This is a genomic window from Virgibacillus sp. GM2-2, from assembly GCF_055329585.1.
On sequence record NZ_JBUZWC010000002.1, the window covers coordinates 173,014 to 230,054 of the forward strand.

The 57,041-nt window shown below is 35.4% G+C and carries 61 protein-coding genes, 6 tRNA genes, 4 pseudogenes and 1 riboswitch (2 of these 72 only partly in view); of the genes and pseudogenes, 52 read left to right on the top strand and 19 right to left on the bottom strand.

Translation table 11 applies throughout. The features are described from left to right. From ACY9Z2_RS04580 to ACY9Z2_RS04595, 4 genes are all read left to right on the top strand, one after another. Positions 1–561, top strand: the 3' portion of a protein-coding gene (locus tag ACY9Z2_RS04580; protein ID WP_463608440.1) for a tRNA (adenine(22)-N(1))-methyltransferase. Its footprint begins 153 nt before the window's first position; only the last 561 of its 714 coding nucleotides appear in the window; the start codon falls outside the window, past its left edge; its stop codon occupies positions 559–561. Then, positions 545–1,660 carry a Nif3-like dinuclear metal center hexameric protein gene (locus ACY9Z2_RS04585; protein WP_463608441.1) on the top strand — a complete coding sequence of 372 codons (1,116 nt, stop codon included), beginning with the start codon at positions 545–547 and terminating at the stop codon, positions 1,658–1,660. Before ACY9Z2_RS04580 ends, ACY9Z2_RS04585 begins: the two co-directional genes overlap by 17 nt. Before the next feature lie 100 nt (positions 1,661–1,760). Further along, the gene (locus ACY9Z2_RS04590; RefSeq protein ID WP_463608442.1) at positions 1,761–3,074 is read left to right on the top strand and encodes a DEAD/DEAH box helicase; all 1,314 of its coding nucleotides are present in this window, start codon (positions 1,761–1,763) and stop codon (positions 3,072–3,074) included. A 20-nt stretch (positions 3,075–3,094) separates the two neighbouring features. Continuing rightward, on the top strand, positions 3,095–3,988 hold the full coding sequence (locus ACY9Z2_RS04595; RefSeq protein ID WP_463608443.1) for a deoxyribonuclease IV: 894 nt from the start codon (positions 3,095–3,097) through the stop codon (positions 3,986–3,988). Between the two features lie 41 nt (positions 3,989–4,029). Here ACY9Z2_RS04595 and ACY9Z2_RS04600 read toward each other — a convergent pair whose 3' ends face one another. Beyond that, complete coding sequence (locus ACY9Z2_RS04600) at positions 4,030–4,311, bottom strand: DUF2624 domain-containing protein (RefSeq protein WP_463608444.1); 282 nt, start codon at positions 4,309–4,311, stop codon at positions 4,030–4,032. A gap of 220 nt (positions 4,312–4,531) precedes the next feature. On the opposite strand from ACY9Z2_RS04600, the gene ACY9Z2_RS04605 reads away from it, so the two are divergent. Next, on the top strand, positions 4,532–4,936 hold the full coding sequence (locus ACY9Z2_RS04605; RefSeq protein WP_463608445.1) for a hypothetical protein: 405 nt from the start codon (positions 4,532–4,534) through the stop codon (positions 4,934–4,936). A gap of 22 nt (positions 4,937–4,958) precedes the next feature. Here ACY9Z2_RS04605 and ACY9Z2_RS04610 read toward each other — a convergent pair whose 3' ends face one another. After that, positions 4,959–5,282, bottom strand: coding sequence for a hypothetical protein (locus ACY9Z2_RS04610; RefSeq protein ID WP_463608446.1), 324 nt, complete (start codon positions 5,280–5,282; stop codon positions 4,959–4,961). Positions 5,283–5,349: 67 nt separating this feature from the next. Between ACY9Z2_RS04610 and ACY9Z2_RS04615 the strand changes: the two genes are divergently transcribed. The 16 genes from ACY9Z2_RS04615 (at position 5,350) to phoU (ending at position 17,994) form a co-directional block, all read left to right on the top strand. Continuing rightward, complete coding sequence (locus tag ACY9Z2_RS04615) at positions 5,350–5,982, top strand: NfeD family protein (protein WP_463608447.1); 633 nt, start codon at positions 5,350–5,352, stop codon at positions 5,980–5,982. Between the two features lie 202 nt (positions 5,983–6,184). Then, entirely contained in the window at positions 6,185–7,810 is a 1,626-nt protein-coding gene (locus ACY9Z2_RS04620) for a Na/Pi cotransporter family protein (protein ID WP_463608448.1), read from the top strand. A 373-nt stretch (positions 7,811–8,183) separates the two neighbouring features. Beyond that, positions 8,184–8,258: transfer RNA gene (locus ACY9Z2_RS04625), tRNA-Asn, on the top strand. Positions 8,259–8,261: 3 nt separating this feature from the next. Then, positions 8,262–8,338 (top strand) — tRNA-Met (locus tag ACY9Z2_RS04630). Positions 8,339–8,361: 23 nt separating this feature from the next. After that, positions 8,362–8,437: transfer RNA gene (locus tag ACY9Z2_RS04635), tRNA-His, on the top strand. Between the two features lie 6 nt (positions 8,438–8,443). Next, positions 8,444–8,520, top strand: a tRNA-Ile gene (locus ACY9Z2_RS04640). Positions 8,521–8,531: 11 nt separating this feature from the next. Continuing rightward, a tRNA-Ser gene (locus ACY9Z2_RS04645) sits at positions 8,532–8,624 on the top strand. A 179-nt stretch (positions 8,625–8,803) separates the two neighbouring features. Continuing rightward, positions 8,804–8,876, top strand: a tRNA-Phe gene (locus tag ACY9Z2_RS04650). 227 nt (positions 8,877–9,103) lie between these two features. Next, positions 9,104–9,715 (top strand): superoxide dismutase SodA, encoded by a 612-nt coding sequence (gene sodA / locus ACY9Z2_RS04655; protein WP_463608449.1) that lies wholly within the window; start codon positions 9,104–9,106, stop codon positions 9,713–9,715. Positions 9,716–9,839: 124 nt separating this feature from the next. Further along, positions 9,840–11,111, top strand: a complete 1,272-nt coding sequence (locus ACY9Z2_RS04660) for an MFS transporter (RefSeq protein WP_463608450.1) — start codon at positions 9,840–9,842, stop codon at positions 11,109–11,111. Positions 11,112–11,190: 79 nt separating this feature from the next. Further along, positions 11,191–13,287, top strand: a complete 2,097-nt coding sequence (locus ACY9Z2_RS04665) for a peptidoglycan D,D-transpeptidase FtsI family protein (protein ID WP_463608451.1) — start codon at positions 11,191–11,193, stop codon at positions 13,285–13,287. 248 nt (positions 13,288–13,535) lie between these two features. Next, the gene (locus tag ACY9Z2_RS04670) at positions 13,536–14,483 is read left to right on the top strand and encodes a PstS family phosphate ABC transporter substrate-binding protein (protein WP_463608452.1); all 948 of its coding nucleotides are present in this window, start codon (positions 13,536–13,538) and stop codon (positions 14,481–14,483) included. A 182-nt stretch (positions 14,484–14,665) separates the two neighbouring features. Beyond that, positions 14,666–15,595, top strand: coding sequence for a phosphate ABC transporter permease subunit PstC (pstC, locus tag ACY9Z2_RS04675; RefSeq protein ID WP_463608453.1), 930 nt, complete (start codon positions 14,666–14,668; stop codon positions 15,593–15,595). A 1-nt stretch (position 15,596) separates the two neighbouring features. Further along, positions 15,597–16,475, top strand: coding sequence for a phosphate ABC transporter permease PstA (gene pstA / locus ACY9Z2_RS04680; RefSeq protein WP_463608454.1), 879 nt, complete (start codon positions 15,597–15,599; stop codon positions 16,473–16,475). 60 nt (positions 16,476–16,535) lie between these two features. After that, positions 16,536–17,318 (top strand): phosphate ABC transporter ATP-binding protein PstB, encoded by a 783-nt coding sequence (pstB, locus tag ACY9Z2_RS04685; RefSeq protein ID WP_463608519.1) that lies wholly within the window; start codon positions 16,536–16,538, stop codon positions 17,316–17,318. A 19-nt stretch (positions 17,319–17,337) separates the two neighbouring features. Continuing rightward, a complete protein-coding gene (gene phoU / locus ACY9Z2_RS04690; RefSeq protein WP_463608455.1) occupies positions 17,338–17,994 on the top strand; it encodes a phosphate signaling complex protein PhoU in 657 nt (218 codons plus the stop codon). 600 nt (positions 17,995–18,594) lie between these two features. On the opposite strand, the gene ACY9Z2_RS04695 is transcribed toward phoU, so the two are convergent. Continuing rightward, positions 18,595–19,098 (bottom strand): hypothetical protein, encoded by a 504-nt coding sequence (locus tag ACY9Z2_RS04695; protein WP_463608456.1) that lies wholly within the window; start codon positions 19,096–19,098, stop codon positions 18,595–18,597. A 21-nt stretch (positions 19,099–19,119) separates the two neighbouring features. Beyond that, positions 19,120–19,458 (bottom strand): hypothetical protein, encoded by a 339-nt coding sequence (locus ACY9Z2_RS04700; protein WP_463608457.1) that lies wholly within the window; start codon positions 19,456–19,458, stop codon positions 19,120–19,122. Between the two features lie 181 nt (positions 19,459–19,639). Between ACY9Z2_RS04700 and rpmG the strand changes: the two genes are divergently transcribed. The 5 genes from rpmG (at position 19,640) to ACY9Z2_RS04720 (ending at position 23,488) form a co-directional block, all read left to right on the top strand. Continuing rightward, the gene (gene rpmG / locus ACY9Z2_RS04705) at positions 19,640–19,789 is read left to right on the top strand and encodes a 50S ribosomal protein L33 (protein WP_019377954.1); all 150 of its coding nucleotides are present in this window, start codon (positions 19,640–19,642) and stop codon (positions 19,787–19,789) included. A 196-nt stretch (positions 19,790–19,985) separates the two neighbouring features. Beyond that, positions 19,986–20,543, top strand: coding sequence for a 5-formyltetrahydrofolate cyclo-ligase (locus ACY9Z2_RS04710; RefSeq protein ID WP_463608458.1), 558 nt, complete (start codon positions 19,986–19,988; stop codon positions 20,541–20,543). A 12-nt stretch (positions 20,544–20,555) separates the two neighbouring features. Next, the gene (locus ACY9Z2_RS04715; protein ID WP_463608459.1) at positions 20,556–21,569 is read left to right on the top strand and encodes a ThiF family adenylyltransferase; all 1,014 of its coding nucleotides are present in this window, start codon (positions 20,556–20,558) and stop codon (positions 21,567–21,569) included. Positions 21,570–21,640: 71 nt separating this feature from the next. After that, positions 21,641–21,823, top strand: a complete 183-nt coding sequence (gene yqgO, locus ACY9Z2_RS19640; RefSeq protein WP_491737601.1) for a protein YqgO — start codon at positions 21,641–21,643, stop codon at positions 21,821–21,823. A gap of 111 nt (positions 21,824–21,934) precedes the next feature. Next, positions 21,935–23,488: a rhomboid family intramembrane serine protease gene (locus ACY9Z2_RS04720; RefSeq protein ID WP_463608460.1), complete on the top strand. Its 1,554-nt coding sequence runs from the start codon at positions 21,935–21,937 to the stop codon at positions 23,486–23,488. 39 nt (positions 23,489–23,527) lie between these two features. On the opposite strand, the gene ACY9Z2_RS04725 is transcribed toward ACY9Z2_RS04720, so the two are convergent. After that, positions 23,528–24,379, bottom strand: coding sequence for a hypothetical protein (locus tag ACY9Z2_RS04725; protein ID WP_463608461.1), 852 nt, complete (start codon positions 24,377–24,379; stop codon positions 23,528–23,530). A gap of 331 nt (positions 24,380–24,710) precedes the next feature. Here ACY9Z2_RS04725 and ACY9Z2_RS04730 point away from each other — a divergent pair, with 331 nt between their 5' ends. The 3 genes from ACY9Z2_RS04730 (at position 24,711) to ACY9Z2_RS04740 (ending at position 28,004) form a co-directional block, all read left to right on the top strand. Continuing rightward, positions 24,711–24,923 (top strand): YqgQ family protein, encoded by a 213-nt coding sequence (locus ACY9Z2_RS04730; RefSeq protein ID WP_463608462.1) that lies wholly within the window; start codon positions 24,711–24,713, stop codon positions 24,921–24,923. Next, positions 24,923–25,885 carry an ROK family glucokinase gene (locus ACY9Z2_RS04735; RefSeq protein WP_463608463.1) on the top strand — a complete coding sequence of 321 codons (963 nt, stop codon included), beginning with the start codon at positions 24,923–24,925 and terminating at the stop codon, positions 25,883–25,885. The genes ACY9Z2_RS04730 and ACY9Z2_RS04735 overlap by 1 nt, the downstream gene beginning before the upstream one ends. Before the next feature lie 196 nt (positions 25,886–26,081). Next, on the top strand, positions 26,082–28,004 hold the full coding sequence (locus tag ACY9Z2_RS04740; protein ID WP_463608464.1) for an LTA synthase family protein: 1,923 nt from the start codon (positions 26,082–26,084) through the stop codon (positions 28,002–28,004). A 569-nt stretch (positions 28,005–28,573) separates the two neighbouring features. On the opposite strand, the gene ACY9Z2_RS04745 is transcribed toward ACY9Z2_RS04740, so the two are convergent. Next, positions 28,574–28,738 (bottom strand): DUF2759 family protein, encoded by a 165-nt coding sequence (locus ACY9Z2_RS04745; protein WP_463608465.1) that lies wholly within the window; start codon positions 28,736–28,738, stop codon positions 28,574–28,576. A 178-nt stretch (positions 28,739–28,916) separates the two neighbouring features. Between ACY9Z2_RS04745 and ACY9Z2_RS04750 the strand changes: the two genes are divergently transcribed. Then, positions 28,917–29,540, top strand: a complete 624-nt coding sequence (locus ACY9Z2_RS04750) for an MBL fold metallo-hydrolase (protein WP_463608466.1) — start codon at positions 28,917–28,919, stop codon at positions 29,538–29,540. A 68-nt stretch (positions 29,541–29,608) separates the two neighbouring features. Here the strand turns inward: ACY9Z2_RS04750 and ACY9Z2_RS04755 are convergent, their stop codons facing one another. The 8 genes from ACY9Z2_RS04755 to comGA form a co-directional block, all read right to left on the bottom strand. Next, on the bottom strand, positions 29,609–29,851 hold the full coding sequence (locus ACY9Z2_RS04755) for a DUF2626 domain-containing protein (RefSeq protein ID WP_463608467.1): 243 nt from the start codon (positions 29,849–29,851) through the stop codon (positions 29,609–29,611). Between the two features lie 133 nt (positions 29,852–29,984). Then, entirely contained in the window at positions 29,985–30,347 is a 363-nt protein-coding gene (locus tag ACY9Z2_RS04760) for a hypothetical protein (RefSeq protein WP_463608468.1), read from the bottom strand. Next, the gene (locus ACY9Z2_RS04765; RefSeq protein ID WP_463608469.1) at positions 30,319–30,681 is read right to left on the bottom strand and encodes a competence type IV pilus minor pilin ComGF; all 363 of its coding nucleotides are present in this window, start codon (positions 30,679–30,681) and stop codon (positions 30,319–30,321) included. The genes ACY9Z2_RS04760 and ACY9Z2_RS04765 overlap by 29 nt, the downstream gene beginning before the upstream one ends. A 37-nt stretch (positions 30,682–30,718) precedes the next feature. Beyond that, entirely contained in the window at positions 30,719–31,060 is a 342-nt protein-coding gene (locus tag ACY9Z2_RS04770) for a prepilin-type N-terminal cleavage/methylation domain-containing protein (RefSeq protein ID WP_463608470.1), read from the bottom strand. Continuing rightward, positions 31,047–31,487, bottom strand: coding sequence for a competence type IV pilus minor pilin ComGD (gene comGD / locus ACY9Z2_RS04775; protein ID WP_463608471.1), 441 nt, complete (start codon positions 31,485–31,487; stop codon positions 31,047–31,049). Before comGD ends, ACY9Z2_RS04770 begins: the two co-directional genes overlap by 14 nt. Then, positions 31,471–31,785, bottom strand: coding sequence for a competence type IV pilus major pilin ComGC (gene comGC, locus ACY9Z2_RS04780; protein WP_463608472.1), 315 nt, complete (start codon positions 31,783–31,785; stop codon positions 31,471–31,473). The genes comGD and comGC overlap by 17 nt, the downstream gene beginning before the upstream one ends. Positions 31,786–31,798: 13 nt before the next feature. Next, positions 31,799–32,854: a type II secretion system F family protein gene (locus ACY9Z2_RS04785; protein WP_463608473.1), complete on the bottom strand. Its 1,056-nt coding sequence runs from the start codon at positions 32,852–32,854 to the stop codon at positions 31,799–31,801. Next, the gene (gene comGA / locus ACY9Z2_RS04790) at positions 32,817–33,827 is read right to left on the bottom strand and encodes a competence type IV pilus ATPase ComGA (RefSeq protein ID WP_463608474.1); all 1,011 of its coding nucleotides are present in this window, start codon (positions 33,825–33,827) and stop codon (positions 32,817–32,819) included. Before comGA ends, ACY9Z2_RS04785 begins: the two co-directional genes overlap by 38 nt. A gap of 104 nt (positions 33,828–33,931) precedes the next feature. Here comGA and ACY9Z2_RS04795 point away from each other — a divergent pair, with 104 nt between their 5' ends. Both ACY9Z2_RS04795 and ACY9Z2_RS04800 read left to right on the top strand, forming a co-directional pair. Next, a complete protein-coding gene (locus tag ACY9Z2_RS04795) occupies positions 33,932–34,423 on the top strand; it encodes a shikimate kinase (RefSeq protein ID WP_463608475.1) in 492 nt (163 codons plus the stop codon). A 51-nt stretch (positions 34,424–34,474) separates the two neighbouring features. Further along, positions 34,475–34,654, top strand: a complete 180-nt coding sequence (locus ACY9Z2_RS04800) for a YqzE family protein (RefSeq protein WP_463608476.1) — start codon at positions 34,475–34,477, stop codon at positions 34,652–34,654. Between the two features lie 43 nt (positions 34,655–34,697). Here ACY9Z2_RS04800 and ACY9Z2_RS04805 read toward each other — a convergent pair whose 3' ends face one another. Together ACY9Z2_RS04805 and ACY9Z2_RS04810 are read right to left on the bottom strand one after the other, a co-directional pair. Then, positions 34,698–35,486: a YqhG family protein gene (locus ACY9Z2_RS04805; RefSeq protein ID WP_463608477.1), complete on the bottom strand. Its 789-nt coding sequence runs from the start codon at positions 35,484–35,486 to the stop codon at positions 34,698–34,700. Beyond that, the gene (locus tag ACY9Z2_RS04810; protein WP_463608520.1) at positions 35,476–37,134 is read right to left on the bottom strand and encodes a DEAD/DEAH box helicase; all 1,659 of its coding nucleotides are present in this window, start codon (positions 37,132–37,134) and stop codon (positions 35,476–35,478) included. Before ACY9Z2_RS04810 ends, ACY9Z2_RS04805 begins: the two co-directional genes overlap by 11 nt. Before the next feature lie 591 nt (positions 37,135–37,725). Then, positions 37,726–37,824, top strand: a riboswitch (glycine riboswitch). Positions 37,825–38,191: 367 nt separating this feature from the next. Between ACY9Z2_RS04810 and gcvT the strand changes: the two genes are divergently transcribed. Genes gcvT through gcvPB form a run of 3 tightly spaced genes read left to right on the top strand, consistent with a single transcriptional unit; the run spans position 38,192 to position 42,110 of the window. Further along, complete coding sequence (gene gcvT / locus ACY9Z2_RS04815) at positions 38,192–39,298, top strand: glycine cleavage system aminomethyltransferase GcvT (protein WP_463608478.1); 1,107 nt, start codon at positions 38,192–38,194, stop codon at positions 39,296–39,298. A gap of 12 nt (positions 39,299–39,310) precedes the next feature. Then, a complete protein-coding gene (gene gcvPA / locus ACY9Z2_RS04820; protein WP_463608479.1) occupies positions 39,311–40,660 on the top strand; it encodes an aminomethyl-transferring glycine dehydrogenase subunit GcvPA in 1,350 nt (449 codons plus the stop codon). Continuing rightward, positions 40,653–42,110, top strand: a complete 1,458-nt coding sequence (gcvPB, locus tag ACY9Z2_RS04825) for an aminomethyl-transferring glycine dehydrogenase subunit GcvPB (protein ID WP_463608480.1) — start codon at positions 40,653–40,655, stop codon at positions 42,108–42,110. The genes gcvPA and gcvPB overlap by 8 nt, the downstream gene beginning before the upstream one ends. A gap of 41 nt (positions 42,111–42,151) precedes the next feature. On the opposite strand, the gene ACY9Z2_RS04830 is transcribed toward gcvPB, so the two are convergent. Continuing rightward, positions 42,152–42,475, bottom strand: a complete 324-nt coding sequence (locus ACY9Z2_RS04830) for a rhodanese-like domain-containing protein (RefSeq protein ID WP_463608521.1) — start codon at positions 42,473–42,475, stop codon at positions 42,152–42,154. Between the two features lie 487 nt (positions 42,476–42,962). On the opposite strand from ACY9Z2_RS04830, the pseudogene ACY9Z2_RS04835 reads away from it, so the two are divergent. The 7 genes and pseudogenes from ACY9Z2_RS04835 to ACY9Z2_RS04865 form a co-directional block, all read left to right on the top strand. Beyond that, positions 42,963–43,694: pseudogene (locus tag ACY9Z2_RS04835) on the top strand (ribonucleotide reductase barrel domain-containing protein); the annotation flags it as partial. 318 nt (positions 43,695–44,012) lie between these two features. Then, a pseudogene (locus tag ACY9Z2_RS04840) lies at positions 44,013–45,173 on the top strand (ribonucleotide reductase barrel domain-containing protein); the annotation flags it as partial. Positions 45,174–45,395: 222 nt separating this feature from the next. Beyond that, a complete protein-coding gene (locus ACY9Z2_RS04845) occupies positions 45,396–46,220 on the top strand; it encodes an HNH endonuclease (protein WP_463608481.1) in 825 nt (274 codons plus the stop codon). 71 nt (positions 46,221–46,291) lie between these two features. Next, positions 46,292–46,903, top strand: a pseudogene (locus tag ACY9Z2_RS04850) (ribonucleotide reductase barrel domain-containing protein); the annotation flags it as partial. A gap of 179 nt (positions 46,904–47,082) precedes the next feature. Next, positions 47,083–47,541, top strand: a pseudogene (tnpA, locus tag ACY9Z2_RS04855) (IS200/IS605 family transposase). 338 nt (positions 47,542–47,879) lie between these two features. After that, positions 47,880–48,296: a transcriptional regulator MntR gene (gene mntR, locus ACY9Z2_RS04860; RefSeq protein WP_463608482.1), complete on the top strand. Its 417-nt coding sequence runs from the start codon at positions 47,880–47,882 to the stop codon at positions 48,294–48,296. A gap of 76 nt (positions 48,297–48,372) precedes the next feature. Next, on the top strand, positions 48,373–49,260 hold the full coding sequence (locus ACY9Z2_RS04865; protein ID WP_463608483.1) for a patatin-like phospholipase family protein: 888 nt from the start codon (positions 48,373–48,375) through the stop codon (positions 49,258–49,260). Between the two features lie 15 nt (positions 49,261–49,275). On the opposite strand, the gene ACY9Z2_RS04870 is transcribed toward ACY9Z2_RS04865, so the two are convergent. Then, positions 49,276–49,656, bottom strand: coding sequence for an SA1362 family protein (locus ACY9Z2_RS04870; protein ID WP_463608484.1), 381 nt, complete (start codon positions 49,654–49,656; stop codon positions 49,276–49,278). Positions 49,657–49,891: 235 nt separating this feature from the next. Between ACY9Z2_RS04870 and ACY9Z2_RS04875 the strand changes: the two genes are divergently transcribed. From ACY9Z2_RS04875 to efp, 4 genes are all read left to right on the top strand, one after another. Then, a complete protein-coding gene (locus ACY9Z2_RS04875) occupies positions 49,892–50,422 on the top strand; it encodes a YqhR family membrane protein (protein WP_463608485.1) in 531 nt (176 codons plus the stop codon). A gap of 93 nt (positions 50,423–50,515) precedes the next feature. Continuing rightward, complete coding sequence (aroQ, locus tag ACY9Z2_RS04880) at positions 50,516–50,947, top strand: type II 3-dehydroquinate dehydratase (protein WP_463608486.1); 432 nt, start codon at positions 50,516–50,518, stop codon at positions 50,945–50,947. A gap of 15 nt (positions 50,948–50,962) precedes the next feature. Then, positions 50,963–52,024 carry a M24 family metallopeptidase gene (locus ACY9Z2_RS04885; RefSeq protein WP_463608487.1) on the top strand — a complete coding sequence of 354 codons (1,062 nt, stop codon included), beginning with the start codon at positions 50,963–50,965 and terminating at the stop codon, positions 52,022–52,024. Between the two features lie 30 nt (positions 52,025–52,054). After that, positions 52,055–52,612 carry an elongation factor P gene (efp, locus tag ACY9Z2_RS04890; protein ID WP_463608488.1) on the top strand — a complete coding sequence of 186 codons (558 nt, stop codon included), beginning with the start codon at positions 52,055–52,057 and terminating at the stop codon, positions 52,610–52,612. 51 nt (positions 52,613–52,663) lie between these two features. On the opposite strand, the gene ACY9Z2_RS04895 is transcribed toward efp, so the two are convergent. After that, positions 52,664–53,305 (bottom strand): hypothetical protein, encoded by a 642-nt coding sequence (locus ACY9Z2_RS04895; RefSeq protein WP_463608489.1) that lies wholly within the window; start codon positions 53,303–53,305, stop codon positions 52,664–52,666. 160 nt (positions 53,306–53,465) lie between these two features. Between ACY9Z2_RS04895 and spoIIIAA the strand changes: the two genes are divergently transcribed. The 6 genes in view from spoIIIAA to spoIIIAF are tightly spaced (at most 36 nt apart) and all read left to right on the top strand, a layout consistent with a single transcriptional unit that may run on beyond the window. After that, on the top strand, positions 53,466–54,401 hold the full coding sequence (gene spoIIIAA, locus ACY9Z2_RS04900) for a stage III sporulation protein AA (RefSeq protein WP_463608490.1): 936 nt from the start codon (positions 53,466–53,468) through the stop codon (positions 54,399–54,401). After that, a complete protein-coding gene (spoIIIAB, locus tag ACY9Z2_RS04905; RefSeq protein WP_463608491.1) occupies positions 54,389–54,901 on the top strand; it encodes a stage III sporulation protein SpoIIIAB in 513 nt (170 codons plus the stop codon). The genes spoIIIAA and spoIIIAB overlap by 13 nt, the downstream gene beginning before the upstream one ends. Before the next feature lie 36 nt (positions 54,902–54,937). Further along, on the top strand, positions 54,938–55,144 hold the full coding sequence (spoIIIAC, locus tag ACY9Z2_RS04910; protein ID WP_404452980.1) for a stage III sporulation protein AC: 207 nt from the start codon (positions 54,938–54,940) through the stop codon (positions 55,142–55,144). A gap of 6 nt (positions 55,145–55,150) precedes the next feature. Further along, complete coding sequence (gene spoIIIAD / locus ACY9Z2_RS04915; protein WP_463608492.1) at positions 55,151–55,543, top strand: stage III sporulation protein AD; 393 nt, start codon at positions 55,151–55,153, stop codon at positions 55,541–55,543. 28 nt (positions 55,544–55,571) lie between these two features. Beyond that, entirely contained in the window at positions 55,572–56,750 is a 1,179-nt protein-coding gene (gene spoIIIAE / locus ACY9Z2_RS04920; RefSeq protein WP_463608493.1) for a stage III sporulation protein AE, read from the top strand. Positions 56,751–56,760: 10 nt separating this feature from the next. Continuing rightward, positions 56,761–57,041 carry the beginning of a stage III sporulation protein AF gene (gene spoIIIAF / locus ACY9Z2_RS04925; protein ID WP_463608494.1) on the top strand. Its footprint extends 340 nt past the window's final position, so the window shows 281 of its 621 coding nt (coding positions 1–281); the start codon lies at positions 56,761–56,763; the stop codon falls past the right edge of the window.

Genomic DNA, 57,041 nt, shown 5'->3' on the forward strand with positions numbered 1-57,041 from the left:
GTGGCAAAAGGGCCATATACAAGCGCAATGGCCACGGTTACAGCGCATAACTTAGAGAGGGTTATTGATGTCCGTCTTGGTGACGGTTTATCTGTTCTAAAGCCCAATGAAGTGGAACAACTAGTAATTGCTGGTATGGGAGGGTCATTAATTAGAACAATACTATCTAATGGGGTTGAAAAACTTGGGCAAGTCCAACGGATCATTGTTCAACCAAATGTTGATGCAAGAACTGTACGAAAATGGTTGAATGATCAAGGTTATGGGATAGTCAAAGAAGAAATAGTCGAAGAAAATGGACATTATTATGAAATTATCGTTGCTGATAAACAAAAGATAAAAGAGATGTTAACCGAAAAAGAATTTCTATTTGGCCCAATATTAATGGGTAATAAAAAGACAAGTGAGTTTTATGAAAAGTGGAGAAGTGAAGAAGCTAAATTAGAACGTGTTTTATCGCAATTGGAGCAGGCCAGTGTACCACAAACTGAAAAACTGAAAAGATTTTCAATGGAACTAATGTGGATAAGAGAGGAGTTGTACGATGAACAAAATCATTAAAAATTGTGATGTATTTCAAGTGATGGAAGATTGGGCACCTAAACACTTAGCGTATGACTGGGACAATGTTGGATTGCAAATTGGTTCATATGACCGAGAATGTACAAAAGTTATGGTAACACTTGATGTTCTAGAATCAGTTGTCGATGAAGCGGTCGAGAAGAAGGTTGACCTAATTATTGCTCATCACCCTTTACTATTTAAATCTATTAAACAAATTAATACCGATGAAACTAAAGGCCGCATTATACAAAAATTGCTCAATAATAAAATTACCGTTTATGCAGCACATACAAATCTTGATACAGCAACCAATGGTGTTAGTGACATGCTTTGTGAGGCACTTGATATAAAAGATCAAAAAATATTAATGGAATCGTCGAAAGAAGCCCTCTATAAATTGGTGGTGTATGTGCCAGCTACACATCTAGATGAGGTAAAGGAAGCTTTAGGAAATGCAGGCGCAGGCCATATTGGTGACTATAGTCACTGTACATTCCAATCAACTGGTGTGGGAAACTTTAAACCCCTTGAAGGAACGAAACCATTTATTGGTGAAAAAGGTAAAACTGCTACTGTTGATGAAGTGAAGATCGAAACGATTGTGCCGGAAAAATTACTCACCACTGTTATAAAGAAGATGAAGCAAGCCCATCCCTATGAGGAGGTTGCTTATGATCTTTTCCGTCTAACCAATGAGGGAACTAAATATGGTGCAGGAAGAATTGCGAACTTGTCCACGGAAATGACATTAAATGATCTTTGCAGCCATGTGAAGCATGCACTAGAGGTTCCAACATTACGTGTAACAGGTGATTTAAATAGATTGGTAAAATCAATAGCAATACTCGGTGGTAGTGGAGCAGATTTTATTCAGATAGCAAAAAACAAAGGTGCCGATGTGTATCTAACAGGAGATATGACCTTTCACGAGGCGCAAGATGCATGGCAAATGGGCTTATCAGTAATTGACCCTGGGCATCACGTTGAGAAAGTAATGAAACAAGCAACATATAGATATCTTAAAAAACAGCATAAAACGAGTAATGTAGAAATCATTATTTCACATTCCAATACAGAACCATTTCAGTTTGTGTAAAAATACGTAAACAAGTGCATGCAGATGAAATATGCTCTATAATGAAAGTAGATAATTTTGTAGTAAAAAGTGCTTTAATGGCATTTAAAGGAGTTTATTAATGAAAAATAAGAATTTTGATCAATTACAGTTCCGACCTTTTCTGTTTGATGTAATAGAAAAATTGCAATTTAAAAATCCAACGCTCATCCAACAAGAGGTTATCCCTGCAATATTGAAAGGCACAAGTGTTATTGGTCAATCACATACAGGATCAGGTAAAACACATGCTTATCTGTTACCAATGTTTAATCAGTTGGACGAATCGAAACAAACGGTTCAATTTGTTATTACTGCACCAACAAGGGAATTAGCTACACAAATCTATAACGAAGTAAAAAAGATAATTCAATTTGCCGATAAAGAACATCATTGGAAAGCAAAATTGCTGGTTGGTGGTACAGATAAACAGAAAATGGTGGAAAAGTTAAAAGAACCACCACACATTATTGTTGGAACGCCGGGAAGAATATTGGATCTAGTAAAAGAGGAAGCAATCTCTATTTATTCGGCAACATCATTTGTCATTGATGAAGCTGATTTAATGTTAGATCTTGGATTTATTGATGATGTAGATCAATTGCTTGTGCGTTCGAGTAGGGATGTTCAATTACTTGTATTTTCAGCGACCATACCGCAACGATTAGAACATTTTTTCAAAAAATATTTAGAAAACCCTTTACATGTTAAAATCGACGATAAGTTATCACCCGAAACAATGGAACATCGACTAATTAGTACAAAACACCGTAATGAAGCGGATATCATTGTGGAGATAGCAAATATAATTAATCCATATCTTGCTATTATATTTACGAATGGAAAAGAGCAAGCGAATCAACTTTCGGAATCTTTACTGGCTAAAGGCTTAGAAGTTGGGATTATTCATGGCGGGTTATCACCGCGTGAACGGAAACGCACGTTAAAAGATATTCAAAATCTCCGTTATCAATACATTGTAGCTACCGACCTTGCATCAAGAGGAATCGATATTAAAGGTGTAAGTCACGTAATTAATGCACAGCTACCAAAAGAAGAAGATTTTTACGTGCACCGAGTTGGGCGTACTGCTCGTGCAGGCATGGAAGGTACTGCTATTAGCCTTTACAATGAAGAAGATATTAAACTTATTAATAAGCTAGAACAAAAAGGTCTAAGCTTTAATTTTTACGATGTTAAAAATGGTGATTGGGTTGAAATGAAGTCCTGGAATGAACGCAATTTAAGAGGAAAAACGGATGCTGATGTTGATAAAGAAGCATGGAAACGTGTGAAAAAAACGAAAAAGGTTAAACCAGGCTACAAAAAGAAAATGAAAAAACAACAAGAGTCTATAAAAAGACGATTAAATAAAACGAAGTATAAGAAAAAATAAAGAAAAACGGGGTGTATACATTGGTTAAAATCGGATCACATGTATCAATGAGTGGGAAAAAAATGCTTTTAGGATCAAGTGAAGAAGCAGTTTCATATGGTTCAAATGTATTTATGGTGTATACTGGCGCACCACAAAATACAAGAAGAAAACCGATAGAGGAATTAAATATTGAGGCTGGACAAGCACATATGAAGGAAAATGGTATTTCAGAGGTTGTAGTACATGCTCCATATATCATTAATATAGGAAACACGACCAAACCTGCTACTTTTGAACTTGGTGTAGACTTCTTACGCAACGAGATAGAACGATCATCGGCATTAGGAGCAAAACAAATTGTTTTACATCCAGGTGCGCATGTGGGAGCTGGAGTAGACGAGGGTATTAAGAAAATTATAGAAGGATTAAATGAAGTATTAGAAAATGATCAGACTATGCAAATTGCACTTGAAACAATGGCAGGTAAAGGAACGGAAATCGGTCGTACGTTTGATGAACTTGCTAAAATTTTTGACGGGGTACGTTTGAATGATAAGCTATCCGTGTGTTTAGATACGTGTCATATTCATGATGCTGGATATGATGTAGTAAACGATTTTGATGGTGTTCTAAATCAATTCGATAAAATTATTGGGTTGGATCGACTTAAGGTAGTTCACGTAAACGATAGTAAAAATGATCGTTCTGCACATAAAGATCGACATGAAAATATCGGTTTTGGATACATCGGATTTGAAGCACTTCATAAAGTTATTTATCATCCACAGCTTACAGAATTACCAAAAATATTAGAGACTCCATACGTTGGGCTTGACAAGAAAAACAAAAAGCCACCATATAAATATGAAATTAATATGATTAAAGAGGGTTCTTTTGACGAAGGGTTAAAAGATAAAATTATGGAACAATAAAAGGGGAAGAGAGCCTATTCAGGTTCTCTTCCTCTTACGTTTTAGAAAAGTGATTGCAATCCGTAAGACTTTACAAGCTCATTAAATAAATTTTGTGCTTTTTTTGCAGTGCGAACATCAGTGATCGTAGCAAGTTCCTTAAAGAGAATTGCGCGCTCTGATTCACTGAACGGATCAAACGGATGGGATCGTATATAAGCAGTTATTTGTTTTGCTTCTGCCTGTGACAGTGAAAACCCATATTTTTTACTATAGTGTAGCAATTCTTCAGGCGAAGTTTGCTTAATTTTATTTGTGATGATTTCCTTCATTATCTTTGACATATTTTCGCTCCTTTATATTGTATGCATATACATGGTATGCAATCGAAACAAAAAGTTTTACAGAACAACTTATATAAAAATAATATGTATTTGTATACTTAATATGCCAATTAACCTCTGCTTAGGCAAAAGGCTATTGCCAATAACTTACACGAAAATTTAACGAGTTAATCCATAAACTAAGTCACACCTCATTTAAAGAAAGCGAGGAATGAAGTTTATGGATCGATATAGGCAGGACGGCCGTGAAAAACCAGAAATGGAAGAAGAAGCACCAGATCACGAAATCAACACTGCCAATTTATACGGTAACACACCTGTTCCAGTGGATACTGATAACCGAGATGAAGAAATGGCACAGGAATTAACAGCAGATGATTTCGATAATCGGGTTAACCACCGCGATGATACGGAAACAAGATCAAACGTAAATAGTGCAGTCGGATGGGTTGCACTAATATTATCCATTGCGTCCTTCTTTTTCATGCCAATTATCCTGGGTGGGGCTGGGATTATTGTTGGATTTATAGCTAAAAGTAGAGATGCAGATACGCTTGGTAATACAGCTATCATAGCTGGTGCGATTTCCATTCTAATTACTTTATTTGTACTTCCATATTTGTAAACAACAGGAGGTTGACTGAGAGTCAACCTCCTTTTTCTGTATATACAGGGATAGAATAGTATTCATACGCTTCTAAAAAATATGGGTCTGTACTTGGGTTAAGCTTCTTAAAATCGTTTATAATCTGCTCTATATCTAATGATTCTGAGGTACTGTAGTTTTCAACTATGGATAATAATGATTGACCAGGTAGGGCCTGGATCTTTACAGAATTGATTTTAATGGTTGTATGTATTTTCTTCTCATCTTGAACTGTAGTTAGGCTGCCAGAGCTAAGATCATGATAAATACTGGTTAAAAGTAGAATGAAAATAAGGTACAGAAAAGATTTTTTAAAAAAATTCATTATTCATACTCCTTTTATGAAACAAATGGTTTCTATATACCGTATAATAGATACAGGAGGGATGGATATGGATATCTTCTCATATCAATGGATCGGGCTAGTTATCACTGGACTAGGGACACTATTTCTTTTAGGCGAAGTTTGGGTTAACATGCGCGGTATATTTGGTTTATTAGGCATCGGCTTCATAACTGTTTATTTTTCAGTTTACTTAGAAACAAGCTCATTTATTATTATGCTTATCATTTATTTCGTTGGTTTATTACTAATTATTATTGACGGGAAACTTTTAAATGATGGTACGCTTGCAACATTAGGTTTAGCATGTATGCTAGTCTCTGTGGCAATTAGTGCTCCAACATTAACCGCTGGATTATATTCTGTTATCGGTGTGTTGGTTGGTGGATTCTCGTCATTACTATTTTTGAAAGTGTTCAAGCATCGAGAAATGTGGTCAAAAATCACTTTAAGAGATAGATTAACTAGAGAAGCGGGATATAATTCTCTGAATGAGGAATACGATAGTTTATTGCATCAAACGGGTATTACGCTGAATAACTTACGACCAGTTGGAACGGTTAGGATCAATGATAAAGATTATAGCGCGGTTTCTAATGGACAATGGATGGTAAAGGATACGAAGATAAAAGTAGTAAAAGTCGATGGAACAAAAATACTTGTTGAGAAAATAGCGAAATAAAACTCATGTAATTGCATGGGTTTTATTTATGGGAATAAAAAAGACAGTTCAATCAAATTACTACTAATAATATAACAGTGAATAAACGAATGTAAATTTAATGTAAATTTTTAAGTTGACACTTTACAAAACACTTACATATCGTTAATAATGGTAACGAATGTGACAAAAATCAACAAAAATTGAAGGGATGGAATAACCATTGGAAATTGATATTCAAAAGCTGATTTTTGAATTTGTTGGCGGACTAGGTATTTTTCTTCTTGGTATTAAATTTATGGGAGATGGATTACAGAAGTCAGCTGGAGATAAATTACGTGATATCCTTGATAAATTCACAACCAATCCTTTTTTAGGTGTATTAGCTGGTATCATTGTAACGATACTAATTCAAAGTAGTTCTGGAACAACTGTTTTAACAGTTGGCTTAGTTAATGCAGGATTTATGACATTAAGACAAGCTATTGGGGTTATTATGGGTGCAAATATTGGTACTACGGTTACTGCATTCATTATCGGTATTGATTTAGGGGAATATGCACTTCCAATTATTGCAGTAGGTTGTTTCTTAATATTTTTCTTTAACAATCAAAAAATAACAAACATTGGGCAAACGATCTTTGGATTTGGTGCACTGTTCTTTGGCCTAGAATTAATGAGCAGTGGAATGCATCCACTTCGATCATTGGAAGCATTTCAAGAGCTAACACTTAATATGAGTCAAAACCCAATTTTAGGCGTAGTAATCGGTACACTTTTTACAGTAATTGTTCAAAGTTCAAGTGCAACTATTGGTATACTACAAGGGCTTTTCGCTGAGGGAGCTTTAGAACTCAAAGCAGCGATTCCTGTCCTATTTGGTGATAATATTGGAACAACCATTACAGCAGTATTAGCGTCGATTGGTGCGAGTGTTGCTGCAAGAAGAGCTGCATTTACGCACGTATTTTTCAACTTAATTGGTACAACTATATTTTTATCGTTGATAGGATTTTTCACTCAATACGTAATGTTTTTACAAGAGCAATTTAATTTAAATGAAGAAATGACAATTGCATTTGCACATGGTAGCTTTAATCTCATTAATACCATTATTCAATTTCCGTTTATTGGTGCACTAGCTTGGTTAGTTACAAAATTAATTCCTGGGGAAGATGTAACGATTGAATATAAACCAAAGCATTTAGATCCAATCTTTATTCAGCAATCCTCATCACTAGCATTAGATCAAGCTAAGATGGAAGTAATCCGCATGGGTGAATATGCTGCACAAGGACTTGAAGAAACAAATCAATATTTGGTCACACACCAAAAGAAGAATGCCGAAACTGCAATGCAAATTGAAGGGGCATTAAACAACCTAGATAAAAAAATTACGGAATACCTAGTTGATGTATCTGCTGGATCTTTATCAGAATCGGAAAGTGAAAAGCATACTGCATTAATGGATTCTGTAAGAGATATTGAACGAATTGGTGATCATTTCGAAAATATTATAGAACTGATTGATTATAAAATTTCTAATAAAGTCAATTTAACTGAACAAGCACAAGAAGATTTAAATAATATGTTCGATTTAACCATTCTTACTGTGAAACAAGCGGTAAGTGCTTTAGATGGAATGAATCGAGAGGAAGCACTTGCGGTCGTCCAAAAAGAGGATGAAATTGACAAAATGGAGCGCAGTTTCCGTAAGAAACATATTATTCGCATGAACGAAGGCTTATGTAGTGGTTCAGCAGGAATAGTTTTTGTTGATATGATCAGTAATCTAGAACGAATCGGTGATCACTCCGTTAATATTGCTGAAGCTGTTTTAGGTGAATAAAATCAGTTTAATTAGAGATTAGCATCTAATTCGGATGCTAATCTTTGATTTTTAGAAATTAAAAATTGAAAAATAATCGAGAAAGTGCTATAGTAATTAATGTTGCTCGAGAGAAGTTGTCCTAGTTATTATGAAATTCTTTAAGAAATATATTGACATATTTCTTTCTACATGGTAAATTATATTTCGTCGCTTGTTGATATTCTATTACATAATGTGACTCATGATTATAGCAGTATGATTTATTTTTTAAGATTATTCCACAGTAGCTTGATCGAACGGTTTTGGTTTTGTGAGATCATGCGAGGAACGTAATTTGTGACGAGTAGACCCAAGTAGGATTATAGCAGTATGATTTACTTTTTTTGATTATTCCACAGTAGCTCAGTGGTAGAGCTATCGGCTGTTAACCGATCGGTCGTAGGTTCGAATCCTACCTGTGGAGCCAAATGGCGGTGTAGCTCAGCTGGCGAGAGCGTACGGTTCATACCCGTGAGGTCGGGGGTTCGATCCCCTCCGCCGCTACCAATTTAATTTAATATATTTTTATGGCGGTCGTGGCGAAGTGGTGAACGCACCGGATTGTGGCTCCGGCATTCGTGGGTTCGATCCCCACCGGTCGCCCCATAAAAAGGACCCTTAGCTCAGCTGGTTAGAGCTATCGGCTCATAACCGATCGGTCGCAGGTTCGAGTCCTGCAGGGTCCACCATTTTAAAACTCGGAGGTATACCCAAGTCTGGCTGAAGGGATCGGTCTTGAAAACCGACAGGCGGGTCAAACCGCGCGGGGGTTCGAATCCCTCTACCTCCTCCATACATAATTTATCTCGGCTCAGTAGCTCATTCGGTAGAGAGCCGCAAACATCCTTGAGTAAGCTTCTATGTGCAGGCTTGCGAGGAGTTCTGCTTCAGAACACGACGAGCACATCTACATTGAATAATCTTCAAAGTAAATTTTAGTCAGTTTGACATTTAACATTATAAATTATTTACGGCTCAGTAGCTCAGTCGGTAGAGCAAAGGACTGAAAATCCTTGTGTCGGCGGTTCGATTCCGTCCTGAGCCATCTTATTAAATCAGTTTATTGAGACTATCTCGATAAACTGATTTTTTCTTTAAAAATATGTTTGAACGCTAAAGATTCGTGAAATAGTATCTAAGGATGCTTTGATAAAGCAATTGTAAAAATATGCATATAAGTTGCATGTCGCTCAAAGCTCTGATAATCTTTCATTAAAAGGGTGAATTTTCACTCCTTTTATTATCATAAATATTAAGGGAGGACGTTTAATCATGGCAAAATTTGAATTACCAGAATTACATTATGCATACGATGCTTTAGAACCAACAATCGATAAAGAAACAATGAACATCCACCATACGAAGCATCATAATACTTACGTTACAAAATTAAATGGTGCGCTTGAAGGTCATGCTGATTTACAAGATAAGTCAATTGAAGACTTAGTAGCAAATCTTGACTCGGTACCAGAAAATATCCGTACAGCAGTACGTAACAATGGTGGCGGTCACGCAAACCATAGCCTATTCTGGAAAGTTCTTTCACCAAATGGTGGCGGGGAGCCTTCAGGTGAATTAGCTGATAAAATTAACAACAAATTCGGTAGCTTTGATAAGTTTAAAGAAGAGTTTGAAGAAGCTGCTAAAACCCGTTTTGGATCTGGTTGGGCATGGCTTGTTGTTAACAATGGTGAGCTTGAAGTTACCAGTACTCCAAACCAAGATAATCCATTAAGCGATGGAAAAACTCCAATTTTAGGATTAGATGTATGGGAGCATGCATACTACCTTAAGTATCAAAACAAACGTCCTGATTATGTTTCAGCATTCTGGAATGTAGTTAACTGGGATGAAGTAACAAAGAACTATAATGAAGCTAAATAAATAATTGTATGAAATGAGCGTAGGGCAATGTGCCCTACGCTTTAATTCTGTTTAAGGCTATCCGCTTGAATATCTCTCGGTGAATTGTTCAAACTAACAAGGAACACAGGAGGAGTAATTCACTATGCAGAGATATAAACAATACATCGTTGAAAAAATAAAAGAAAATCGTGACTTAACCTTTTTATTAGTTATAGGTGGACTTTATTCGTTGGGTTTATTTTTATCTAATACATTTGTGAATATTTATCTTTGGAAACAGTCTGGTGATTACATAACGATTGCACTGTATAATTTAGGGATTTACATCTTTCAGCCGCTTACGTTTATACTAGCCGGAAAGATGGCAAAAAAGGTCGATCGAATTATTGTTTTACGATTAGGGGTAACGTTCTTATCTCTATTTTTTTTGAGTGTATTATTTATTGGAGATGCTGCTTCGTCTTTTCATATCCTTTTAGGTAGTCTTTTGGGAATCGGATTTGGTTTTTACTGGCTTGCATTTAACGTTTTAACCTTTGAGATCACTGAACCGGATACTCGAGACGTTTTTAACGGGTTCCTTGGTGTATTACAATCTTTTGGTGGCATGATTGGACCATTAATCGCAGGGATTATCATTGCTAAAATGGATCAAAATTTTGGTTACAAGACCATCTTTACTGTATCATTTCTAATGTTTATTGGTGCCGTAATCTGTAGCTTTTTTCTAAGTAGGCGACAGGCAGAAGGTGCGTATCACTTTAAACGGATATTACATGAACGAAAACATAATAAGAATTGGAAAAATATTTTACATGCACACGTTTTTCAGGGGCTAAGAGAAGGGATCTTCTTATTTGTTATTGCAATATGGGTATTTATCGCAACTGGTAGCGAGCTCGCACTAGGGATGTTTAATTTATTCTTATCTGGGCTTTCGTTTATTTTTTATTTCTTAGCTACGAAGTTTATAAAACCCAATTTACGAAAAAAAGCAATCTTAATTGGAGCGTTAATTCTTTATTCTGCGGTTTATATCATTATATTTAATGTTAGCTATCCAATTCTTATTGTGTATGCAATATTAATTGGTATTGCTTATCCGATAATCAATGTCCCTTACGCTTCGTTAACCTATGATGTAATTGGAAAAGCGTGGAGGGCACGCGATCTTCGTATAGAATATATTGTTGTCCGTGAATTGTTCGTAAATGCAGGTAGAGTGACTTCTATCGTCATCTTTTTGATAGCTGTTACAGTGATTGATGCTGAAAAAATTATCCCTATATTATTAATTACATTTGGAGCTGGACATTTGTTTATATACTTTTTTGCGAAGGATATCTTTCTTGTGACCGAAAAAGATGAAGAAATTATGAAAAAAGAAGAACTCCCTGATGAAAAAAATCGTTAATAGGCTTAGAAAGTTCCCTTGTAAATGTTATAATGAATTATAACTAAGCTAACTTGTCATTGAAAAAGGGAGATATTAAATGGTTAAAAAGAAAAAGAAGAAGGCTCAACTTCCCTTTCGTCTAAATATATTATTTTTTATTGTATTTTTATTATTTTCTGGTTTGATTTTACGACTTGGAATTGTACAAATAGTGAATGGGGAAGGTTATCAGAAGGAAGTTAATCGTACCATCAAAGATACGTCTAAAATTCCTGTTCCTAGGGGAAGAATTTTGGATTCAAACCACAATGTAGTTGTAGGTAACAAACCGCTTTATGCAATTACATACACTCCAGCGAAGGGAACCACAGCGGAAGAACGACTAGATGTTGCTAGAGATTTAGCAGAGTATATTGATATGGTTCCTGAAAAAGGCGAATTAACTGAACGAAATTTAAAAGAATTTTGGTATTTGAAACATGAAGAAGAAGCAAAAAGCCGTTTATCAGAAAAAGAGATAAAAGAACTTGATAACGGAGAAGAGTACCAGTTAATGCTGGATCGAATTACAAAAGAAGAAATTAATGGCTTTACAAAGCAGCAAAAAGAAATAATCAATATTAAAACTGAATTAGATAAAGCTTATTCGTTAAGTCCCCACGTTGTAAAAAATGAAGGGGTTACGGCAGAAGAATATGCCAAGGTCTCTGAACATCTTGCACAATTACCGGGCATCAATGCAACAACTGACTGGGAAAGAGTGTATCCGTACGATGATACGCTAAGAAGTATTTTTGGTTCTATTACCTCGCAAGAGCAGGGCATACCAAAAGAACGGGAAGATTTTTATATCACAAGAGGGTATAGCCGGAATGACCGTGTAGGTACAAGTGGATTAGAAGAGCAGTACGAAAGTGTTTTACGAGGAAGAAAAGAACAAATTCAATACACAACAAATAAAGATGGATTAGTGATTGACTCGGATGTCGTTGTAGAAGGTGAAAGAGGTAAAGACCTTGTTCTATCTATTGATATGGAATTCCAGAAGAAGGTTGATCAAATCCTTCGTGAAGAAATAAAGAAAGCAATATATGAGCATCCTAACCCATATTTAAGTGAAGCATATGCTGTTGTAATGGATCCACAAACAGGTGAACTATTAGCGGTGTCAGGACAGGAATACAACCGAGAAACTGGAGAATTTAAAAATGTTGCCTATGGTACCATGTACGCAGCACACCGAGCAGGGTCTACTGTAAAAGGTGCTACGGTTCTGGCTGGTTATGAATCAGGTGTTATAGAACCTCGCCAACGTTTTTATGATGCACCTATAAAAATAGCCGGAACCCCTGAAAAAAGTTCCTATACAGATGGTGCGCTAGGGTGGATGAGTGATCTAACAGCATTACAAGAATCTTCTAACGTATACATGTTTTATATTGCAATGCGCATGGCTGGCGATTTCAATTATGAACCAAACGAAAAGTTGCAATTCGATCCATCATCGTTTAGAGAATTGCGAAATTACTATAGTCAGTTTGGATTAGGTGTGCCAACCGGTGTGGATTTTCCATATGAATCAACTGGTTATGAAGGTTCCACGAAGCAGGGTGGTCTATTATTAGACTTTTCTATTGGCCAATATGATACGTACACGACGATGCAATTAGCACAGTATGTTTCAACGATTGCTAACGACGGTTATCGTGTCCAACCTACTTTTGCCAAGTCAATTCGTAAACCGACACCATATGAAGGTGAACTTGGACCAGTGTATAAGAGCATGAACACGGAGGTATTAAACCGTATTACAATGGATCAGAATTTAATCGAACGTGTTCAAGAAGGATTTAAAATGGCATTCCAAGTCCCTGGAGGAACAGCGTATAGCTATTTTGCTGATAAGGAGTATACATCAGCTGGTAAAACAGGTACAGCCCAAAACCGTTATTTTATTCGTAATGATAAAGGTGAAATTATAAGAGGGGTTGACACATTAAATTTAAACTTAGTCGGTTATGCCCCGTATGAAAATCCAGAAGTAGCGTTCGCCATTGTCGTCCCGAACACTGGGATAAATAATGATTATCATTTAAATGATGTAATAGGCGAAAAGATTTTAGATACGTATTTCCAATTAAAAGAAAAACGTAGTGAGGAACAGAAGGAAGTAACTGAATCAGAAGTTGAATAATAAAAAGAAATCCTGAATTGCAATCTAGCAATTTGGGATTTTTTATTTTCTAGGAAACATTACCTAAATTTATTCATAGTGAAAATCACAAATAGAAGCTCATTTTTAACCAATTTATCAATAAAATAGCTTTCTCCACTAAACTTGCAAATTTACATAACCTTTACATTCAATTAATACTAGCTTAATAGTCCCACTGTACAATGTGATTTGTAAGGTAATAATACAAACATTTAGGGGGCTTTCAAATGAAGTCAAGGTCTATCGTATTAGTTGCAATTTTGTTATTACTTGCTGTGTTCACTGTTGCATGTGGAAATGGTGATGGCAGTGGATCAGCAGCAGAAGAAGGTACAAAAAAAGTCATGGTAGATGGATCATCTACAGTTTTCCCAATAATGGAAGCAGTAGCTGAGGAATACTCTAAAGAAAACCCAGATGTGCGAGCAACTATTGGAGTTTCTGGTACTGGTGGAGGATTTGAAAAATTCATCGCTGGTGAAACAGATATTTCTAATGCATCACGTCCAATAAAAGAGGAAGAAAAGAAAGCATTAGAAGAAGCAGGTATTGAGTATACAGAATTTAAATTGGCACTAGATGGTTTATCAGTTGTTGTTAATAAACAAAATGACTGGGTTGACCAACTTACAATTGAAGAATTAAACAAAATGTGGTCTGAAGGTGGAAATGTAGAAACGTGGGCTGATGTTCGTAAAGGATGGCCAGAAGAAGAAATAAAGTTCTTTAGTCCAGGGGCTGATTCTGGAACATTTGATTATTTCGATGAAGTAGTTTTAGAAGGAGCACAAATTCGTAAAGACGCTGCCCTATCTGAAGATGATAACGTACTTGTTCAAGGTGTAACTGGTACAAAACATGCAATCGGCTACTTTGGATTTGCTTACTACCTTGAAAATAAAGATGAGCTGAAAGTAGTTCCAATTGTGAATAAAGAAGGAGAGGCTGTAACACCTAGTCAAGAAACAATTCAATCAGGTAAATATGAACCATTATCAAGACCTCTCTATATTTACGTAAAGCATGAAGCACTAAAGGATGAAGCAGTTTATGAATTCACTAAGTATACACTTCAGAACGCTGGTAAAATGGCTGAAGCAGTTGGATACGTAGCATTACCAGATAGTGTGTACGAAGAACAATTGAAGAAATTGGATGAAATAGCAGGAAAATAGCTTATGTTGGCAGGTCAGAAAGTATAAATCCTTTCTTACTGCATAAGTGCAACTAAGGCTTTCGTCATAAGGGATTGACGATAAGCCAAGTTTTCTAAAAAAAATAATAGCAGTATTTCAGTGTGGGGAAATAGCTTATAGTTTCCTCACATTCCTGCGTGTTTTAGTCGGGGAGGATCGTTATGTCAAAGTCAGTTCGAGAGATGATAAAAGAAAATAAATCAAATCGCTCTTTACTACAGTTTTCCGAAAAAGCAGCACCGATGATCTTTTTAATCTGTGCAATTATTTCGGTTTTAACAACAATCGGTATTGTTTTTACACTGCTTGTTGAAACAATTACGTTCTTTAATCGGGTATCTTTCGTGGAGTTTATAACAAGTACAGAGTGGTATCCATTTGCTGATGAAGCTTCCGCATATGGTGTTCTTTCATTAATATCTGGAACGTTACTAATTACCGTAATCGCTATGGCAGTTTCTATTCCAATAGGACTTGCTTCAGCAATTTATTTAAGTGAATATGCATCTGTGAAGGTTAGAAAAATAATAAAGCCGATTTTAGAAGTGTTAGCTGGTGTACCTACAATTGTATATGGGTTCTTTGCACTTACATTTGTTACCCCCCTTTTAAAAAATATATTTGCAGAACTTCCTATTTTTAATGCGTTAAGTGCAGGGATTGTTGTAGGTATTATGATTATTCCAATGATTGCTTCTCTATCTGAGGATGCGATGAATTCGGTTCCGAACTCAATACGTGAAGGTGCTCTAGCAATGGGTGCCACGAGATTAGAAGTAGCAGTAAAAGTGGTACTTCCTGCAGCTTTATCTGGTATTATCGCATCATTTGTACTAGGAATTTCTAGAGCAATCGGAGAAACGATGATTGTTGCCGTTGCTGCTGGGTCAACACCTAAGTTTACCTTAGATGTGACGGAATCAATTCAGACGATGACAGCTTATATTGTTCAAGTTAGTCTTGGTGACGCTGGATATGGTTCAACTATTTATTACAGTATCTATGCAGTTGGTATGACATTATTTATTTTCACACTGTTAATGAATTTATTGGCACAATACATTTCTCGACGCTTTAGGGAGGAATATTAATATGCAATTAATTGATAAAAAAGCTGTACATCATGCTACAGGAAAACGTTTAGTAAAAAATCAAATCATTAAATGGCTTTTCTTCCTTGCAACGATGTTTGGAATTGTTGTGCTTGCAACACTATTAATTCGTGTTTTTACGCAAGGTATAGGCTATTTAGATTGGAGTTTCTTAACCAGTTTTGCATCCAGGTTTCCTGAAGAGGCTGGAATTAAAGCTGCCATTGTAGGGTCGTTATGGTTAATGTTAGTTACTGCTCCCGTATCGCTTATCTTAGGTGTTGGTACTGCGATTTATTTAGAGGAATACGCAAAAAAGAATCGATGGACCAGGTTTATCCAAACGAACATTTCCAACCTTGCTGGTGTCCCATCTGTTGTGTTTGGGTTACTGGGTTTAACCATTTTTGTTCGATTACTTGAGATGGGAAGAAGTGTACTAGCAGGAGGATTGACGTTAAGTCTGCTTATATTACCAATCATTGTAGTAGCCGCTCAAGAGGCAATCCGTGCGATTCCAAATGATCAATATGAAGCTTCATATGCAATGGGTGCAACCAAATGGCAAACCATTCGACGCGTGATTCTTCCAGCTGCTATACCAGGTATACTAACTGGTGGTATTTTAGCATTATCAAGAGCAATTGGTGAAACAGCTCCATTGTTGATGATTGGAGCAATAACGTTTATTGCATTTCTTCCAGAAAGTATTTGGTCTGCATTTACCGTTATGCCAATTCAAATATTTAACTGGACTAGTAGACCACAAGAAGAGTTCCAAATTGCAGCTGCAGCTGGAATTATCGTATTACTGGTTATGTTAATTATCATGAATTCAATAGCGGTATTTATTCGAAATAAATTTTCAAAACGATACTAATCTAGGAGGATTACACCTATGAGTAAAGTTAAGGAACAAAATCGTGTGCCTATTATTGGAATGATGAATTCAGATTCGGAAATAAAAAGTAAAACAATTTATTCGGTTCAAAATTTTAATCTATGGTATGGAGAAAAACAAGCATTAAAGGAACTGCAATTGGATATACCATCTAATCAGGTTACTGCTATTATCGGACCATCTGGGTGTGGTAAATCAACTTTTATTAAAGCGTTGAATCGCATGGTAGAATTAGTTCCATCTGTAAATATGGCAGGTAGTATCATTTATAATGATAAAAATATTTTTGATCCTAAATATAAGGTTGAAGAACTTCGAACGAATGTGGGTATGGTATTCCAAAAACCAAATCCATTTCCTAAGTCTATTTATGAAAATGTAGCATACGGACCAAAAATTCACGGAATTAAAAAGAAAAGCACGTTGGATCAAATTGTAGAGAAAAGTCTTAAAGGTGCTGCGCTTTGGGAAGAAGTAAAGGATCGATTAAACGAGAACGCATTTGGTTTATCTGGAGGACAACAGCAACGTTTGTGTATTGCTAGATGCTTAGCAATTGAACCAGAAGTTATTTTAATGGACGAACCAACATCTGCACTAGATCCAATCTCGACTTTGAAAGTGGAAGAGCTTGTCCAGGAACTTAAGAAAGAATACAGTATTGTAATTGTAACGCACAATATGCAACAAGCAGCACGTATTTCTGATCGAACTGCATTTTTCTTAAATGGTGAAATAGTGGAGTATAGTGAAACGGATAAATTATTCTCTAATCCAACTGACAAACGTACAGAGGATTATATTACCGGTAGATTTGGATAAAACTTGGGGGTGGAGTAAGTTGACAAGAGAAAATTTTGAAGAACAATTAGAAGATTTAAAGTCCCAGCTAATGCAACTTGGAGAAATGGCAAAATCTGCGCTAGATCAATCTATCCAAGCGCTAGAAAATCAAAATGTAGATCTTGCGTTACAAGTTATTGATGATGACAATAGAATCAACACGTTAGAAGAGGATATAAATGAAAATGCAACATGGTTAATTGCAAAAGAACAACCTTTAGCAACAGATTTAAGAAAAATCATTGCAGTAATGAAGGTTACAACCGACATTGAACGGATTGGTGATCTAGCTGTGAATATTGCTAAATCCGTTATTCGCATCGGTGAACAACCATTCGTGGAACCACTGGTAAAAGTACCGCAAATGGCAGACCTTACAAAACAAATGATTGATGATATTTTACTTGCGTTTAATGAGGAAGATATATATAAAGCAAGGGATGTAGCGCAAAAAGATGATCAGGTAGATAAAATGTATGGTGGCCTTGTAGAAGAGTTAATGGGGCTCATGACTAAAAACCCAGACTATATTGCACAAATTATTCAACTATCATTCATTTGCCGTTATCTCGAACGCGTAGCAGACCATGCAACGAACATCTCAGAGGCTATTATTTATTTAGTCAAAGGGAAACGGTATGATTTAAATAATTAATAAGATTACTGTAATTACGCAACATCTATAAACTACGAATGTAACATGGTGGCTAGGCGCTGCTAGTTAGCGGACACAGAAGCCCTTATTTTGTTCGAATAAGGGCTCTGGTGTCCGCTCATTTCAAATTCTCTACTGGTAGTTTTATTTTAATAATAAGTGAATTTTTTCACAGTATCCGTAAAGTGTGAGCTAAGCAGGGGGCTAGCGACTGCTTGGTATCGGACTGAGGATGCCTTATTTACCTTTTTTACCTTTATTTTGAGGATTAACGGACACACGATGCCTTATTCAGCTAAAAAACATGATTTTCAACTGTTTTTATCCAAATAAGGAATCCTGAGTCCGATAACAACCGCATTTACCCTTATTCTTCACAAATAAGGAATCGTGTGTCCGCTAGCTGACATTCTGCATGCAATCTTTCCAGTACGCCTGAAAATGTTTCTTCATTAGCCTTGACCGTAGAGGAAATCAGCGTTACTGTTACATAAGCGTAAATTTTCACTAGTTCGCAATATTCTTTAATGACGAAATTGTTTACGAAAAACGAACTTAAAAAAAGTAGTGCATGGTATTTTACTACCGTGCACTACTTTTTTAATTTGTAATCGTTTCTGCAACTTCGTTATACGTCATATCTGTGTTTAATTCGAATTCACCAATTTGAACATATTGACTATAATTGTTTTCTTCTAAATACTGATTAAATTCACTAGCGCTATCAATAATTCCATTTTCTTCTAATATCGTACTTATTGAAGAAGATGCTAATCCTGGTTCAATTGTTAAGGTAAATGTTTTGACCTCTTGTTCCTGCTGTTCTTGAGTATTATCTTCTTCTTTAGTAGATTCTTCTTCCTTATTGGTTTCGGTCGAGGACTTTTCTTCACTTTTGCTTTTACTATCATCGTTGACAGAAAGTGAGATGTATTCTTCTTCACTCAATACCTGCATTCCATCCTCTTCCAAAGAAGCAATCATATCTTGCTGGGACATAGTATTTTCATTGCCGTTAGGCTTTTCAAAAATGAGGAATACAGCTAGTAAGATAATACCAGCAGTGAACAGGCCGACTGAAAATGCGCGAACAGGTTGTTTCATAGTGATCTCCTTACTTATAGTTTAATAGTTTCGTAATATAGCTTGTACATCGTACGTGCTGAGTTTCGTCAATTCTGTAATCTCTTGAATCGAATATCCTTTTTCATGCAGCTGAACAATTTTCTTATCTGTTTCAGTACTTTGACTACCTTTTTGAAATAGGTCATCAGATAAATCATTTGTAAGTAATTCTTCTTCAAGAATTTTAATTTTCTTTTTCATCTGATATGTATCCTGCATGGTGGACATTGAGTGTTGTTCTAACTGATCTTCCAAGTCTTTAAACTTGTCGTTCATCAAGAATGATAGTATAAACAAAACTACGGCTACTATTAAAATTGTCGAAATTACATAAATCATATGTGTACCTCCATTTCATATACAATATTATTTATACCATAGAAATGATAAAAGTTAAAACTGAAAATTTTTCCCTGATTCATTCTTGATTGATTCCTAATTATTTGGTATTATAATTAAGTCTGACAAGTATTTATGAAATTCTACATTGCAAGTTTATTGAAAGTTTGGAGGGAAAATCATGCGCGTAAATATAACATTAGCTTGTACTGAAACTGGCGATCGTAACTATATCACTACAAAAAATAAACGAACTAATCCTGAACGTATTGAGCTTAAAAAGTACTGCCCACGTCTTAAAAAACATACACTTCACCGTGAAACTAAATAATGTATGTAAATAAAACCCTTTTCCTAAATGGAGAAGGGTTTTATTTATAACGTCAGGAAGTATAGATTCTGGTGGGCCGAATAAAAAAACTTCGACATTCAATGTTAAGGACGAGTCGAATGAAGAGTTTTTCTAACGATGATAGATAAAATTACGTTATACTTAGTATATATAATTTTTAAAAAGAGGGTAGCTTATGGATAAATCAACACTACGAAAAAAAACAATTACCTACTTAAAGTCTTTAGCACCAGACGAAAAACGAGCAATTGAAAATAAGCTTTTATACAATTTAATCCATTCTTCTATATGGCAACGATCTAAATCCATAGGGGTTACAATATCGCAAGGGTTTGAATGGGATACAACAGTTATTATTGAGGCGGCATGGCAGGCTGAGAAAAAAATTTCCGTACCAAAATGTAAGCCATCTGAAAAAAAGTTGACTTTCTACCAATTACATACATTTGATCAACTAGAAGTCGTTTATTTTAATCTAAAGGAACCAAATCCCGATACTTCCCAGGTAACCGATAAGACGAATATTGATTTACTCATCGTGCCGGGTCTACTGTTTGATAATGAGGGATATCGAATCGGATTTGGTGGAGGTTATTATGATCGTTTTTTAGAAAACTTTTCAGGTAAAACTGTTTCACTTGTTTCTAAGGAACAAGTGACTGAAACGTTACCAAGAGAACCATTTGATATTCCAGTTCAAACAATTATTACCGAAGATGGATTACTAAAATAGGAGGGTTCTTTTTTGGAATCTAATCGATACGCAAGACAACTATTATTCCACCCCATAGGTGAGGATGGTCAGGAGAAAATTCAAAATAGTAGTGTACTTGTAGTCGGGATTGGCGCACTTGGGACCGTCATTTGTAATCACTTGGTTCGTGCAGGTGTAGGTAAAGTCCGTATAGTAGACCGTGACTATGTCGAAATCTCTAATTTACAGCGACAAATGTTGTTTGATGAACAAGACGTAAAACAATCGTTGCCGAAATCAATTGCCGCTAAAAATAAACTGGAGAAAATTAATAGCGCTGTTCAGATTGAAGCTGTTGTAGGAAATGTAACAGCTGATAATATTAAGGAAATTGCTAGTGGAGTTAATGTTATACTAGATGGAACAGACAACCTATCAACACGATATATGTTGAATGATTATTGTTTCAAAATGGGAATTCCATTTTCATACGGTGGTGTTGTTAGTTCCAGAGGAATGAATGCATTTTTCATTCCGGGCAAGACTCCATGCTTACGTTGTTTAGTCCCAACGTCATCGAACGATGGTCAAACATGCGACACGGTGGGGGTTATTAGTCCAGCTGTAGACATTGTTTCATCCTTACAAGTAACGGAAACATTAAAATATATAACTGGGAACAGTAATGCTTTACATAACACACTTCGAACATTTGATATATGGTATAACCATCAGTATGATATGCGTTTGACATCCTTTAATCCTGATTGCCCTACTTGCCAAAAAAGAGAGTATCCTGCATTAAAAAAAACAGCTAAAGATATAGAAACAGTATTATGTGGAAGGAACACAGTACAAATTCATCAGAAACAAACTTTAGACTTGCATAAATGGAAGGAAAAGTTATCCGTAATTTCCTCCGTAAAAATGACACCATTTTTATTAAAAGCAAAATTTACAGAAGGAATTACATTCGTGTTATTTTCTGACGGACGTGTATTGGTTCAAGGCACTGAAGATATTGTAAAGGCAAGATCGTGGTATGATCGATACATTGGATCCTAATGTATAATTAATGAATACCTGAAAAAACTAAGAACACTACAATACAGAAATAGGGTGTTCAAATGAGAATTATGGTGATATTTGGGATTGTGTTGTCGGCTATGTTGGCTATATATAAATGGCGATATAAATTATTGAATATGTTTTTGGCGGTAAGTGTTCTACGTAAGCTAGGAGTAATGATAACAATGAACATGCCATCAATAAAGAACAAATTTATGTCCAATTTGTTCACTAAATCGTCAAACGTGTAAAGTCGTTAAGGTAGTTGTTATGCACAGCTACCTTTTTTATTTAGTCAAAAACGATTATTGGAAGAAAATAAGTGATGAATTTGATATGATGGTCATTGGGGAGGAAATTACATGTATGTAAATGAACAGCATATCCTATATTCACTAGCTGCACAGCTAATGGAAAACGAGAACTACGAAATTCTTGATATGAATGAGAAGGCCGAGGAAATATGGTTAGAAAAATATATAGATAAAACCTCTTATGTAATTCGATTAGTACATAAAGAATTTTACTGGATGAACGATTTAAAAAAGGATGTCGCTTTAGCATTTCAACGAACAAAAGTAATCAAGCGAATGCTTATCGGAAAAAATATAGAGATAAAGAATGTCTATGTAACAACCCAGCCTCCAGTAGGTGAATGGGAAACATTGAAAAGACCAATGCAACTAAAAGAAAGAAAGCCAATAAAGATGAAAGTTTACTACCTTGATAATGAAGATCAAAATGTTGAACTTGCTCGATTAAATCAAGACCTTCAGCTAGCATTAAAGATCCCCACAAGTGAGTATTCAGAAGAGGAAAAGAAAGCGGAAATTCATCATTTGAAAAATAAATGTAGCCATATGCTTCATACAAAAAGAAAAGAAATAAAATCAGTCTTCTCATATGGGAAGCCTTTTTTAACATACTGCTTACTTGCAATCAATATTCTTATTTTTATTTTTCTTGAGTTCGTCGGAAATAGCACGTCTACAGATACATTAATACAATACGGTGCAAAATATAACCCTGCGATTGTTGATGGTGAGTGGTGGAGAATTATCTCCTCGATGTTTTTACACATTGGTTTATTGCATTTATTTATGAATATGCTCGCTTTATATTACCTAGGTGCTACTGTTGAACGAATATTTGGTTCGCTGCGTTTTATTATCATTTATATATTGGCTGGAATAGGTGGCGGATTAGCAAGTTTTGCTTTTACCTCTAATGTTTCAGCGGGAGCTTCAGGGGCACTATTCGGATTATTTGGTGCAATACTGTTATTTGGGTTGATGAACAAAAAACTTTTTTTCCAAACGATGGGGAAAGGGATTATCGTATTAATTGGATTTAATTTAGTATTTGGATTTACCTTGCCGCAAATCGATAACGGAGCACATATCGGTGGGTTAGTAACTGGATTCATAGCATCATTAATCGTATTTTTACCAAAAAGAAAACATATTGGCATTCAGATTGGAGCGTTAATCTTATATGTTGGAATAATAATCGGTCTGGGAATGTTCGGTATGCAACAAAATGCAGATAGTCCTGTCTATAAACTAACGCAAATTGAAAAATTGTTAGTACAAGATAAATATAAAGAAGTAGTGGACATCGCTTCTAGTGGACTTGAAAACCCTGGCGATTTAAGGGAAGCACTATTATTTCAACGTTCATATGCTTATATAGAATTGGGTAAGGTTTCAGAGGCAATCGAGGATCTTGAAAAAATTGTAGAAGTAGAACAGGATAGTGAGTTGCCGGAGGCCTATTATAATTTAGCCATGCTTTATTATAATCAAGGAGAAGTAAAGAAGGCAAAAACCATTGTAAAAAAAGCATATGAACTCAAGCCTGAAGATAAGTCGTATATACAACTGTACGAAAAAATTACTGGAGAAAATGTCGAATAACGAAACGTCATATAGCAAAAAAAGCTATATGACGTTTCGTTATTTATATTGTTGTATAAGTCTGTGTTTTTTACCGTTTAACTCGAATAAAACAAGTAGATGTTCGTTTTTCTTACTAAATAAAATAATGGGAACAAAGCTAGATACTCCCTTGTTTTCAGATGTGATTGGAACGATATAATTTACGTATAATCCTTCCCATAACTGACCAATAATTTGGTCGGTTTGCTCCTGTGTCATAGAGGGGATCGGTTTACTTTCATATTGATATAATTCAGTGAATGGTACGAGTAAATAATCTTCTTTACTAATTTGATAATGTTGAAGCAGCTTATTCCAATGATAAAGCAAGGTTTGGGATGTCTGAGCGGTAAGTGATTTTTCCCACTTTATATCTTTTGTTGTTTCTGGTTTGTGAAATGAACGAATTTCTCCAGATGGGTTTTGTATTACAAACAAACTATCATTAGTCATTTTTTGAATGCTTTTAATTGATCCATTTTGGTAATGGAGTTCACCGTGATGGAACGAAATGGTTTGAAAATAGCTTGTCCCCATTGTTTCAATCGTTTCTCTTAATTGAATAGTATCTTCTTCTTCATGCCATTTACTTAAAGCCCCTAGCAGTTTGCCATTTTTATAGAGTAATGAGACATCTTGTCTGAGATACATGCTTTTATCACTTCTTGATGATGTGTTCCACGAAAGACTATATTTATCTCGGCTATCAGAAGAAGTAATACTTAGCGTCGTTTGTGCATCGGCAAAACTTGCTTCTTTAGCAATTGGGAAGAAGCTAATACTTGGTATTGATTCCATTTTTGCTTGATATAAAAAAACAATTGAAATACTTAGTAAACATATAATGATGAATGTCATAAACTTTTTCATAGCGTCATCCTTCTATAATAGGTTGTCTTATTAAGGTGTATGATTAACTCATGATAAATATGTGCAATTTCTAAAAAATTGAAGGTAACTTATTCCTGTATTGAACTGCAGTGATATAAGTATTCAGTGTACAGAAACAATGTATTATCATATTTTGAGGTATTTTTAATTCATGGTATAATATTGAGGTTACAAGACTATTTTTTGAGAATTAGAGAATAATTTATTTCACTGATAGGAAAGTATACGTTTTATGGATATCAGTATAAGGGCAACTAAGGCTTTCGCCATAAAAGCTTCGCGATAAGCAAAGTTTTCTAAGGAGATAGTTATGAATACGGTATATGATGTGCAACAAATACTGAAAAAGTTTGGGACCTTCATTTATATAGGTGATCGGTTAGCTGATCTTGAGCTTATGTTAGATGAAATAAACGAACTATATAAGAACGAATTTATTACGACTAAAGAATACCAAATGGCTACTTTGATTCTGAGGAAAGAAGCTAGAATAGTAAAGAATGAAAAGGGTGCGAGTCAATAATGAATAGTGTTCTAATTGGAGTCGATATTGGTGGAACAACAATTAAAATTGGATTTTTTACGGCCAGCGGAGATTTATTAGATAAATATGAGATACCTACTAACAAGGTGGATAATGGTGTGGGGATCATACCTGATATAGCGCGATCAATTAAAGAAAAAAACAACCAGCTAGATATTCGTTCAATTATGGGCGTTGGAGTCGGTGCACCCGGGTTTATTGTTGATGGTTCTGGCACAGTTGAAGAAGGCGTCAATATTGGTTGGAAAAATGTAGATCTTGGTAAAGAACTGGGCGAACAGTTGAATCTTCCTGTCTTTGTCGGAAACGATGCCAACCTTGCAGCATTGGGTGAAAATTGGATGGGGTCTGGAAACCAGGAAGAAAACTTTGTAGCGATAACGCTTGGAACTGGTGTTGGTGGCGGAATTATAGCTAATGGCGAGTTGTTAACTGGGATAAATGGTACTGCTGGAGAAATCGGTCATATAACAGTTGATCCAGATGGCTATCCATGCAACTGTGGCAAAAATGGTTGTCTAGAAACGGTTGCATCAGCTACCGGTATTGCCAAACAAGCCATGGAAATCATCGATACTAAGCCATTGAGTAATTTAGCGAGCACATTTCAAGAAAATGGAGTTATTACTGCAAAGGATGTATTCGATCTTGCACGTACTGGAGATTCCGATTGTTTACGAATAATTAAACGTACAGGTGATGTTCTTGGCCTAGTACTTTCCAATATAGCTACAATCGTAAATCCATCAAAAATTGTTATCGGTGGCGGTGTGTCAAAAGCAGGCAAGCCGTTGTTAGACGCGATTCAACATTCCTTTAATCGATTCGCGTTGGAACGGTTGACTGATGTCTGTGACATTGAAACAGCAAAACTTGGTAATGATGCAGGAATTTATGGAGCCGCTTTTCTTGTTAAAGATAAAATAATGAATGAAATGTAGAAATTATTCATTGCTTAAACTACTAATTTCGAAGATTAGTAAATATATATTAAGATAATGTAAAATTAATTGAAACTTTTTGTATAGATAAAACGTCATATCATATAGGGTAAAAAAATATAAATGGTTTGTAAAAATTTTTTTCGGGTATTTAAAGAAAAGTAGTTGAGTTGTGCTTTATTTAGGAGGAACTTATATGAATATGAATTTAAATTTAAAACGAGCCAAAATACCACTATATATTATTGCAACGGTATTATTTGGGTTGAAAACATATATTGTTTATCGTTTTCTATTCAGTATTGAATTAGAAAACTCCATGCAAGAGCTTATATTATTTATTAATCCTTTTGTATCTGCATTTTTAGTATTTGCGATCAGTGTATGGTTTAAAAATCAAAATCGTCAAATGAAATTTATACGATACACCGCGTTAATTGGGACTATCATTATTTACTTTAACCTAGTATTCTATCGTTCGTTTACTGACTTTATTACCATTCCCCAGTTATTCCAAGCAAGTAATATGGGAGATTTAGGTGGCAGTATATTAACGTTAATAAAAGCGTATGATATTTTGTTATTAACCGATTTAGTAATTATTTGGTATTTAAGCAAAAAGAAACAAACAAAAGTTACAGTAAGTTATCCAAGAAGTGGTAAAGTATTTGCATTAGCAATGTCACTAATGCTTCTAGCGGGAAATTTCTTCCTCGCTGAGATGGAGCGTCCACAACTGTTCACACGTGCATTTGATCGTGAATATTTGGTCAAAAATATCGGATTATTTAATTACCATATTTATGATTTAGCCGTTCACTCAAAAGTTAAAACACAACGCGTATTCGCTGACGGTAATGAGATTCCTGAAATTAAAAAGTATGTTGAGACAGAAGTTAAAAGTGATGAAAAATCCAATATGTTTGGTGCTGCAGAAGGAAAAAATATTATTTTTATTTCCGCAGAATCAGTGCAGAGCTTTGTCATTAACAATGAAGTTAATGGAGAAGAGATCACACCATTTTTAAACAGTTTAGTTAATGATGAAGACACGTATTATTTTGAGAATTTTTACCACCAAACACAACAGGGTAAAACATCCGATTCCGAATTTGTAATGGAAAATTCATTGTATCCTTTACCTCGAGGAGCCGTATTCTTTACTCACGGTCAAAATGAATATCACGGTCTACCAGAATTATTTAATCAAGAGGGTTATTACACTTCCGTCTTTCATGCAAACAACAAAAGCTTCTGGAACCGAGATCAAATGTATAAAAGCTTAGGTTATGATCATTTTTACGGAGAAGAAGCATATGAAGTAACGGATGAAAATTCAATTGGTTGGGGATTAAAGGATAAATCCTTCTTTGAACAGTCGATTAAATATTTACAAACGATTGAACAACCATTTTATACAAAGTTTATTACGTTAACTAATCATTTTCCATTTGAATTAAGCGAAGAAGAACGTACTATAGAACCATATGATTCAAATTCAAATACGTTAAATAATTATTTTCCTACGGTACGTTATACAGATGAGGCAATTGAACAGTTTTTCCAACAACTTAAGGATGCTGGACTATATGAAGACTCGATCATTGTAATAATGGGAGACCATTATGGAATTAGTGAGAACCATAATCGTGCAATGAGCCAATATTTAGGAAAAGAAAAAATAACACCTTATGATCATATTCAATTACAACGAGTGCCGTTTTTCATTCATATTCCAGGTGATGGAAATGGTAAAGTCATGTCTAAAGTAGCAGGTCAAATTGATATTAAACCGACACTCTTAAGTTTACTCGGAGTAAAAGCGGAGAATGATATTCAATTTGGTAACCGATTATTTATTGACGATCGTAAGGGATATATTGCATTTAGAAACGGTGATTATGTTAGTGAAGAATATGTATCTACAAGTGGAATTTGTTATAATCGTGAAACTGGCGAACCATTGAATAGTCAAGAGGAAGACAACCAGAATTCAACGGAAGAACAAACTAATCCTTGTACGGAATTAGGCAAAAAAGTTGAAAAGGAAATGGCATATTCAGATGAAATCGTCTACGGTGACCTTTTCCGATTCATCAATTTTGATGAAGATAAATAAAATAAAAAAGCTAATTCGATATTTTGTCGAATTAGCTTTTATTTATAGAATGAATATATAAAATCAGATTACTGTTTGAGTATTCAATAAAGGAACATTACGTAAGGTATAGACAGATCCACAGTTGAAGTAAATTGTGAACTAGTGAAAATTTATGCTTATGTAACAGTAACGTTGATTTCCGCTGGCGGCAAGGCTAGTGAAGTAACATTTTCAGGCGTACTGGAATGATTGCATGCAAGATGTCAGCTAGCGGACACACGATCCCTTATTTGTGAAAAATAAGGGTAAATGCGGTTGTTATCGGACTCAGGATTCCTTATTTGGGTAAAAACAGTTGAAAATCATGTTTTTTAGCTGAATAAGGCATCGTGTGTCCGTTAACCCTCAAAATAAAGGCAAAAAAGGTAAATAGGGCATCCTCAGTCCGATAGTCGCTAGCCTCCTGCTTAGTTCGCAGTTTACCTATAAATGAATCTGGTAACAACTTGGTTAATCTAATTGAGTGCTTTTAAGAGCATGCTGTTATTAAAAAAAGCTAACCATTATTATTGGTTAGCTTTCTCGCATTATGCACTTATTTCATGGATGATCGTCATGACTGAGAAGAAACCAAAAGTCAATACAGATACAACAGAAAATCCTAGACCAAATAAGTTTCTATCTTTCATTTGTCTTACAGTGGAAACGACACTAAGTATCGCTACAAAAAATAATAATATTCCTAAAACCATATTATTATACCTCCTGATTTTTTACGTAAGTTTTTAAAATTGCTATTAGAATTGCGCATGTATTATTATGTAACTAAACACTAACTTCTATTTATTTTATAGTAATTTAACAATTTTGTCGAGGATTATTCAGCTTATTTATGTCCAAAACAAAATTGAAAAAGAAAGGATAATTGTAATGGAAATAAAAAGGATGTCACTTGGACCACTAGGAACAAATTGTTATCTTTTGCTGGAAGATAAAGACGCTCTTATTATTGATCCAGGCGGAGATGCAGATAAAATTATTGAGTTTTTCAATCATAACGATTATCGACCAAGTGCTATTTTACTTACCCATGCACATTTTGATCATATTGGGGCAGTAGATGAAATCAGGAACACATATAAAATAGATGTATATTTACATGGAAACGAGCGCGACTGGCTTCGAGATCCAAGTAAAAATGGTTCAAATTCATTTATTGGTAATCCAATTTCTACTGATATTGCTGAACATGATTTAACCGAAGGATCAGTACAGATTAAAACATTCTTATTTGATGTGATACATACACCTGGGCATTCTCCTGGAAGTGTTTGTTTTGTTTTTAAGAATGACAAAATCACCATTGGGGGAGATGTACTATTTAATCAGGGAGTTGGTAGAACGGATTTACCTGGTGGGAGTATGGATCAACTGAAGGATAGTATCAGAAATAAATTATATTTGCTTGACGATGATATGATTATTTATCCAGGACATGGTCCAGAAACGACAATTGGCAATGAAAAGAAGTTCAACCCATTTGTAACGCAATAAATATTTTTTGAAAGGTTTGAACCAAATTAAAAAACCCTGCGCAGAAGTATGTAAGCAGGGTTTTTTAATTAGTGCCCGAATCCAGGTACAAGTATAAAGTTTGAATACCATGTAAAACCAATCATAAATACTGTACAATAAGCTCCAAATAAGTACATATACATGCGCTCAGATAATTTCAAGTAACTTACTGTAAGGAAAAATACCGTTTGAACTAAGAATAAGAGTGCTGTTTTGTTCATATCTCCAACAACAAACATTACAGTGAAAATCCCTGTCCAAAAGGCAAGAACACGAAACATTCGGTCCATGTTTTCCCCTCCTTTAAATATCCTTATCATAGTCATTATAAACGACAAGCTATATATTGTAAATAATTCTTATCGAAAAACGAAAGAGATCCATATTAGTGTACCTCTCAATAGAATAGTTATTCACTTAGGGTTATTTTTTCATCTGATTGGTGATTACATGTTTTTTGTTTTCTGCGCTAATAGTAAATGTTAATTGGTAAACATCTTGAGGAAGTAATACATAGTTTATTTCTACATTACCGTCTGGAAGATTATAACGAACAACACCTTGTTTATGAATAAGAGAAGGAACGCTCTCTCTAAACTTTTCTCGGCTAATTTGAAACAGCGTATCAATCTTAATTTGGGTAATTTCGTTTTTGGCAATTATTATTTCATTATTATAAATAGCTATACTTGTACTTACAAACAAGAATAAAAGCGCTGATATAAGAAGTACGAAAGGAAGAATAATTCCTTTTTCTTCATTGATAAAAGGTAAATTTCTTTTCATAAATATCCCCATCTAACGTGGTAATTGTTATTTTTACTCCATAAGATATTTCTTCAAATAATATGTCCTGAATATTTCTCAATAAAACTTCATGACCGGTTCCATCGACTTGGCGACGAATAAGCGATTGATATTTTTCATATGAAACCGTTGTTTTATCAACCGCCTCCATAGTAATCACTTGACCGTTTATTGAAAAATCTGTTGAGCGTATAAGGTCATCACGTACAAAGTGGAAAAATTGATAAAAGGATAAATCGGTATAGTTTGTCGTAATGTTAAGTGACTTCGTAATATATTCAAGAAATGGAAGCGTAATAAAAAGAATTGACATGGCTAGAAGCATAGACAAAAGGGTGTAACCTTTCTGATTAACGAGTGTATCCGAATAAACAAGTTTTTTCTTTTTGCTTTTTAACATTGGTCCATTCAACACATCCTTTGACGAGTTTATTACTTGTAACACTGTAATCAAATTGAAGGGGTATTTGATTTAACTGTTTCGTGTAAGTGTTTGATATATCACCTTGAGAACTCCATATATGTTGCTGGAGCTCTTCATATAAATAGGTGATAATAGCTAACCGATCGTCCAATTTTTGTTGTTCTTTTTTCAACTGTATAGAGATTGGAAAAACGGTAATAATCAGCATGGTGACAATTGAAAAAGCAATGAGTACTTCAATTAATGAAAATCCATTACCTTTTTTCAATGTAACACCTTCCTTTCCCTAAAGGAAAAACTATCTTGTAGGATGATTTTTTCGTGTAGAGGTGAATTGTACCTGATTCCCTAATTGCACCGTTTCGATTGAAAGAAATCAATCCTTGTAGGGTAAGCTTGTCAAACTTCCAGCCATCGGGTAGTTTACGCTGGAGTATTATTTTATTGGAAAGTCCATTTTTAATCGTATACGTATTGTTCAGAATGTCCATTCCGATATAATCATTGGTTTGGTATGAAATGCTTTGCATATATAATAAATCGTTCTCGAAGCGAGTTAAAAACTGCTTTTCTGACTGACTAGTAATAAGAAAAGGTTTAATTGGTGGACTGAGTAATAATAAAACAGAGATTACACTTAACACCAGGATAACTTCAATCATTGTAAATCCTTGATCTTTATTCTGTAGGCGCACTTACTTTACCATCCGTATTTGTGTATACCAATGCTTTTCCATTTGGACATGTTTTTTGTCCTGTAGTTATATAATCGTCTGAAACTAGTACATCCAGTGTAGTAGGTGAGCTACCTTTTTCTAGCGTATAAGCATCGACCTGTGATTGCACAACAGTGACGAGCGCATCACATCCCTTTTGATTTACCTCTTTACTTTTTTCGCTTAAGTTCGGAACAATTAATATGATTAATACAGAAATGATCATCAGAACGATTAACATTTCGATCAGTGTAAACCCGTGCTGATTTTTAAACATTATATTTCCTCCTTCATATAGTTTTAATTAATTGAAACATCGGCCACATTAATGTGGTGTAGACTAAAATGATAAATATAGCTAGCAGTCCAAAAAATACGGGTTGAATGTACGTGATGACTTTTGTTATTTTTTGGTTAATTTCTTCTGTAATTATCACAGCATACACTTTTAAGTCTTTTTCAAGTGCATAGATGTCAGCATTCTTCTGAAAAATTGTTGCTAGTTGCTTTTCCATCAAATAGGTTTGGGACAGTAAATAACTGATATGTCTTCCACTATTCAGTTCATTTATCATCTGTTTGGAATAAAATGCAAGAATGGGTAATTGAGTTTGATTAGACAAAATAGAGAGAATATCTTTAATCGAGATTCCGGTTTTTAAAAGGGAGCTAAAATGCGTAGCGAATAGGAAGGATGTTTGAATTCGCTTATAGCTGCGGTAAATAGGTATTTTTTGATAAATTTTAAGTTGTGTTTTGATTGGAAATCTACTTCTCACAATTTTCCATAAAACCAAAAGTAAGATAGTTATGAAAACACTGATCCATATTAGTGTGCTAAATATGTTAATTGTTAGTAAAGAGACGGTAACTGTTGATGATGTAGTAGCTGTTGAGGCAAAGAGGGTTTCAAAAGATGGAAGAATTAAATGCTTAATGAAATATAGCAAAATGGTAAATATCGCAAGTAATATGAGTGGATAACGAACAGTTTGTTGAAATTTAGTTGTAAATTCAATCCGCTGGCGATACATCTCGATACACTTTTCAATACTTGTGGTTATGTCACCATTTATCCTCACAAAGTACAAATACGAGGTAATGACTGGGTTAAACGAAGCCTCGACAAAAGCTTCATCAAGTTTTTTACCACTTTTAAGTTCACTTATGATTACTTCTGATGTATTCACCATCTGTTTATCCCATTTCATAACCTCCAATGCTTCCAGTAGAGTGTATCCATTTTTAAGAAACCGTAACAATCTTGATAGAAAAAGTAGTTGCGTATTTTTATCTAAATGGTGTTTTCTAGAAGGTTTCATAAATCTCTTGTGATAGGAATCCATACAAATATGCCTTCTTTCGTAATTTCTCAAATGACTGAAATGAATCAACATTGTTTACAAAGTCGCCCATTACAGCCTGATTAAGTATGTTACCATCTAATAGTTCTAAAATCGCTGCTCTTCTTAAACTGGTGTTTTTCAACTGGATAGGTAAAAGCTGTAATGCAGCCACTGCAATAAGGGATTGTTGTAAGTCGGCTCGTTTTAATCCCATCTCTAATAACCGGTGGATTGTTCCAACTGCATTTTTGGCATGTAATGTACTTAAAACAAGGTGTCCAGTTAAGGAGGCTTCAAAGGCAAATTTGGCAGTTTCTTTATCACGAATTTCTCCGACCATAATAATATCAGGGTCGTGACGCAGTGCTGCTTTCAAACCTGCCTGATAAGTAATTCCGGCCTTTTCATTGACTTGTACTTGTAAAATGTTCGAAATTTCTTTTTCGACTGGATCTTCCAAGGTAATGGTTTGATAGGATTCTTCTTCAAGTATTGTCTGGAGCAAAGCGTATAAAGTAGTCGTCTTGCCACTCCCAGTTGGACCGGTAAATAAAATAATTCCCGACCGATGTTTGATCCATTCACGTATTTTTTTTAATTGATTTGGAAATAGAAAGAGGTTTTCCAAGGTATGGATTTCTTCTTGTGGTAAAATTCTAATTGCGAGGCTTTCCATGTTGTTTACGGGAAGGGTAGATAATCTGAGTGCATAGTGTTGATTGTTGTTACTAAACGAAATGACTCCATTTTGCGGCTTTCGAATTTCACCTATATCCATTCCAGAGGTAAACTTGTAATACGTTAGAAGTAGTTGATAATGCGTTGCATAAATTGTTTTGTGAAAAACGCGTTTGCCATTAATACGAAAATAAATATCTGTATGGTTAGGGTAAGGATAAAAATGAATATCAGAAGCGGAAGACTGAAAAGAGGCAAGAAGTAATTTTTTTGAGAGGTTTGCTGCGGTGTTCAACGAAGTATCACCTCCTTATTTATTTCGCAACACCGTATATATTCGACAACGTTTGGCAAATTCCTTCTTTTTTAAGAAAAAATTTTTAAGGTGGGTTGTAAAAAGTGAAAACCATTTATTTAATCGGTTTTATGGGTAGTGGAAAAAGTACTGTTGGGGCTCATCTGAGTGAGCTTTTACAAGTCCGATTTCGTGACTTAGACACGCAAGTAGAAAAGGAGCAGAAAAAAACTATTTCGCAAATATTTAAAACGGAGGGAGAAAGGGCTTTTCGTCAATATGAATCTGCGGTTTTGCGTGAAGTTCAACCTGAAAACTTTGTAATCTCTACAGGGGGCGGGATTGTAGAAGATCAAAATAATGTTGATTGGATGCGTCAAACGGGAGTAATTATTTATTTAAAAACTTCATTTAGTACTATTGAAAACAGACTTCGGTATGACAAAAAAAGACCTTTGTGGAATCAAGATATACAAAAGAAGATGAATCTTTTTCAGAAGCGTAGTGGGCTTTATCAAGCTAGTGCCGATGTAATAATAAATACAGATAATAATTCTGCTGTTACAGTGGCCAATAACATTTGTGAAAAAATTTAATCTGAATAAGAAGACTACAAACATGTCATACTAATTGTAAGAGGTGATTAAATGAGTGGGAATGATTATATCAAATATATTACTGGTCAAATTATTGCCTATTTAGATTTGTCGACCGATGAGAAAAAAGAAAGACGTAAAAAACATAAAGAATCAAAAGATGCACTATCCAATCGGTGGCTAGGAATGTTACCGATGGCAATGAAAATGTTATGGAAGAAAGCGAATTAGTAAGCTGGTATAATTTTTACCGCTACTAATTCGCTTTCTTTTTTTAGAATTCATCCGACAAATAAAATATACCTCCATTAATGACATTATATGTTACCTTAGGAAAATAACGTTGTCTGATATCCTCAATTTCTTTGTTCATTTGATCGCCATTTTTTTCATCATCTTCGCTACTTGTATAAAAATGCTTTACCAAGGCAATTTCTTCTTCTAGTGTTTGTAATGATTCATCTGCCCATTCATGTGTTTGGTTGTTAATATAGTCGTCTAAAACATTCTCGATGCGGAGAAAACCGCTTTCCATTTTAATAATCGGTGCGATAGTATAACAATAATCATCGATTGTTGGTTTCAGTGTAATGTTTTGCAGGAGATCCATCATATCTTTGTACATAATACCTTTAATTAAATGTAGCCCAAGTGAAAAAATTTCGTCCTTGTTTTGCTTTCCTTGATAACTAATTTTTACATTAACGACTAGCCACGGATACAATGCAGTTTTTGCATCGTTTTGAGTTGATTGGAAAAGCTTTGTATACTTTTCGTTGTTCACAAGGTTTTTTAATATTTGTTGTAGACGAGGGCTACCAAAGTGAATCCAATCACCTTTTTCCTCGCGTTTATCCGGATTTGTAATGAGCGTTAGGGTAGACGTTTCCCCTTGTCTACCCATTTTGTTCATATAATGCCAATAAAACGGTCGATTCATTAATGCCTTATCTATCTCTTCTGTAAGTTTAACCTGTAAAATGCCATCACTGTTTTTCTCAATTTGGCATTGATGTGCAACGAAATAATTTTTTAAGAATGTATCTAAATTCTCAATTGCCAAAGCTTTGTTCCTCCTGTTCTGGATAGTCTGTGGTACTCTCAATAACCGATGTAAGGTTATTAAGCTTGATTCTTGTTTCGCCAGCTGATGATGATTCAGCAAAGATTGTTTGGATTTCACTTTCCATATCCTTAATGTTTAACTCAGCAAGAATGGCGTCTAAATTTCCTACAACACGTTCAAATAAATTAATTTTTTCGTATAACAACGTCATAATATGTTCCTCAACAGTGTCTCTTATTGCTAAATTGTAAATGTACACATCATTTTCTTGTCCATAACGATGGATCCGTCCAATTCGTTGTTCTAAACGCATTGGGTTCCATGGTAAATCATAATTGATCAGGTGATGACAAAATTGTAGATTAATACCTTCTCCACCTGCCTCTGTAGCAATTAAAACTTGTGCATGATTTTGAAATAATTGTTTCATCCAGTCTTTTTTCCCTCGTTTAAATCCACCTCTAAAAGGTACTGATGTTATACCGTTTTGCTGTAAAGTCCACTGTAAAAAAAGCTGCGTCGAACGATATTCCGTAAATATAATTACTTTTTCGCCATCTAGCTTTTTGACTAATTCAACTAACTTTTCAGCCTTGCTATGGCTAGGTAATTGCTCAATCTGGGGAAGAATGGTATCAAAACCAGTCGAACCATTTGTTTTTTCCTGCATTTTTTTCATTGATAAATAGCATGCTTCCCTTGAGGAACATAGTTCTCGTTGTAATGTTATTTTTGTGAATCCAGGTAAATCAGCCGACATCTCCTGTAACTGATCATAGACGGATCTTTCAGCCTCTGAAAAAGGAACCCAGACCGTTTCGATATGTCGTTTAACCGTATTAAGCTCTGTATTCGATCGTGTGTTACGAACCATGACCTTTTGAACGAGTTGTTTTAGATAGCCATCCTGTTTTATTTTTTTTCGATCTGTACCATAGCGTTGTAAAAATTCTTCATAGTTTCCTAAGTAACCAGGCTTTAATATAGAAACTAAATTAAATATATCAGCAAGTTTATTTTGAACTGGTGTCGCAGTTAATAGAAGGCAATACTTTTTCTTTAATGAACGCACAAAGGCATAATTTTGCGTCTTATGGTTTTTCAATTTATGTGCCTCATCAATTAAGATAAAGTCAAAATTTATATCCGTTATTTCTTTACAATGGGGTTCCCGTTTTGCTGTATCGATAGAAGAAACGATAACATCACATTGATCCCAAGCATAGCTTTTTCGAAATGAGACTGCTGGAATATAAAACTTTTCGTTCAGTTCTTGAACCCACTGATTAACCAATGATGCAGGTACAAGGATTAATACTTTTTGGATTAAACCTCGTACCATGTATTCCTTTAAAATTAGTCCCGCTTCAATGGTTTTACCAAGTCCAACTTCATCGGCCAGAATTGCTCTACCGTTCATTTGTTCAATAACTTGTTTTGCACAATCTAGCTGATGTGGTAAAAAATCGACGTGCGGAACATACTCTAATGCACGTAATTCATTAAAGGTCGGAGTCATGGAAGTTAATTCGGCTTGATAAGCCATTTGGAACAATTCCCATGTCGAGAATGGTCCGTTCTGCGTAAAAGTTTGATCCAAATTTTTCATAAATAATGAGTCTTTTTCAATATGTATAGAGTTCATGTTCATATAGTTATCTTCCTTTATTTAAAGAGTAGTTTTAAAAAAATCCTTTTCGTGAATCTTCTAGTTATGCCGCATTTGAAGTAAACTGCGGACTATTGAAAATTTAAGTTTAACAGCAACGTTGACTTCCCCGGGCGGCAAGGCTAGTGAAGTAACATTTTCGACCGTATTTGAAAGATTGCATGGAGGATGTCATCTAGCGGACACACGATCCCTTATTTGGGTAAAATAAGGGTAAATGCGGTTGTTATCGGACTCAGGATTTCTTATTTGAATAAAAACAGGTGAAAATCATGTTTTTTAGCTGAATAAGGCATCGTGTGTCCGTTAATCCTCAAAATAAAGGTTAAAAAGGTAAATAAGGCATACTCAGTCCGATACCAAACAGTAACTAGCCCCTGCTTAGTTCGCAGTCTACCGATTATGTGAAAAACCTACAATTAATTTTGAAAATAGCTTTTATAAAAAAATAGTGAAAAATTTTGTATTTATTCGACGTAATTGTGTGCTATAATGAAACAAAATAAATAGATTTTTCGCTAGTAATGGTACATAGTATAACCAAATTTTACTTTTTTCATAAAGCGAATGAATACAAGGGGAGAGCTTACAGTAGGAAACATACTCGTAACGCCGAAGGAGCAAACATTCAGTGAATCTCTCAGGCAAAAAGACCCTTGTAGGACGCAGCTCTGGAGAGTGTTTACTTAGAGGACATTCAAAAAGTCCGGGTAAAAAAGACACATCGAAGGGGACCTTCTACTAAAACCGCCCACGTCTGTGGACAACGTAGAAGTCACCACATCCTGTGGAAGCTCGTTAGCTTGCTTTTGCGTTGCTCACGTATCAATATCATACGTTCCGCTACTCAAAGCTACGCTATCTCGAACTTCTCGGTCCTTTTTATCCTCCTTTTTGAACAAATATCTAAAGTAAACCACCAACGAAGCAAGCATCTTTTACGTGGGATGTGAAACTTTCTGGTTGAAGGACAGAGATTTCCTGGTATCAGTGAAATCTCTATTTTTTTATGCTTAAAAAAGGAGTGAATCAAATGGCTGAACTTAAACAAACACCACTTTTTCCTGTATATGCGGAATCTGGTGCGAAAACAGTTGATTTTGGTGGATGGGATTTACCAGTACAATTTTCTGGAATCAAGCATGAACATGAAGTAACACGTACGAAAGCAGGTTTATTTGATGTTTCTCACATGGGAGAAATTGTTGTGCAAGGAGAAAAGAGCCTTGATTTTCTACAGCGAGTATTAACAAATGATGTTTCGAAATTAACACCAAAAAAAGCACAGTATACGATTATGTGTTATGAAAATGGTGGAACTGTAGATGATTTAATCGTTTACATGTTAGAAGAGAACCATTATTTGCTAGTTGTAAATGCTGCGAATACAGAAAAAGATTTCGAATGGTTGAAGGAGCAAAATAATGAAGGGGTTAACCTTTCAAATGTTTCAAGTGAATATGTTCAGTTAGCATTACAAGGGCCAAAAGCAGAAGCTATTTTACAGCGCGTCACGGAAACAGATCTAAGTGAGATAAAATTTTTCCGGTTTGAGAATCCTGTACATTTTAACGGGATAGATGCTGGTGCAATTGTTTCTAGAACTGGCTATACAGGCGAAGATGGTTTTGAAATTTACATCGATGCTGCTAGCGGTGTTGATTTATGGAAGCTAATTCTAGAAACTGGTAAAGAAGATGGTCTTGAACCAATCGGGCTTGGAGCTCGTGACACCCTGCGATTTGAAGCAAACCTAGCACTATACGGACAAGAACTTTCAAAGGATATCACTCCAATAGAGGCTGGTCTTGGATTTGCTGTGAAAGTAAATAAAGAAGCTGATTTCAACGGGAAAAGTGTACTGAAGGAACAAGTTGAAAATGGTGCTTCTCGTAAGCTTGTCGGCATTGAAATGATTGATAAAGGTATACCTCGCCACGGGTATGAGGTTTTTGTAGGGGAAGAGGAAGCTGGATTTGTTACTTCCGGTACACAATCACCGACATTAAATAAAAATGTTGGTTTGGTACTCATAAAAAGCGAATTTGCAAAAGAAGGTACAGAAGTAGTTGTGCAAGTTCGTAAACGTCGATTAAAGGCTAAAGTAGTTAAAACACCTTTTTATAAGCGTGAGAAATAGGGAGGGATTCAAGTGGAATTTCGTTATTTACCAATGACTGAAGCAGATAAGAAAGAAATGCTGTCAACTATCGGTGTTGAGTCAACAGAAGAATTATTTTCAGATATACCGAAAGAGATTCGATTCAATCGTGAACTTGATTTAAAAGTTCCTACTAGCGAGGTAGAGTTGAAGAAAGAATTAACAGCAATGGCAAATAAAAACGTAAATTTGAAGGAATATGCTTCCTTCTTAGGTGCAGGAGTTTATGATCACTATATTCCATCGGTTGTAGACCATGTCATTTCACGTTCCGAATTTTATACTGCGTACACCCCGTATCAACCAGAAATATCACAAGGTGAATTGCAAGCGATTTTTGAATTTCAAACGATGATTTCTGAATTAACTGGTATGCCAGTTGCCAATTCATCGATGTATGATGGTGGAACAGCGCTTGCTGAAGCGGTTAATTTAAGTGCTGCAACAACTAGGAAGAAAAAAGTGCTCGTTTCAAAAGCTGTTCATCCTGAATCAAGAGCAGTTATTCATTCTTACGCAAAGGGTCCAAACTTAGAAATAATTGAAATTGATCATAAAAATGGCATGACTGACCTAGAACAGTTAGCGAAAGAGTTGGATGACGATACAGCAAGTGTTGTTGTTCAATATCCTAACTTTTTCGGACAAATCGAACCTTTACAACAGATAAACGATTTAATCAGTCAGCAAAAGAAAACAATGTTTATTACGTCAAGTAACCCGCTTGCGTTAGGGTATTTGACGCCTCCGGGTGAATTTGGAGCTGATATTGTTGTAGGTGATTCACAAGTATTTGGTATCCCTGCCCAATTTGGTGGACCTCATTGTGGTTATTTTGCAACTACAGACAAACTAATGCGAAAGGTACCAGGTCGATTAGTTGGCCAAACTACGGATGAAGACGGTGTTCGCGGTTTTGTATTAACTCTACAAGCAAGAGAACAACATATAAGACGTGATAAAGCAACGTCAAACATATGCTCAAACCAAGCGTTGAATGCACTAGCTAGTTCGGTAGCAATGAGCTCAATTGGTAAACATGGAATTAAAAAAATGGCGAAATTAAATATGCAAAAAGCACAGTACGCAAAGCAACAATTACAAGATGCTGGGATTTCAGTAATTACAGAAGGACCATTTTTCAATGAACTTGTTGTGAAACTGGATCGTTCTATAGTGGAAGTTAATGAACAGTTATTGAAAAAAGGAATTGTAGGTGGATATGATTTAGAGCAAACCTACCCTGAATTAAAGGGACACATGTTGGTTGCAGTAACAGAAATACGTACAAAAGCAGAGATTGATGCTTTTGTTAAGGAACTGGGGGATATTCATGGCTAAAGAAAATTTTCCAATTATTTTTGAACGGAGTAAAGAAGGAAGAACTAGCTATAGTTTACCAGATTTAGATGTCCCTGAATTAGACATTAATGAAGGAGTAGACGATGTTTATGTTCGTGCAGAAGCTCCGGATTTACCGGAGGTTAGTGAGCTTGAAATTATGCGCCATTATACGGGTCTATCCAGACGAAATTATGGTGTAGATTCAGGGTTTTATCCACTTGGTTCGTGCACAATGAAATACAATCCAAAAATCAATGAAGATGTTGCTAGATTAGATGGATTCAGTCATATTCATCCTTATCAGGATCCAAAAACTGTTCAAGGTGCATTGGAGATGCTGTACGATTTACAAACTTCGTTAAGAGAGATTACTGGTATGCATGAAGTATCTTTGCAGCCGGCTGCTGGAGCGCATGGTGAATGGACAGGATTGATGATGATTCGTGCATATCATGAAGCAAACGGTGATACAGAACGTACGAAAGTAATCGTTCCAGACTCTGCCCATGGTACAAATCCAGCATCAGCAACTGTTGCAGGGTTTGAAGCGGTAACGGTAAAATCGAATGAAAAAGGTTTAGTTGATTTAGAGGATTTAAAGCGAGTGGTTGGAAAGGATACAGCCGCGTTAATGCTTACGAACCCAAATACATTAGGATTATTTGAGACTGAAATTCTAGAAATGGCAAAAATTGTTCATGAAGCTGGCGGGAAACTATATTATGATGGAGCCAACTTAAATGCAATTATGGGCTATACTCGTCCAGGTGATATGGGATTTGATGTTGTACATCTAAACTTACACAAAACGTTTACTGGACCGCATGGTGGCGGTGGTCCTGGATCTGGTCCAGTTGGTGTTTCAAAAGAGCTTGAGCCATATTTACCTAAACCACTTCTTGTAAAAGATGAAGAAGGATATAAGTTTGAATACGATCGTCCAAATTCAATCGGACGAGTGAAGCCATATTATGGTAACTTCGGAATTAACCTTCGTGCCTATACGTATATTCGTACAATGGGTGGAGAAGGTTTGAAGAAGGTAAGTGAATATGCTGTACTAAATGCTAACTATATGATGCGTAAACTGGAGAAAGAATTTGATCTTCCATATCCGCAGCATTGTAAGCATGAGTTTGTTTTATCAGGGAAAAGACAGAAAAAATTAGGTGTTCGTACGTTAGATATGGCGAAAAGACTCCTAGACTATGGTTATCATCCGCCAACAATCTACTTCCCACTAAATGTAGAAGAAGCATTGATGGTAGAACCAACTGAAACAGAATCAAAAGAAACGTTAGACGGTTTTATCGACACGATGATAAGTATCTCTGATGAAGCAAAAAATGATCCGGAGAAAGTACAAGAAGCACCACATACAACAATTGTAAAGCGTATGGATGAGACAACAGCAGCAAGAAAACCTATTTTAAGATATTATAAGTAAAAACAAAGAGCTGAAACAAAATGTTTCAGCTCTTTCCATTATTATTTTGCTTTCACTTTACCTGTCCAACGTTTAAAGCCACCCTTAAGTTGGTTTAAGTCTTGATAGCCTTTTTTATTTAGCATATGTGCTGCACGTGCAGATCTCGAACCGCTTTGGCAGTATAAATAAACTGGTTTATCTTTTCTTATTTCAACAAGACGATGCTTCATCTGTGTGACTGGTATATTTCGGGCACCTAAGATATGTCCTTTTTGAAATTCTTGAGGTTCTCTTACGTCGATCAACTGTGCTTTTCTGTATCCTTCTCTAAATTGTTCCTCTGTAAGTGTTTTTAAATACTTGCGTTGATTTAGGTATCGCATTACAGCAAAAACAATGATTGCCACAGTTATTGCTACTAATAATATTATCTGTAAATCCATTTTTTGTCCCCCAATTATTTTCTCTATGCTCCTTTTTCTATTATATTGCTGATAGAAGTATTTTTCAAAGCTTTTCTACAGTACATTTAACAAAAAATAGATTGGGTAAGGATTCTGTCATATTTTAATTTTGCAACCACCAAAATAAGTTGTAATTGATTTTTCTTTTGGCAATATCTTTTATTTTCGTCAATTTTACCTGTTTTTCGTAGGTTTTTGAGAATTGACATTTTACTTATCTTTCGTTCTAAGCACAATATATAGTATTTTTTATAAAATGATTAACTATATATTGTTATTTAGGACTGAATTATGATAGAGTGGGAATTAGATAATACATAAACTAAATAAGGGAGTGATACCGTTGTCGATTGCTGTTGAAGAAAGCAAGACGATTAATGTTACACAATTAAACGAAGATATAAAGATGTTTCCAGAGGTACATCCGATTACAGGAGACATGAAACTAACGCACAAAGGTGTGTCAAGGTTAGTGATGCTTGATCGATACGCTTTTAAAGACACGGAGAAAAAGACGTTAAAAGAAGGGGATTTTGTTGTACTAACAGTTAAAGCTGATCCTAAGTTTCCTGCTCGTGGATTAGGTTTTGTAAAGTCGATTAATCGGCAGGATAAGGTAGCGGACATTGAAGTTGATAAGGAATTTGTTTCTGTACTAGATGATGAAACAGAAGCGGCAACCGGAATAGTACAACGCTCACTAGATGTCATTGATAAACCACTTGAAATTTATTATGAACAAATCGCTATGCGTAATGCAACTGGATTATCAAGTGTAGAACAGACAGAAGAAAAACAACAGGAATGGTTTGTTAAATTTAATAAAGAGTTAGCAAACTTAAACTTTATTCCTGCCGGACGAGTTCTTTATGGTGCGGGAGCAGGAACAGATGTTACCTATTTTAACTGTTACGTTATGCCGTACATTAAAGACTCTCGTGAAGGCATTTCCGATCATCGAAAACAAGTGATGGAAATCATGTCTCGCGGTGGTGGTGTTGGAACAAACGGATCAACGCTCCGCCCACGTAATACCTTAGCAAAAGGTGTTAATGGTAAGTCATCTGGATCTGTTTCATGGTTAGACGATATTGCGAAACTAACGCATCTGGTAGAACAAGGTGGATCAAGACGTGGTAAATAGTTTTAAAGTGCCTCGTCTATAAACGAACCTCGTGAATTGCTGGAAACTCTTTTATGACTTATTGGCTACAACGTAACCGGAAACGGTAAGCGTGAATGCTCAAAAACAATAAGTGGTTAAAGACAATCAGCAGCCAAGCTCCGTACAGGAGAAGGTTCAACGACCATCGAAAACACGTCAATTTAGGCGGAAGTGAGTAGAGTAGAAATCAAGTGATTTCGAAGTGCGAGGACACTCAGGAAGAGTGTAAGATATGGTCTGAACTCTAAGGTGACTTAGAGAACTGATGTAACGAATCAGTGAAACAAATTGGCACAAATGATCATGCTAGTTGATTCTCACCCTGATATTATTGAATTTATTATTTCTAAAATGCAAAACCCTAGAATCCTTCGATATCTAATTGAGAACACTGAGGATGAACAAATTAGACAATTAGCAAAAGAAAAGCTTAAATTTACACCGTTGACTGAAACGGAAAAAGATTTATATCAAGGAATCATTAACTATCAAAACATTCCTGGCACAGGCGGATTTACTAAAGCTGCAATTCGAGAAGCACAAGAAAAGTTAAGCACTGGTGGAACATACGCAGTAAACAATTCAGAATTCCTAACTGGTGCAAACATTTCTATTTGTTTAACGAAAGAATTGATGGAAGCTATTGAGAACGATGGAATGTATGAGCTACGTTTTCCGGATGTTGAAAACTACACTAAAGAAGAAATGAAAGAATACAACGAGAACTGGCACAATGTAGGGGACGTTCGCAAATGGGAAGAAATGGGGTATGGTGTTCGCGTATACCGTCGTATTAAAGCTCGCGAATTATGGAATTTAATTAATATTTGTGCAACGTATTCGGCAGAGCCTGGTATCTTTTTTATCGACAATGCGAATGACAAAACAAACGCTAAAGCATATGGAGATCAGGTAGTTGCGACAAACCCGTGTGGGGAACAACCTCTCGCACCATACTCCGTTTGCAATTTAGCTGCAGTTAACTTAGCAGAAATGGCTCATCGAGAGACAAAATCTATTAACTTTGAGAAGTTGAAACAAACCGTTCAAACTGGTGTAAGAATGCAAGACAACGTTATCGACGCGACACCTTATTTCTTAGAAGAAAATAAGAAGCAAGCGCTTGGAGAACGTCGTGTTGGACTTGGCGTAATGGGCTTGCATGACCTGTTAATTTACTGCGAAACGGAATATGGTTCGGTTGATGGAAATAAATTAGTGGATCAAATTTTCGAAACGATTGCAACAACTGCTTACCGTACATCGATTGAATTGGCGAAAGAGAAGGGAAGCTTTCCATTCTTAGTCGGTGAATCGGAGACGGAAACACGATCACTCAGAAAAGCATTTATCAATACTGGATATATGAAAGAAATGCCTGAAGATATTAGAGAAGATATTTTGAAATATGGTATTCGTAATTCACATCTGTTAACTGTTGCACCAACGGGTAAACTAGTTGCCCCCTACAACTGTGAAGTTGTAGCGTAAACTTGGCTATATGCGGGAAACTCTCAGTATCCTTTCGTACTCGCGCCTTGCCAGCGCATAAACGAGTAATAACTGGAAGGTGGAGACAATCCGCAGGGAAGTCGTGGCTGACCCCTCAACGACTACACGCCGAGCAACCATGAGAATGCACCTTAGTATTTAATATGTAAACGAGGTGACATTTTGCAAAAAGAATGTCTAAATTGTAAAGTTATTATTAAGGTTAAACCCAGTCATTTTGATAGAAAAAAGTATTGTTCGCGTAAATGCAAAGGGGAATATCAATCAAAAAATCCAATTGCTTTCCAGCATTTGAGCAAAAAAATAACTGTTCAATGTACTAGTTGTGGTTCAGAAGTCGTAAGAAAGGCTTCAACAATAAGTGAGAAAAATTTTTGTAATCAAGAATGTAGGCGTGTCTATCTAAGAGAAAATGGTAAGATGATAAACCAACATTTGGTTAAACAAGTTACAAAAACTTGTCTTATATGTAATCGAGAGTTCAACGTTATTTTATCTCGACAAAACACTGCAAAGTATTGTTCAAAATCATGTGTGGGAAAAGCAAATGGGGCAAGGGGTAAAGTGCAATATAGAAGAAGAATTATAGTAAATTGCACTAATTGCACAAGTAAACTTGAGCGAAAGCCCTCAATTATTAAGAATTGGAATTTTTGTGATAGTAATTGCATGGCAGAGTTCTATGCAAAGTCCGGTGCATTTTCGGGAAAAAATAATAAAGCCTGGCAGGGTGGGGATATTGATTATTATGGTCCTAACTGGAGAACTCAGAGAAAAAAGGCCAGAATAAGAGATAATTTTACCTGTCAGGACTGCGGTTTAACTGAAAAGGAATATGGACATGAATTATCTGTCCATCATATTATTCCTTTTAGACAATTTAAAGGTGATTGGGAAAGTGCTAACAACCTTTCGAATTTAATAAGTTTATGCGAACATCCCTGTCACCGAAATAGACATCGAAACATGGTTGATGATATAGTCTGATCCTCATGGCGACATGAGGAGTGGGTACTGATAATCCCACCCTCTATCTTAAATAGAGAGTAACAAAAATGAGCACTGGTACAATGGTTGGCGTTTCTACCGGGTTAGAACCATACTTCTCATTCACTTATTATAGAAGTGGTCGACTTGGTAAGTTTATCGAAGTAAAAGCTGATATAGTTCAAAAATATTTAGAGAATAATCCTGATCAAGATCCTGATAATCTGCCAAAATGGTTTATTACGGCGATGGAATTATCACCAGAGGCACATGCTGATACACAATGTGTTATTCAGCGTTGGGTGGATAGTTCAATTTCGAAGACTGTAAATGCACCAAGAGGTTATACCGTTGATCAAGTTGAAAATGTATATCGTAGACTATATAACGGTGGTGCTAAAGGTGGAACGGTTTACGTTGACGGAAGCCGTGATTCACAGGTATTAACATTAAAAGCTGAAGAAAATTCGTTTGACGATCAATCAGAAGACGTATCGACCGCTACTGCTACAAAACCAAAAGTAGTATTAGTTGATACCGTTCATGAATTGGAAAAAACAAATGTAACCATTGGATCTGAAGTTGGTGACACCTGCCCAGTTTGCCGTAAAGGTAGTGTAGAAGATATGGGTGGATGCAACACATGTACAAATTGTGGCGCCCAACTAAAATGTGGTTTATAAAAATGGAAGAAGAATTGACCAGTATATGGTCAGTTCTTTTTTTATGGTTTTTGAAAACCCCCGGCTATGCCAGGGGTTCCATTGAGCTTCTAGCGTGGGGTCAAAAAAAGCCTCTCTTCATGGTAAGATAAGATTGGTTTCCCGACCACCAAATCTCGCCATAGAAGGAGGCGTGTCCAATGAAGGACAAGAATAGTTTAGCACATACACAGTGGAGATGTAAGTATCATCTTGTTTTTGCACCGAAATATAGAAGGCAAATAATATATGGAAAATAAAAAAGTATAGGAGAAATAATAAGGGAACTTTGCGAAAGAAAAAATGTTGACATACATGAAGCAAATGCATGCAAAGACCACATTAATATGTTAGTCAGTATACCACCCAAGTTGAGTGTGTCTCAATTCATGGGATATTTAAAAGGAAAAAGTAGTTTAATGATTTTTGATCGACACGCCAATTTAAAGAATAGATATGGCAACCGCAAATTCTGGTGTCGAGGCTTCTTTGTAGATACAGTGGGAAGAAATAAAAATCAAATTCAAGAATATATACGAAATCAGCTCAGAGAAGACTATATGAGCGATCAGTTAACATTATTTGAAGAATACGACCCCTTTCACGGGGAAGAAAAATAAAAAGAAATAAGAGATTCTTTTAGAATCAGCGAGTGAGTGTGGTGCAAAAGGAAAAACCATTCAGTGGGCCTTTTAGGCCGAGGTCGGTAATAGAGGCTTTCAGCCGCAGAGCAAACCACCAGTTCACACTGGTGGTTTTGATTATGCACTGATAGGAAAGTATAAGCTTTAAGAATATCAGTCTAAGGGCAACTAAAGCCTCCGCAATTAGTGCTTGGTGATAAGCCAAGTATTCTTACTGACATTCTTTCTTGTTTATCCAGTATTGTTCCTGTATGCTTTTATTAGAAACATTTTTGCATTGACTAAAAATTTATTCACTGAAATGAGGGATACTATTGCCTACACCTAGTATGGAAGATTACATAGAACAAATATATAAATTAATGGAATCCAAAGGCTATGCAAGGGTCTCAGACATTGCAGAACAACTTGCAGTACATCCATCATCTGTTACTAAAATGATTCAAAAACTGGACAAAGATGATTATGTAAATTATGAAAAGTACCGTGGATTTATTTTAACAACAAAAGGTAAGAAAATTGGAGAACGTCTCGTTTTTCGCCACGAATTACTGGAACAATTCCTAGAGATTATTGGTGTAGATGAAGATAAAATATACGAAGATGTTGAAGGTATTGAACATCATTTGAGTTGGAATTCAATCGATCGAATTGGCGAATTAGTACAATATTTCAATGCAGATAAAACTCGAATCAAAGATCTAAGAAAAATGGTATTAGATAATAAATAAAATTAGTTGTCCACTGTTCTAATCTCCTTAAAAGGTGCTTACATATGTAAAAAGACACCATGCGGGGAGAGAGACAATGAAAATAGATGTTGTGTTTTCAGGTGGTGGCGTCAAGGCTTTTGCGTTTATTGGTGTATTGCACAGCATGAAAGAAAATAATCTTGAGATTGAGCGTGTCGCAGGAGCATCAGCAGGTGCTATTCTTGCCGGTTTATTAGCTGCTAACTATTCAGTTAACGACATAGAAAAAATAGTAAATAGTATTGATTTAAAAGAATTATTAGATCCTCCACCAATTAGTAAAGTTATACCATTGAGTAAGTGGCTATTATTGTATTACAAAATGGGTATATATAAGGGAGAACGGCTAGAAAGGTGGATATATCATCAACTTGCTCGTAAAGAAATATATACGTTTCGGGATATAAAACCAGAAAACTTAAAGGTTGTTGTAAGTGATCTCTCTTTAGGAAAATTAATCGTCATTCCCGATGATCTTGATCGTGTATATGGTATCGATCCAGATCGATTTTTAGTTGCAAAAGCGATTAGAATGAGTGCTGGATACCCATATTTTTTTATGCCAGAAAAAATAACAGGTAAAACAGGAAAAAAAAGTTTACTCGTAGATGGCGGGCTTTTAAGTAATTATCCGTTGTGGATATTTGATCGCCCTGATAAGCAAAATGTGAGACCGGTGCTAGGTGTGAAGTTGAGTGAAGACGTAGAACATACCGACCCAAAAAAAATAAAAAATGTGATGGAGATGTCGCACGCATTATTTACAACGATGAAACAAGCTCATGATACGCGTTATGTACTGACATCTCATAAAAAAAATACAATATTTATTCCAATAAAAAAAGTAGAGACAACAAATTTTCAGATTGAGGAATCCGAAAAAAAGAATCTTATTAAACTTGGAGAGGTTCATGCAAGATCTTTTTTAAAAAATTGGCCGTAAATGAAAAACGAGCACCTAAAAGGTAGCTCGTTTATTTCGTTTATGCTTATTTCCATCAATCACACGTAAATGGGGTGCACGTTTCGTCATTCTTTTCTTCATTTGCATCGATTGTTTTTTCTTGGTATTACTACCAGTTACACCACTATAATTTTTTGCTGCATATTTTGACTTCGACTGTTTTACTGCGCTTTTGTACTTTTTCATTTCGTTTGAAGAAGCCCTTTTTCTGAAAAAGAAAACATAGATTACTGCAAAAATCGCAAGACCAACTCCAATCATCACCATTATATTAGTAAGAAAATCAACGGTGTTGGTAAATAGTTGGGTTAGTAAACCGATACCAGCAAGACCTAGAATCGCATAAAGAAAAATAGAAAATTTATTACGAAACATTTGTGTGTCCTCCTTTCATATGAACGGGCAAATGGTCTTTCATTACCTCAATAACACTTTCTATTGTCTAACTATCATAGATTATTTCCTATCTAGCTAAAAATATTCAAATCACATATTTTTTCTTGTTATTCATTTTACTAGAAAATACAGATAATCACTAGCAAGTATCATTAAAATTTTACATTATTAATTATCTAATATTGGTCATACTAAATGGTAGAGGTGGTTGTTAATGAAGAAAGAGCAAAATTTGGAACAAAATAAACAAGAGAAATCATATTCAGTGTTTGCAAGGTCTGTATTAACTGGATTCATTGGTGGGTTAATTGCAGGTACGGTAGGTCTCGTCATGTATTATTTTAATTTCTCAGAAGTTGGACCAACTTCTTATATTTTGCGCTCTTGGTTAGATACCAGTTGGGTGCATGAATGGTTAGGGGACTTAATTTCCATTGTAATAATAGGAGTAATTTCCATTGTTGTTGCAATAATATATTACGTTCTCTTGAAAAAAATGCGTTCTTTGTGGATCGGTTCTCTATTTGGTATTGTGTTATGGGGAATTGTATTCTATTTACTACAACCGATTTTTCCTAATATCCCGCCATTGAACGAACTTAGTTTAAATACAATTATCTCTTCATTATGTCTGTATATCTTATATGGAACATTTATTGGATACTCTATTTCATACGATTACCATGACAGCGTGATTCGAGGAAAGCAAATCCATAAGAAAGAAAGAGAACAACAGCGCGCATAATGCAGCTGTTTTTTTCTTTATCGTTATAAAATTGTCATCGTTTATGATAAACTAAACAGGTGAATGATTATGATTTTAAGGGGTATAGACCGCATGAAACGAATATTATTATTAAATGGACCCAATCTAAATCTACTAGGTAAACGGGAAAATGACATTTACGGTGACTTTTCTCTAGCAGATGTGGAATCTACACTAACGAAACTTGGCAAAGAAAATGGTTTCGAAGTTGAATGTTTTCAATCAAACCATGAAGGGGCGTTAGTTGATAAGCTTCACTATGCAAATGGTAAATTTGATGGGGTTGTATTTAACCCGGCTGCATACACACATACCAGCATTGCTTTACGCGATGCAATAAAAGCCATCAGTACCCCTGTAATCGAAGTACATATATCAAATGTACACAACCGTGAGGAATTTCGCCATCATTCGTTTTTGGCACCTGTATGTTACGGGCAAATAGTAGGCTTAGGTTTAACTGGTTATAAACTAGCCGCAATGGCATTCATTGAACAGAAATAGAAAGGAATGGGAGAAATGGAAAAAATAGAAAAATTACGAGCTGCACTATCTTCAAATGATTTAGACGCTATCATTATTACAAGTCCTTATAACAGAAGATACATAACAAATTTTACTGGAACTGCAGGTGTTGCAATTGTAAGTTTAACTGAAACAGGTTTCATTACTGATTTTCGTTATACGGAGCAAGCAAACGAACAGGCTACTGAATTTACTGTTGTTGAACACAAAAAAGCGATTGTAGAAGAAATTAGTAATCAATTGAAAGAATTAAATGTTAAGCGAGTGGGCTTTGAAAAAGATCATATGACTTATGCGACGTATGAACTTTATACGAAATCAATTGATCAAGAACTAGTTCCTGTAAGCGGTATTGTTGAAAAACTTCGCCTAGTTAAAACGAACGAAGAAATTGAAATATTGAAGGCTGCAGCAAAAATTGCTGATGACGCATTCGAACATATCCAAGGTTTTATAAAACCAGGTGTGAAAGAAATTGACGTTTCGAACGAATTAGAATTTTTCATGCGTAAACAAGGCGCGACCTCATCAAGCTTTGATATAATTGTCGCTTCTGGTTATCGTTCAGCACTACCACACGGTGTTGCCTCTGATAAAAAAATACAATCTGGAGAACTTGTAACATTAGATTACGGTGCTCTTTATAAAGGGTACTGCTCAGATACCACGCGTACTTTCGCGGTAGGTGAAATTAGTGATGAATTGAAAAAAATATATGATACGGTTTTAACAGCGCAATTAAAAGGTGTTGAAGGGATCAAACCCGGAATTACTGGAGTCGAAGCCGATGCGCTAACTCGTGATTATATTACCGAAAAGGGTTATGGCGAATACTTCGGTCATTCTACAGGACATGGAATCGGATTAGAAGTACATGAAGGTCCAGGATTATCATTTAAATCAGAAGCTAAACTTGAAGCTGGTATGGTTGTAACTGTGGAACCTGGAATTTATATTCCAAACGTAGGCGGATGTCGTATTGAAGACGACGTACTCGTTACAGAAGATGGCCATGAGCGTTTAACACATGCTACAAAAGAGCTTATACACCTATAAGAAGCATTGCAGAAAAGGGAGGAAGTATGAATGATTTCGGTAAATGATTTTAAGACAGGATTAACAATTGAAGTAGATAATGACCTGTGGCAGGTTTTAGATTTTCAACACGTAAAACCAGGAAAGGGCGCTGCTTTCGTTCGTTCAAAACTACGTAATTTGCGAAATGGGAATATCCAAGAAAAAACGTTCCGTGGTGGAGAAAAAGTTGAGAAGGCACATATTGAAACCAAAAAAATGCAATATCTCTATGCTTCAGGTGATGCGCATACGTTTATGGATACAAACACGTACGAGCAAATTGAATTACAAGCCAAACAAATTGAGTATGAATTGAAGTTTATGAAAGAAAATATGGAAGTTTCTGTTATTACTTACGGTGAAGAAATACTTGGAGTTGATTTACCTAATAACGTGGAACTTGAGGTTACAGACACTGAACCTGGGATAAAAGGTGATACCGCGAGTGGTGGAACAAAATCTGCTACATTGGAGACTGGTATTACTGTGCAAGTGCCATTTTTTATTAATAACGGAGATGTACTAGTAATCAATACATCAGATGGAAAATATGTTTCTAGAGCGTAAATTACTATTGAAAAAATAGCAGTCCACGGACTGCTATTTTTTCATTTACTACTATTTATTTTGACGATTTTGTTCAATCATTGAATTAGCTGCTTTCACTAACTCTTCTTTCTTCATTGTAACTTCCTCGCTTTTACCTTCCATATATCTAACAAGGTAACGTATCGTCTTGTCTTCGTTTAACCAACTGATACTTTTTTCTTGCTCGTTTTTTGTAAAGTATCCTTTTACATCATTATTTAGTGTAACAGTACTCGTATACTTACCAAATGTAGGTTTTTGGCCATCAACATCAAATGCCGTTACGTGCACTCTAGGAAAACTAGTTTTTGACTTCAAAATGATGTCAAAATTTGTTTTAACCCCAGGTGGTAAAACGCCTGTAGCCAACGTGAATACATCTACACGATCAATAACAAATGGAATAGTTTCTAACTCCGGAACCACAACTTTAGTTTGGAATTCTTCTGGTAATTTCATCCATTTATCTCTTACTTCCACACTTTTCTTGAAAATTGTTTGTAACGGGCTTTCTGAACTATTAGTTGTGGAATCTTTTGTCTTTGTCTCATTTGAATCTTCAGACTTAGGTTCAGATGCCTCTTCTGACTTGTTTGAATCCGAATCAGGGCTACACCCCACTACTACAAATGATAGTAGAATCAGAATCATTACATTTCTTAATGTTTTCATAATACCTCCTAGACCCCTAAATAATATATTGATAATCAAAGTTTAACATATAATACTATTCTGAGAAATATAAATCAACAAATCACTCTCTACTTTCAACTGTCATATCTATCAATTCTCCACATATAAATACTATAAACGATAGTAAGGTGATTCATACATGAATGAAATTTTACGATTATTTCCAGATTCAATTAAACACGCACTCCAGAAGAAAGTGAAAGACCATTGGGGTGAACTACAAGAAATTCGTTTTCGGTCAAATCAGCCAATTGAGTTAATCTATGACACAAAGGTTGATTGGATTTACGAAGTAATACCTGAGGGTAAAGATGGTATTTTCATTCTAAATCAACTAAGTCATTTCTCTTTATATCGAATGGAAGATGAACTAAGAGAGGGATATATAACGATAGAAGGTGGACATCGAGTTGGGCTGGCTGGAAAAGTGAATACACTAGGAGGAACAGTAAAAGCAATTCAACATATTACCTTTTTTAATATACGAATTGCAAAACAAAAAATGAACGTAGCAAGTCCATTAATTCCTTATTTATACCGAAAAAATTATAAAAATACATTGCTAATTGGTCCCCCGCAAACAGGAAAAACAACGCTAATTCGAGATATAGTACGAATGATTGGCTCTGGTTGGGGACATGTATCCCCTAAAAAAGTTGCAGTGATCGATGAACGTTCAGAGATTGGTGGTTCTATTAAAGGTATACCTCAACATAATGTAGGAATAAGAACAGATGTTATGGATGCATGTCCAAAGGCTGAAGGCATGATGATGATGATTCGTTCGATGTCACCAGACGTACTAATTGTTGATGAAATTGGGAGCAGTAAAGATGTACAAGCATTAATGGAAGCAATATTGGCAGGGGTGGTTGTTATTTGTTCTGTTCATGGACAAACCCTTTCTGAAATAAAAAAACGACCATCACTAAAGCCGTTATTTGAGCAAAATGTCTTTAAGCGATTTGTTTTATTGGAAAAGCACCGACAGCCAGGATATGTCAAAGCCATTTATGACGAGAGCAGCATCAATATACTAACGAAAAAGAGGAGTTTTGATGCATGGAGTGGATAGGAGCAATTCTGCTTATTGGTACCACAACATGGATTGGTTTTGAGATCAGCACAAAATTTCGAGAACGTCCAAAGATTATCAGACAGCTAAAAAATGCGCTACAAATTTTAGAGGCTGAAATCTTGTATAGCCAACTCCCGCTTCCAGAGGCATTCGAAAGTATTGCGAAACAGTTACCAGATCCAACTAGATCTTTTTTTCAAGAACTATCGTTAGAGCTAACGAGAGAAAAGACCGATTTATATAGCATTTGGAGTAAACAAGTCGATGTTTTAGGGCAATCGACAGCGGTTGGTAAAAATGAAAAAGAAATATTGAAACAGTTTGGTAGAACACTTGGACAACACGATTTTACTCAACAACAAAAACATATTCAATTAGCTGTTTATCATTTAGATCGAGAATTAGAAGAGGCACGTGATAATGAATTTAAGTACAGTAAGATGGCTAAAAGTTTAGGTATTCTCTGTGGATTATTTGTTGTCCTTCTACTGATTTAGAAACAATTTGAGGAAAGTAAGGAAAGGGGTACATCCATGCTCACAGATGCATCCATATTATTTCAAATAGCTGGAATAGGGATTATTGTTGCGTTAATCCATACCATTTTGAAGCAAATGGGGAAGGAAGAAATTGCTCAATTCGCGACCTTGGTGGGCTTCATTATTGTTCTCATTATGGTTGTTAATGGTTTAGCTGATTTATTTCAACAAATAAAATCTGTATTCCTCTTTCAAGGTTAGAGTCGAATGGACATATTACAAATAGTTATACTCGGCATCATTTCAAGCCTATTATTCATCATTTTAAAAGATACCCATGCATCAATTGCCTACTTACTCATTATTCTTACTGGAATCATTATTTTATCTGCAGTCATTACACAAATCGGGTCAGTCTTAAAATTAATTGAATCATTAGGAGAAAAAGCGTCCATCGATGGTATATACATGGAGACAATTCTTAAAATTATTGGAATAGCCTATATTGCTGAGATAGGTGCAAATATTACGAGAGATGCTGGACTATCTTCTGTTGCCTCCAAGATTGAACTAGCTGGAAAAGTGTTTATTTTGTTATTAGCTGTCCCAATCATATCAGCAGTAATAGAAGCCATATTAAACTTTTTACCTGTGAGTTAATCATGGAGAAGGGAGTAGAACTGAATGGATGAAATGTTCTAAATTAATCATACTTATTCTTGCCATTTTGATTGTAATAGTTTCTGACGTCACCGTATCAGCTGCAGCATCCACGAATTTAACTGATATTGAACAAAAAGTATTAGACAAGGTTTCGCTTGAAAACATTCAAGGGCACTGGAACGATTTGATAGGGAAATATGGCGGTTACTTACCAGCACTAGAAAAGTCTAGTTTGTATGAATTTGTTAAAAACAACGGATCAATCTCAATCAAAAGTACTTTACTTGGACTACTAGAGTATTTGTTTCATGAAATTATCGTAAATGGTAAATTGCTTGGTCTACTTCTTATGCTGACGCTCTTTTCCGTTTTATTACAAACTATGCACACTGCATTTGAGCGAAGTGTGGTTAGTAAAATAGCATATTTTACCGTTTATTTGGTTTTACTTTTCATTGCATTAAATAGTTTTTATCTAGTTTTTACTTATACAAAAGATGCAATTGATGCCATGAGTAGCTTTTTATTAGCTCTTTTGCCATTAATTTTAGGATTGATGGCTACTTTTGGAAATCTAATAACTGTTTCTTTTTTTCATCCAATTATCGTGTTTTTAATTTTTGCTAGTGGTTTTTTAGTATCAAACTTTATCTTACCAATGTTGTTCTTATCAGCAGTACTGTTGATTGTTAGTAGCTTAACTGAAGGATATCAAGTCACCCACCTAGCCAACTTGCTTAAGTCTATTAGTTTAGGAGTGTTAGGCGTATTCCTAACCATTTTTCTTGGTGTTTTATCTGTACAAGGTGCAGCTAGTGCGATAGCAGATGGTGTTGCTATGAAAACAGCAAAATTTATTACCGGTAATTTCATTCCGATAGTTGGAAGAACGTTTACCGATGCTGCTGACACAATATTAAGTGCTTCACTACTACTAAAAAACTCGGTTGGTATTGTTGGGCTTATCATCATTATTTTAATTGCCCTTTTTCCAGCGTTAAAAATATTCGCTATCGCATTTATTTATAAAGTAGCGGCAGCTGTACTACAGCCAATAGGTGATGGCCCCATCATTACGAGCTTAAACGTAATAAGTAAATACATTATGTTCATATTAGCTTCATTAATTGCGGTGACCATCATGTTTTTCTTAGCAATTGTCATATTAGTCGTTGCTGGCAACATTACCTTAATGCTGCGTTAGGAGGTTGTACATGGACGCGTTTGTTGATTGGATCACACAAATAATTATATTCATGTTACTCGCAACCATCATTGAATTGCTCATACCTGCTACGTCCATGAAAAAATATATTAAGTTGGTGATAGCGTTAATTTTAATATTAGTATTTTTAAAACCAATTTTTTATTTATTTCAGATAGATGTGAAGCAAGCGTTAAATGACTCATATGAAAGACTTGAGGCTACTATATCGAATAAAACAGATATGAAAAAATCAATAGAATTTCAAAAAAGTGAAATACAAGAGCAACA

Excerpts from the sequence above, each read along its gene's own strand:
- comGC (WP_463608472.1), bottom strand. The coding sequence starts at position 31,785 with ATGTTTAAAAATCAGCACGGGTTTACACTGATCGAAATGTTAATCGTT.
- spoIIIAA (WP_463608490.1), top strand. The coding sequence starts at position 53,466 with ATGAATGAAATTTTACGATTATTTCCAGATTCAATTAAACACGCACTC.
- ACY9Z2_RS04745 (WP_463608465.1), bottom strand. The coding sequence starts at position 28,738 with ATGGTTTTAGGAATATTATTATTTTTTGTAGCGATACTTAGTGTCGTT.
- sodA (WP_463608449.1), top strand. The coding sequence starts at position 9,104 with ATGGCAAAATTTGAATTACCAGAATTACATTATGCATACGATGCTTTA.
- ACY9Z2_RS04750 (WP_463608466.1), top strand. The coding sequence starts at position 28,917 with ATGGAAATAAAAAGGATGTCACTTGGACCACTAGGAACAAATTGTTAT.
- yqgO (WP_491737601.1), top strand. The coding sequence starts at position 21,641 with ATGGTGATATTTGGGATTGTGTTGTCGGCTATGTTGGCTATATATAAA.
- ACY9Z2_RS04730 (WP_463608462.1), top strand. The coding sequence starts at position 24,711 with ATGAATACGGTATATGATGTGCAACAAATACTGAAAAAGTTTGGGACC.
- spoIIIAC (WP_404452980.1), top strand. The coding sequence starts at position 54,938 with ATGCTCACAGATGCATCCATATTATTTCAAATAGCTGGAATAGGGATT.
- ACY9Z2_RS04695 (WP_463608456.1), bottom strand. The coding sequence starts at position 19,098 with ATGAAACAACCTGTTCGCGCATTTTCAGTCGGCCTGTTCACTGCTGGT.
- ACY9Z2_RS04610 (WP_463608446.1), bottom strand. The coding sequence starts at position 5,282 with ATGAATTTTTTTAAAAAATCTTTTCTGTACCTTATTTTCATTCTACTT.
- ACY9Z2_RS04865 (WP_463608483.1), top strand. The coding sequence starts at position 48,373 with ATGAAAATAGATGTTGTGTTTTCAGGTGGTGGCGTCAAGGCTTTTGCG.
- ACY9Z2_RS04590 (WP_463608442.1), top strand. The coding sequence starts at position 1,761 with ATGAAAAATAAGAATTTTGATCAATTACAGTTCCGACCTTTTCTGTTT.
- spoIIIAD (WP_463608492.1), top strand. The coding sequence starts at position 55,151 with ATGGACATATTACAAATAGTTATACTCGGCATCATTTCAAGCCTATTA.
- aroQ (WP_463608486.1), top strand. The coding sequence starts at position 50,516 with ATGAAACGAATATTATTATTAAATGGACCCAATCTAAATCTACTAGGT.
- ACY9Z2_RS04875 (WP_463608485.1), top strand. The coding sequence starts at position 49,892 with ATGAAGAAAGAGCAAAATTTGGAACAAAATAAACAAGAGAAATCATAT.
- ACY9Z2_RS04700 (WP_463608457.1), bottom strand. The coding sequence starts at position 19,458 with ATGATTTATGTAATTTCGACAATTTTAATAGTAGCCGTAGTTTTGTTT.
- ACY9Z2_RS04585 (WP_463608441.1), top strand. The coding sequence starts at position 545 with ATGAACAAAATCATTAAAAATTGTGATGTATTTCAAGTGATGGAAGAT.
- gcvT (WP_463608478.1), top strand. The coding sequence starts at position 38,192 with ATGGCTGAACTTAAACAAACACCACTTTTTCCTGTATATGCGGAATCT.
- pstA (WP_463608454.1), top strand. The coding sequence starts at position 15,597 with ATGCAATTAATTGATAAAAAAGCTGTACATCATGCTACAGGAAAACGT.
- efp (WP_463608488.1), top strand. The coding sequence starts at position 52,055 with ATGATTTCGGTAAATGATTTTAAGACAGGATTAACAATTGAAGTAGAT.
- ACY9Z2_RS04755 (WP_463608467.1), bottom strand. The coding sequence starts at position 29,851 with ATGGACCGAATGTTTCGTGTTCTTGCCTTTTGGACAGGGATTTTCACT.
- ACY9Z2_RS04810 (WP_463608520.1), bottom strand. The coding sequence starts at position 37,134 with ATGAACTCTATACATATTGAAAAAGACTCATTATTTATGAAAAATTTG.
- pstC (WP_463608453.1), top strand. The coding sequence starts at position 14,666 with ATGTCAAAGTCAGTTCGAGAGATGATAAAAGAAAATAAATCAAATCGC.
- spoIIIAB (WP_463608491.1), top strand. The coding sequence starts at position 54,389 with ATGGAGTGGATAGGAGCAATTCTGCTTATTGGTACCACAACATGGATT.
- ACY9Z2_RS04710 (WP_463608458.1), top strand. The coding sequence starts at position 19,986 with ATGGATAAATCAACACTACGAAAAAAAACAATTACCTACTTAAAGTCT.
- ACY9Z2_RS04785 (WP_463608473.1), bottom strand. The coding sequence starts at position 32,854 with ATGGATTCCTATCACAAGAGATTTATGAAACCTTCTAGAAAACACCAT.
- ACY9Z2_RS04800 (WP_463608476.1), top strand. The coding sequence starts at position 34,475 with ATGAGTGGGAATGATTATATCAAATATATTACTGGTCAAATTATTGCC.
- ACY9Z2_RS04725 (WP_463608461.1), bottom strand. The coding sequence starts at position 24,379 with ATGAAAAAGTTTATGACATTCATCATTATATGTTTACTAAGTATTTCA.
- pstB (WP_463608519.1), top strand. The coding sequence starts at position 16,536 with ATGATGAATTCAGATTCGGAAATAAAAAGTAAAACAATTTATTCGGTT.
- rpmG (WP_019377954.1), top strand. The coding sequence starts at position 19,640 with ATGCGCGTAAATATAACATTAGCTTGTACTGAAACTGGCGATCGTAAC.
- gcvPB (WP_463608480.1), top strand. The coding sequence starts at position 40,653 with ATGGCTAAAGAAAATTTTCCAATTATTTTTGAACGGAGTAAAGAAGGA.
- ACY9Z2_RS04760 (WP_463608468.1), bottom strand. The coding sequence starts at position 30,347 with ATGAAAAGAAATTTACCTTTTATCAATGAAGAAAAAGGAATTATTCTT.
- ACY9Z2_RS04600 (WP_463608444.1), bottom strand. The coding sequence starts at position 4,311 with ATGTCAAAGATAATGAAGGAAATCATCACAAATAAAATTAAGCAAACT.
- ACY9Z2_RS04735 (WP_463608463.1), top strand. The coding sequence starts at position 24,923 with ATGAATAGTGTTCTAATTGGAGTCGATATTGGTGGAACAACAATTAAA.
- ACY9Z2_RS04665 (WP_463608451.1), top strand. The coding sequence starts at position 11,191 with ATGGTTAAAAAGAAAAAGAAGAAGGCTCAACTTCCCTTTCGTCTAAAT.
- ACY9Z2_RS04765 (WP_463608469.1), bottom strand. The coding sequence starts at position 30,681 with ATGTCAATTCTTTTTATTACGCTTCCATTTCTTGAATATATTACGAAG.
- ACY9Z2_RS04615 (WP_463608447.1), top strand. The coding sequence starts at position 5,350 with ATGGATATCTTCTCATATCAATGGATCGGGCTAGTTATCACTGGACTA.
- ACY9Z2_RS04605 (WP_463608445.1), top strand. The coding sequence starts at position 4,532 with ATGGATCGATATAGGCAGGACGGCCGTGAAAAACCAGAAATGGAAGAA.
- ACY9Z2_RS04885 (WP_463608487.1), top strand. The coding sequence starts at position 50,963 with ATGGAAAAAATAGAAAAATTACGAGCTGCACTATCTTCAAATGATTTA.
- ACY9Z2_RS04895 (WP_463608489.1), bottom strand. The coding sequence starts at position 53,305 with ATGAAAACATTAAGAAATGTAATGATTCTGATTCTACTATCATTTGTA.
- ACY9Z2_RS04660 (WP_463608450.1), top strand. The coding sequence starts at position 9,840 with ATGCAGAGATATAAACAATACATCGTTGAAAAAATAAAAGAAAATCGT.
- ACY9Z2_RS04870 (WP_463608484.1), bottom strand. The coding sequence starts at position 49,656 with ATGTTTCGTAATAAATTTTCTATTTTTCTTTATGCGATTCTAGGTCTT.
- ACY9Z2_RS04830 (WP_463608521.1), bottom strand. The coding sequence starts at position 42,475 with ATGCGATACCTAAATCAACGCAAGTATTTAAAAACACTTACAGAGGAA.
- ACY9Z2_RS04740 (WP_463608464.1), top strand. The coding sequence starts at position 26,082 with ATGAATATGAATTTAAATTTAAAACGAGCCAAAATACCACTATATATT.
- spoIIIAE (WP_463608493.1), top strand. The coding sequence starts at position 55,572 with ATGAAATGTTCTAAATTAATCATACTTATTCTTGCCATTTTGATTGTA.
- ACY9Z2_RS04670 (WP_463608452.1), top strand. The coding sequence starts at position 13,536 with ATGAAGTCAAGGTCTATCGTATTAGTTGCAATTTTGTTATTACTTGCT.
- ACY9Z2_RS04720 (WP_463608460.1), top strand. The coding sequence starts at position 21,935 with ATGTATGTAAATGAACAGCATATCCTATATTCACTAGCTGCACAGCTA.